Below are 55153 nucleotides of genomic sequence, written 5' to 3' on the forward strand. Positions count from 1 at the left end.
GCCCTGCGCGGATCCGCGCAGGGCGCCTTCTCGATGCGTACGTGGCTCACTCCTCGACGAGGAGCCTGTCCCGGAGCTGGGCCAGCGTGCGGGCCAGCAGGCGCGAGACGTGCATCTGGGAGATTCCGACCTCCTGTGCGATCTGCGACTGCGTCATGTTCCCGAAGAAGCGCAGCAGCAGGATCCGCTTCTCGCGCGGCGGCAGGTCCTCCAGGAGCGGCTTGAGGGACTCGCGGTACTCGACGCCCTCCAGCGCCTCGTCCTCGGCGCCCAGCGTGTCCGCGACCGCCGGGGACTCGTCGTCCGTGTCCGGGACGTCCAGGGACAGCGTGGAGTACGCGTTGGCCGACTCCAGGCCCTCCAGGACCTCCTCCTCGGAGATGGCCAGCTTCTCGGCCAGCTCATGGACCGTGGGGGAGCGGCCGTGCAGCTGGGACAGCTCCGCGGTCGCCGTCGTCAGGGCCAGGCGCAGCTCCTGGAGGCGGCGGGGCACGCGCACGGCCCAGCCCTTGTCGCGGAAGTGCCGCTTGATCTCACCGACCACCGTCGGTGTCGCGTACGTGGAGAACTCCACGCCGCGCTCGGGGTCGAAACGGTCGACCGACTTGATCAGGCCGATCGTCGCGACCTGGGTGAGGTCGTCCAGGGGCTCGCCGCGATTGCGGAAGCGGCGCGCCAGATGCTCGACGAGCGGCAGGTGCATGCGGACGAGCTGATTGCGCAGCTCCGCGTACTCCGGGCTGCCGTCCTTCAGCGTGCGCAGCTGGATGAACATCGCCCGCGCGCCGCTGCGGTCCGTCGGATCGTGCCGGCCGTGCTGCTCACCGTGTCGCTCGTGGTCGCTCATCAATCCCGCCCGTCGCGCGTCCGATCCCCCTGAGCCCCCGCGAAGTACGGCCCCCGGGGTCGGCGCTGCCTGCTGTGCGGCGTCGGTCGCCGGGTCCGCCGTGTCCACGGTGTCCGCTGTGGACTCCGGATGCTGCCGGGCCTGCTGCTCGGGGATGCCGGTGGTCGGCCGCCGCATCCCGCCCGTGCCGTCGGCCGGGAGATCCCGTGTGCCGCGCTTGTCGTCCCGCACCGGACCGTCCCCGTTCCTCACGTCGGGCCGGGGCCCGCGCCGCGCTTCTTGTAGAGGCTGATGGAGACGGTCTTGTCCTCGGCCACCGTGGAGTCGACCTGGCCCGCGAGGGCCGACAACACCGTCCACGCGAAGGTGTCGCGCTCAGGGGCCCGGCCGTCGGTCGTCGGCGCGGAGACCGTCACCTCCAAGGAGTCGTCGACCAGCCGGAACACGCAGCTGAGCACGGAGCCCGCGACGGCCTGCTGAAGCAGGATCGCGCAGGCCTCGTCGACAGCGATGCGCAGGTCCTCGATCTCGTCGAGGGTGAAGTCCAAACGCGCTGCGAGGCCGGCCGTCGCCGTACGCAGCACCGACAGGTAGGCACCCGCAGCCGGGAGTCGGACTTCCACGAAGTCCTGATTTCCGGGGTCGCCTGCGATCTGGGACACCCTCACCTCCAAGGTGGTACAAGCACTTTCGGGCTCCGGAGGCGTCGTCCCCCGGGTGATGCGCCACTTATATCTGCGGTGACGCTACCGCGCGCCCGACTTTCCTGTCCCGGGGACCCCCGGCCCATTGCTGTCACTCATAGTAAGCACATGGGTACGGACAGTGGCTAGAGGGTGTGCGGGCTGAATTGGAAAGAGCGGGCGCCGGTTTGAGTTACCCACGCGTCAGTGGATCGAACCCCGCTGGGGCCGGGGATCCGCCGGGTCAGACGAGAATCGAGTCGACAAAGCACCAACGCCAGCTCTCACCAGGCTCGAAGGTGCGCATCACCGGATGGCCGGTGTCCGTGTGATGGGCCGTCGCATGCTTGTACGGCGACGAGTCGCAGCACCCGACGTGACCGCAGACCAGGCACAGCCGTAGTTGCACAGGGTGACTGCCGACGGCCAGGCACTCCAAGCAGGTCTCGCTCAGAGGGGCGGGCTCGGGGTGCGGCAGCGCGGCGACGTGCGAGCACTCGTTCATGATGGCCAGGTTACGACGGCCGGCGCGGAGCAGGGCGGTGGAAGGCGGGTCATGGACGTATTGCCTCTGGTGGGTCTGGTCGCCGCGAGCGCGGCGGTGGCGGGAGCGGCGCGCAGGACGCCGATTCCCGCGCCGCTGCTCCTGGTCGCCATCGGCCTGATCGCGTCGTACGTGCCGTGGGTCCCGGAGTACGTGCTCGACCCGCACGTCGTGCTGCCGCTGATCCTGCCTCCGCTGCTGCACACCGCCGCCCTGGAGAGCTCCTACCTGGACCTCCGGGCGAACATCAGACCCGTCGCGCTGCTCTCCGTGGGCTACGTCCTGTTCGCCACGCTCGCGGTGGGCTGGCTGGCGTACGAGCTGATCCCGGACCTGCCGCTGACGGCCGCGCTCGTCCTGGGGGCGGTGATCGCGCCGCCGGACGCGGTGGCCGCCACGGCGATCGCCCGGCGGGTGGGGCTGCCCTCCAGGATCACCACGATCCTCCAGGGCGAGTCCCTCGTGAACGACGCGACCGCGATCACCGCCTACAAGGTGGCGCTCGCCGCGGCCGTGGGCGAGGGCGCGAGCTGGGCGGGCGGGATCCAGGAGTTCCTGGTGGCGGCCGTCGGCGGGGTCGGCGTGGGCCTGCTCCTGATGGTGCCGCTGCACTGGTTGCGCACGCACCTCAAGGAAGCGCTGCTGCAGAACACGCTCTCGCTGCTGATCCCCTTCGTCGCGTACGCGGTCGCGGAGCAGGTGGGCGCCTCCGGGGTGCTCGCCGTCGTCACCGTGGCGCTCTACCTGGGGCACCGCTCCTGGCAGGTCGATTTCGAGACACGGCTCCAGGAGACCGCGGTGTGGAAGGTCGTCGCGTTCATCCTGGAGTCGTCGGTCTTCGCGCTCATCGGCCTCCAGCTGCGTTTCGTCCTCGAAGGGCTCGGCGAGTACAGCGTGTGGCAGGCCGTCTGGTACGCGGTCGGGGTGTTCGTCTTCGTCGTCGTGATCCGCTTCGTGTGGTCGTATCCGGCCACCTATCTGCCGTGGTGCATGTCGCCCCGCATCCGCGCGCGGGAGAGCGACACGGACTGGAAGCGGCCGCTGGTCGTGAGCTGGGCCGGTATGCGGGGCGTGGTGTCGCTGGCCATCGCGTTCTCCATCCCGCTGGTCACGGAGGACGGGGAGCCGTTCCCCTCGCGCAACCTGGTGCTCTTCTTGACCTTCACCACGGTCATCGGGACGCTCGTCGTCCAGGGGCTCACGCTGCCGCCGCTCATCAAGTGGCTGAAGCTGCCGGGCCGGGACACGCAGGCCGAGACGCTCGCCGAGGCCCAGGCGCAGAACGCCGCCTCCGTGGCCGCGGAGGAGCGCGTGGACGAGCTGATGCGGGACGAGCGCAACTGTCTGCCCACCCCCCTCCAGGACCGGCTGCGCACCGTTCTGGAGCGGCGCCGCAACTCGGTGTGGGAGCGGCTCGGGCAGGCCAACCCGGTGACCGGCGAGTCCGCCGACGACACGTACCGGCGGCTCGCGCGGGAGGCCATCGCGGCCGAGCGCGAGGTCTTCGTACGGATGCGGGACGAGCGGCGGATCGACGACGAGATGCTGCGGACGCTGCTGCGCAAGCTGGACCTGGAGGAGGCCGCCGCCTACCGGGAGGTCGACGGCTGAGCGTCCTCGAAGGGGGCGCCCGTGATCACCGCCGCGAGGGTGGTGCCGCGCGGGAACGCGCCCTCCTGCGCGAGGGCGACGAGGGCGTACAGCGCCTTGGCGACGTACAGGCGCTCCACGGGCACGCCGTGGCGGGTCTCGAAGTCCTCGGCGAACGCGGCGAGTTCCTCGGGCACGCGCGCGTAGCCGCCGAAATGGAAGCGGTCCTCCACGCGCCAGGAGCCCCGCGGGCCGCCGAACGCCGCCTCTTGCAGGGCGCGCACGTCGTCCGTCAGGAACCCGCCCTTGAGGACGGCGACGCCCACCGCGCGCTGGCCGGGGGAGAGCCCGGCGGCGAGCCCCGCGAGGGTGCCGCCCGTGCCGCAGGCGAGAGCGACGACGTCCGCGTGGCCGCGCAGCTCCCGGCCGAGCTCCGTACAGCCCTGGACGGCGAGGGAGTTGCTGCCGCCCTCGGGCACCACGTACGCGTCCCCGGCGCCGGCGGCGTCGAGGAGCCCGGCCAGCACGTCCGGCTCGGTCTTGCGCCGGTACGTCGACCTGTCGACGAAGTGCAGGCGCATCCCGTCGGCCGCGCAGCGCGACAGCGACGGGTTCAGCGGGCGGTCGGCCAGCTCCTGGCCGCGGACGACGCCGATGGTGGGCAGGCCGAGGAGGCGGCCCGCCGCGGCCGTCGCCCGCAGATGGTTCGAGTACGCGCCCCCGAAGGTGACGATCGCCCGGCCCCGGGCCGCCGCCGCGTCGAGGTTCCGGGCGAGCTTGCGCCACTTGTTGCCGATCAGATCCGGGTGGATCAGGTCGTCCCGCTTGAGCAGCAGACGCACGCCGCGGCCCGCGAAGCGCTCGTCGTCGACCTCCGTGAGGGGGGACGGGAGGCGGGGGCGCGGGCCGGGGCCGGTGGGGCGGGACACCCGGCCATTGTCGGACATCCGGCCGAGTACCCGCCCGTCCGCCCGCGCGGCGGCGGGCGGCTACTTGAGCCGGTCCCCGATGCGCTTGCGCATCGACGCCATCGTGAAGCCCTTGGGGTCGATCTTCCCCGGCTGCCACTCCAGGTGGCCGATGACCGAGCGCTCGGTCCAGCCGTGGTGGCGGCAGATCGCCGCGGCCGCCTTCTCGATGGCCTCCAACTGGGCGGCGGGCCACGGGTCGTCGCCGTTGCCGAGGTTCTCGCACTCGAAGCCGTAGAAGCGGCTGTTGCCGTCCGTGTTCGCCTCGTTGTCGTGCGGCAGGCGCTTCTCCGCGATCACCGCGCGCAGCACGTCGTCGTCGCCCAGGCCCGCGTGGTTCGCCCGCCCGTAGCCGACCAGATGGACGCGGCCGTCCTTCGTGATGACCCCGTGGCACAGCGGCCCCGGCAGGTTCGCGTGACCGTCCCGGCAGATGCGCACCGTCGCGGCGCTGCCGGAGGTGGCGGTGTGGTGGATCATCACCCCGTTCAACGGGCCCCAGTCGCCGATGTGATTGCGGTTGTGATCCCGCCAGTCGCCGACTTCGACCACCGTCAGGCCCTCGTCCTTGAGGGCCTTGATGAAACTGCTTGCGGACATGGGTGGGGCCACGGCCGCCTCCTTCGAGGGAGCGGCGGCCGCCGACTGCGCACCGCCTCGTACGGTTCGCTTTTACCCGGAACCGCCGTTCAGCGACCTACTGTTCGCATAACGTGCACAAGGTTCGCGGCGTCGGCGGCCAGGTCGCTCAGCCGCGCAGCACCCCGTCCCCGTTCGCCGCGATGTGCGACTCGAGGGCCTGCAGCGCCTGCTGCGTCGCCTGCGGGCTGCCGGTGCCCTTGCGCTCCGCGTAGTACGCCGCGCCCAGTCGCTTGAGCAGGTCGCCGCCCGCGCGCTGCGCCTGCACATCGTCCAGCTTCTGCTTGCCCTGCGACAGGCCGCGCTGCGCCTGCTCCTTGGCCCGGTCCATGAAGCCCGCCATCGTGATCACCCTTCTTCGTCTTTACCGTTTCCTGACCAACGCGCGCCGGGATCTTCGAGTTCCGCCCGGTGCCGCCGGATGGGTCGCGAGGGCGCGAAAAGTGCCCGCCCAATGCCCCGCCCGTCCGCCATCCATTCCCGCTCATTTGTGTAATGGTGCGATCTCTCTCCGTGCTGAAAGGCTTGTCCTCGCAGGTCAGTTCATGATCGGGAGGGCATTGCACATGTCGGTAGGCGAAGAGGTCCGCGAGCAGACCCCCGTACCGCAGAAGAGTCTGGGTACGTCCGCGGCGCGGAACCTGGCCACGACCACCAAGTCCGCACCGCAGATGCAGGAGATCAGCTCCCGCTGGCTGCTGCGGACGCTGCCCTGGGTGGATGTGAAGGGCGGCACGTACCGGGTCAACCGACGGTTGAGCTACTCGGTGGGGGACGGACGCGTCACGTTCGTGAAGACGGGTGACGACGTCAGGGTCATCCCCGCCGAGCTGGGGGAGCTTCCCGCACTGCGGGGCTTCGAGGACGAGGGCGTCCTGGCCGAGCTCGCCCAGCGCTGCACCCAGCGGGAGTTCGAGGCGGGCGAGCTGCTGGCCTCGTTCGGCAGCCGGGCGGACGAGGTGTTCCTGCTCGCGCACGGCCGCGTCGAGAAGGTCGGCACCGGGCCCTACGGGGACGACGCGGTGCTCGGAGTGCTCGCCGACGGCGCGTACTTCGGCGACCAGGCGCTTCTCGACCCGGAGAGCATCTGGGAGTACTCGGCGCGCGCGGCCACCGCGTGCACCGTGCTCACGCTGCCGCGCAGCGACTTCGAGCAGGTCGCCGAGCGCGCCGGAGCGCTGCGCGACCATCTCCAGGGGCTGCGCTCGCTGCCCGAGCAGCGGTCCAACACCTATGGCGAGAAGGCGATCGACCTCGCGGCGGGACACGTCGGGGAGGCCGTCCTGCCCGGCACGTTCGTCGACTACGAAGCCGCGCCGCGCGAGTACGAACTGAGCGTCGCCCAGACCGTGCTGCGCATCCACTCGCGCGTGGCCGACCTCTACAACCAGCCCATGAACCAGACGGAGCACCAGCTCCGGCTCACGGTCGAGGCGCTGAAGGAGCGCCAGGAGCACGAACTCATCAACAACCGGGAGTTCGGCCTGCTCAACAACTGCGAGTACGAGCAGCGCCTGCAGCCGCACGAGGGCGCGCCGAGCCCCGACGACATGGACGAACTGCTCAGCAGGCGGCGCGGATCCAAGCTGTTCCTCGCGCACCCGAAGGCGATCGCCGCGTTCGGCCGCGAGCTCAACAAGCGGGGCCTGGTCCCCGAGAGCATCGACGTCGGCGGGACCCGCATCCCGACCTGGCGCGGCGTGCCGATCTATCCGTGCAACAAGATCCCGGTCACGGAGGCGCGGACCACGTCCATCATCTGCATGCGTACGGGAGAGGAGGACCAGGGCGTCATCGGACTGCGCCAGTCCGGTATCCCGGACGAGATCGAGCCGAGCCTGTCCGTGCGGTTCATGGGCATCAGCGAGCAGGCGATCATCTCGTACCTGGTGTCGACGTACTACTCGGCGGCGGTCCTGGTGCCCGATGCGCTCGGGGTGCTGGAGAACGTCGAGGTCGGCAGGTGGCGGTGACGAGCCGCGCCCCGTTCGCCGTGTCCCCGTCCGACCGGGCGGGTACACCGAGGAGGTACGCGCCCACTCGCAGCGGAACCGCCACCGTCCGCACCCTGTCAGGGGTGAGTCCATGACACAGCCGGCCGTGAGAGAGCAGAGGCGCGTGGCAGCAGAGGCGACCGGTGCGGCCGCGACGGAGGGCTTCGAGGCGCAGGGTTTCGAGGCGCAGGAGGCGTCGGCGATCCTGGCGCAGGCCAGGGCCGCGGTCGACCCCGAGCTGCGGCGGGCGGTCGCGGCGCTCCCGGTCTCGATGCGCCGCGTCGCCCGCTACCACTTCGGCTGGGAGCACGCCGACGGCACACCCGCCACGGAGAACGCGGGCAAGGCCGTGCGGCCCGCCCTGGTGCTCGCGGCGGTGCGGGCCCTGGGCGGGCGGCCCGAGCGGGCGGTGCGGGCGGCGGCCGCCGTGGAGCTGACGCACAACTTCACGCTGCTGCACGACGACGTGATGGACCGGGACGCCACCCGCAGGCACCGGCCCACCGCCTGGGCGGTCTTCGGGGACGCCGACGCGATCCTCACGGGCGACGCGATACAGGCCCAGGCGCAGCGCATGCTCGCCGAGGAGGGCCACCCGGCGGCCACGGCAGCGGCCGCCCGGCTCGCGGCCTGCGTGGTGGAGCTGTGCGAGGGCCAGGCGGTCGACGTCGCCCTGGAGGGGCGGGCCCCGGCGGACGTGTCGCTGCCCGAGACCCTCGCCATGGCGGAGGCCAAGACCGGCGCGCTGCTCGGCTGCGCCTGCGCGGTCGGCGGACTGTACGCGGGGGCCGGAGACGAGGAGGTCGAGGCGCTCGACGCGTTCGGGCGCTGCGCCGGGCTGGCGTTCCAGCTGATCGACGACGTGATCGGGATCTGGGGCGACCCGGCCCGCACCGGCAAGCCGGCCTGTGCGGACCTGGCCGTGCGCAAGAAGTCCCTGCCCGTGGTCGCCGCGCTCGCCTCCGGCGGCATCGCGGCGGACGAGCTGGCGGCGCTGTACGGGCCGCCCGGACCGAAGAAGGAAGGAGCGGCGGAGCTGGAGCGGATCGCGCTGGCCGTGGAGCGGGCCGGCGGCCGGGACTGGGCGCAGGCGCAGGCCGCGGACCACATGTCCCGCGCGGTGGACCGGCTGTCGCAGGCGGTCCCGGTGCCGGAGGCGGCGGACGGACTGCTGTCCCTGGCGGAGTTCGTCACACGCCGCGGGTACTGACGCCCGCCGGCCGGGGTGCCGTCGTCACGTACGGCACCCCGGCCGGGTCGGCGGGCCCGGGAGTGATCGCCTAGAGTGCCAACGGCCGTGCGGGACAAGCTGGTTGGGCGAAGGGCGGGATCGATGGGCGTGGGCATCAGGCGGGCGGGGGAGGCGGACCGCGATCTCGTGGTGCGGCTGCTCGACGAGGCGTTCCTGGACGACCCGGTCAGCGGCTGGGTGTTCCCCGGTGAGCAGCGGCGCAAGGAGCGGCACTCCGGGCTCATGGCGGCTTTCACGGACGCCACGTTCGCGGACGGGTTCGTGGATCTCACCGAGGACGGTACGGCCGTCGCGCTGTGGGTCGACATGCCGGCCGAGCCGGCGGACGAGGGCGAGGAGGACGTGCCCGCGCAGGTGCGGGCGACCGTCGACCCCGACAACGTACGGGTGGAGCAGATAGCCCGGTGGACGGCGCAGGCACACCCCGTGGGCCGGGCGCACGCCTACCTGTGGATGATCGGCGTCACGCCCGAGCGGCAGGGCCAGGGCCTCGGGACCGCGCTGATGGCTCCGGTCCTTGAGCGCTGCGACCGCGAGGGGCTGCCCGCCTACCTGGAGGCCAGCAACGCGCGCAGCCGCGAGCTGTACGAGCGCCTCGGGTTCGTCTTCACCGGCACGGCGATCGAGCTGCCGGACGGGCCGACGATCTGGCCCATGTGGCGGGAGGCCGCCGCAACCCTGTGAGTGGCCGCCGGTCAGGAGTCGGGGAAGCTCGCGAAGTACGTCGCGGCCATGTCCTCGTCCCCGTGCCCCTGCGCGGACGCGCGCCGGAAGCGGTCGTGGGCGGCCGCCACCGCGTCCACGCGGATGCCCGCGCGCTCGGCCGCGGCGAGCACCAGGCCCGCGTCCTTCGCCGCGTTGTCCACGGAGAAGCTGGGCGTGAGGTCGCCGCTGCGGATGGCCGCCGACTTGTTCTGGAAGTACGCGTTGTCCAGCGGCCCTCCGGTGATGGCGGCCACCAGGTCGTTCGCGTCCACGCCGAGCCCGCGGGCCAGCGCGAGGGCCTCGCCGACGCCCGTGGTCAGCGCGATCACCCAGGAGTTGAGGGCGAGCTTGAGGCGGCTGGCCGGGCCCGGCGTGCCGTCGCCGACCCACAGCGTGCGGGAGCCGATGGCGTCGAAGACCGGCCGCACCGTCTCGCGCGTGGTCTCCGCGCCCGCCGCGAGCACGGTCAGCGTGCCCTGCTCGGCGGGCTGCCGGGTGCCGAGCACGGGCGCGTCGACCAGGAGGAGCCCGGCGCGGGCCGCGTACTCGGCGAGCTCGTCGATGCCCTCGCCCACGGTTCCGGACTGCACCCACACGGTGCCGGGCTTCGGTGTGGCCTCCCGGACGACGTCCAGGGTGCGCGGCCCGTCCGGCAGGACGGTCACGACGACATCGGCGTCGCGGACCGCCTCGGACGCGCTGTCCGCGACACTCACGCCGTCGGCGGCCAGCGGCTCGGCCTTCGCGCGGGTCCGGTTCCAGGCCCGCACGGTGAACCCGGCGCGGGCCAGATTGCGGGCCATCGGCGCGCCGATCGTGCCGGTGCCGAGCACGGCGACGACGGGGCGGGCGGCGGACGGGTCGGTGCTGCTCATGAGCGAACTCCCTGGGTGCGGCGGTGTCCTCCGGGCAAGTGCTGCCGCCTCAGACGCTAGCCCGGACCGAGGCCTCCATCGCGGTCACGAACGCCTCCCGCGTCACCTCGTCCACCAGGTCGAGCGAGAGGTACGGGTTGAGGTCCTCCAGCTCCACGAGGAGCAGTTCGCCGTCCGGGGCGCGGCAGGCGTCGACGCGCTGGATGCCGTGCGGGAGCGTGTTCCACTCGACGAAGGAGCGGGCGAACTCCCGGTCCGCGGCGGTCGGTTCGTACGGGCGCAGCTCCCAGCGGCGCGCCGGATCGGGCGCGTACAGGGCGTACATCAGCTGGTCGTCGACGAAGTAGAACGAGACCTCGTACTGGAAGTCGATGCGCGGCTGCACCAGCAGGCCGTCCCCGTAAGGGAGCCCGTCGAGCTCGGCCGCGGGGACGACGCGCAGGCCGATCGAGTCCGCGCCCAGCTTCGGCTTCGCGATGTACGTGTCCGTCTTCGGCAGCCGGTCGAGATCCGCCGCCCGGTCGACCGTCGGGATGACCGGGTACCCGGCCGTGGTCAGGTCCAGGAGGTACTGCTTTCCGGCCATGTCGGCACGCCCGGTCAGCGGGTTGTAGACGTTCGTCCCGCGCTCCAGGGCCCGCGCGCGGAACGCGTCGTACGTCTCCTGGTAGCCGAGTACGGGGCCGCTGTTGCGGACCACGACGGCGTCGAAGCCGTCCATGAGCGCGGTCGCGTCCAGCGGGTGGCACAGGGCGAGGTCGAACGCGGAGCGCAGCCGGGACGTGAGCCGGATGTCCTCGTCGCAGTAGCGGCGGCCCCGGGCGGGATACGCGAGATCGGTGACGTAGAGGACGCGGGGACGCGAGGGGGACAAGAGAGGACTCCCGATGGTGCCAAAGAGTGATGCGAGCGAAGAGTGATGCGGGTGAAGGGCGATGCGGGCGGGGACGGCGAAGGGGCCCGGCCCAGCGGCAGTGCCGCTCGGCCGGGCCCCTTCAGGAGTTCACGGACCCGCGGGGGTGCACCGCCCGCCGGTCGCCGGTGTGAACAGGGCCTGGATCAGGCCTTCTTGGTCTCCCAGAAGATCTTGTCGATCTGGGCGATGTAGTCCAGCGCCTTCTGGCCCGTGGCCGGGTCCGACGAGCCCTTGGCGGCCGAGAGGGCCTTCAGGGTGTCGTTGACCAGCTGGTGCAGCTCCGGGTACTTCTCGAAGTGCGGGGGCTTGAAGTAGTCGCTCCACAGCACCGAGACGTGGTGCTTCGCGAGCTCGGCGCGCTGCTCCTTGATGCCGATGGCACGCGTCTGGAACTGCGGGTCGTCGTTGCCGGCCATCTTCTCCTGGACGGCCTTGACCGACTCGGCCTCGATGCGGGCCTGGGCCGGGTCGTACACGCCGCAGGGGAGGTCGCAGTGAGCGCTGGCCTTCACCTTGGGGGCGAACAGGCGGGAAAGCATGTAGCTGTTCCTTCCTCGTGATCGTCTTCTCGGGTGCGACATTACTCCGTGCGGAACGGCTTTTCTCGGGTGCCCCCGGCGGCTTAGGACAAAAGTCCGGGGCAAGACTGGGACTGGTGGAGGATGGGACCGTGACGGCACCGGGCCGACGGACCGGCGGGAACAGCGGTGGGAACCGGGGAGGTTTTCTGATGCCCGAGGCGATCGAGGAGATGCGCGAGGCGAAGGTGCCGTTTCAGATCATTGAGGTGGAGGGGCCCTCCATGGTCCCGACGCTGTACCCCGGTGACTGGATGCTGGTGCAGCACGGGGCGCGCGTGCGGGCGGGCGATGTGATCGTGTTGCGCCATCCCTTCCAGCAGGATCTGCTGGTGGTGAAGCGCATCGCCGAGCGCCGCGAGGGCGGTTGGTGGGTGCTCGGCGACAACCCGGGCGCCGGGGGCGACAGCACGGTGTACGGGGTGGTGCCCGACGAGCTGGTCCTCGCGAAGGTGCGCGGCAGGCTGCGGCGCCGCAAGCCGTGGGCCGAGGGCGAGGGTCAGCGCTCGGTGACGGCGGTGCTGTCCTGGGTCTTCTCGGCGGTACGTCCCGTGCTCTGCGACCGGTCGGCCTCCAAGCGCTTGCGGGCGCGGTAGGCGGCGACGTTCGCGCGGGTCGCGCAGCGGTCCGAGCAGTAGCGCCGGGAGCGGTTGGTCGAGGTGTCCAGGTAGGCGTTGCGGCAGGGGGCCGCCTCGCACAGGCCGAGGCGGTCGACGCCGTACTCGGTGAGGTGGAAGGCGAGGCCCATCGCGGCGATGGCGGCGTAACCGGCCGTCGCGTTCGACGGGTGGTCGGACAGGTGCAGGTGCCACAGCGGGCGGCCGTCGTCGTCGCGGTGGTTGTGCCCGGAGATCTGCGGGCTCACCGGGAACTCCAGGAGCAGCGAGTTCAGCAGGTTCACCGCGAGTTCCTCGTCGCCCCCGTCGGCGGCCTCGAACACCGCGCGCAGCCGTCCGCGTACGCCCCTGAAGCGGGTCAGATCGGCGTCCGTGGCGCGGCGGGCCGCCTCCTTGTTCGCGCCGAACAGGTCGCGCACCGCGTCCACCGACGTGAGTGAGTCCTTGCCGCGGGCCGGCTCCTCGGTGTTGACGAGGCGCACGGCGTAGTCCGAGTAATAGGCCAGTTCCACTTGTAGTCCTTACCGGTGCGCTCTATCGTCGTGGGGGGCGAGGGTAATACTCGCTCCAAGGTTCAGGGTATTACGGGAGGGTGCATGTCCGAGACCGTCGCCAACACTCGTACCACCGACTGGCGGGCCTGGCAGGAGAGCTGGGACCGGCAGCAGGAGTACTTCATGCCGGACCGCGAGGAGCGGTTCCGGGTCATGCTCGACATGGTCGAGGCGTTTGTCGGGTCCGCGCCCCGGGTGCTCGATCTCGCGTGCGGGACCGGGACCATCACGGACCGGCTGCTGAGCAGGTTCCCCGGTGCCACGAGCGTCGGGGTCGACCTCGATCCGGCGCTGTTGGCGATCGCGCGGGGCACGTTCGAGGGGGACGGGCGGGCGGCGTTCGTGACCGCGGACCTCAAGGACCCGCAGTGGACCGAGGCGCTGCCGCACGACTCGTACGATGCCGTGCTCACCGCCACCGCCCTGCACTGGCTGCACTCCGAACCCCTCGGGACGCTCTACGGTCAGGTCGCCGGGCTCGTCCGCGACGGCGGCGTCTTCATGAACGCGGACCACATGATCGACCAGACGACGCCGCGGATCAACGCCGCGGACCGGGCGCTGCGGCATGCGCGGATGGACTCCGCCAAGGCCGCTGGGGCGGTGGACTGGGCCGCCTGGTGGGAGCTCGCCGCGGCGGATCCGGTGCTGGCCGGGCCGACGGCCGAGCGGTTCGAGATCTATGGGGAGCATGCGGACGGGGACACGCCGTCGGCGGCCTGGCATGCGGAGGCGCTCCGCGCGGGTGGGTTCGGGGAGGCGAGGGTCGTGTGGGCGTCGCCGTCCGATGCGATGGTGCTGGGCGTGAAGTAAGCCCCCGCGGCGACGGCGGCGAGGTCGCGGGGCGCTGCCCCGGACCCCGCTGCTCAATCGCCGCAGGGGCTCCAAATACCTACAGGACCTTCGACAGGAACGACTGGGTGCGTTCCTGTTGCGGGTTGGTCAGGACCTCGCGCGGGTCGCCGGACTCGACCACCACGCCGTCGTCCATGAAGACCAGGCTGTCGCCGACCTCGCGGGCGAAGCCCATCTCGTGCGTGACGACGACCATCGTCATGCCGGACTCCGCGAGGTCGCGCATGACGTCGAGGACCTCGCCGACCAGCTCGGGGTCGAGCGCGGACGTCGGCTCGTCGAACAGCATCAGCTTCGGTTCCATCGCCAGCGCACGGGCGATCGCGACGCGCTGCTGCTGGCCGCCGGAGAGCTGCGAGGGGTAATTGTCGGCCTTGTCGGCGAGGCCGACGCGGTCGAGCAGTTCCTTGGCCCGCGCACGGGCCTCGGACCTCGACTGCTTCTTGACCTGGACCGGCGCCTCCATGACGTTCTCGACGGCCGTCATGTGCGGGAAGAGGTTGAAGCGCTGGAACACCATGCCGATGTCCCGGCGCTGCTGGGCGACCTCCCGGTCCCGCAGCTCGTACAGCTTGTCGCCCTGCTGCCGGTAGCCGACCAGGCTCCCGTCGACGTACAGCCGCCCGGCGTTGACCTTCTCCAGGTGGTTGATGCAGCGCAGGAACGTCGACTTGCCGGAGCCGGAGGGGCCGATGAGGCAGAAGACCTCGCCCTGCTTGACCTCCAGGTCGATGCCCTTGAGGACCTCGACGTGACCGAAGGACTTGTGGACCTGTTCGGCCTTGACCATGGCGTGCTGCTCGGTCATGCCATGCCTCCGTTCGGGCGGCCCAGGGAGAACAGGGTGCCGCGCACCTTCTGCCAGGGGGTGGCCGACAGTTGGCGGCTGGTGCCGCGGGCGTAGTACCGCTCGATGTAGTACTGGCCGACGCTGAGGATCGAGGTCATGATCAGGTACCAGGAGGCGGCGAGGAAGTACATCTCCACCGGCGAACCGGACTGCTGGCCGATGTCCTGGGCCGCTCGGAACAGCTCCACGAACTGCACCATCGACACCAGGGACGTCGTCTTCAGCATGTTGATGACTTCGTTGCCCGTGGGCGGCACGATCACGCGCATCGCCTGCGGGATGATCACGCGGCGCAGTGTCTTCGCGTGGCTCATGCCGAGCGCGTGCGAGGCCTCGGTCTGGCCCTCGTCGACCGACTGCAGGCCGGCGCGGCAGATCTCCGCCATGTACGCGGCCTCGTTGAGACCGAAGCCGAGCAGCGCCGTCAGGAACGGCGTCATGAAGGACGACCAGTAGTCCTTGTAGATCGGCCCGAGGTTGATGTACTCGAAGACCAGGCCCAGGTTGAACCAGATGAACAGCTGTACCAGGACCGGGGTGCCGCGGAAGAACCAGATGTAGAACCAGGCGATGGAGCTGGTCACCGGGTTCTTCGACAGCCGCATGACGGCGAGCACGATGCCGCCGACGATGCCGATCACCATCGCGAGGACGGTGAGGAGCAGCGTCTTCAGGGCGCCGGTGACGATCCGGTCGTCGAAGAAGTAGTCCGGGATGGCGCCCCAGTTGATCTTGCCCTGGGCGAAGGCGTACACGATCAGGGCCATCAGGGCGACGGCGATGAACGCCGAGAGATACCGCCCGTAGTGCCGCACCGGGATCGCCTTGATGGCTGCCGGCCCGGCCGCGGGCGGCGGCGTGTCCTGGGGGCCGCCGCCCGTCTTGTCTATGTCAACAGACACGGATGTTGCCTTTCACGACGTCGCGGCCGTCCATGACGGGGGCCGCGCGGTCAATGACGTGGGACGTGCGGTCACTTGCCGCCGTTGAGGGTCGCCGACTTCACGGCACCCGCCTCGACGCCCCACTCGGCGATGACCTTGTCGTACTCGCCGTTCTTGATGATCGCGTCAAGGGCGGCCTTGATCGCGTCGCGCAGCTGCTTCTGGTCCTTGGAGACCGCGATGCCGTACGGGGCGGCCTCGACCTGCTCGCCGACGAGCTCGAAGTCCTTGCCGCCGCCCGCGGTCTTCACCGCGTACGCGGCGACCGGGAAGTCGGAGGAGCCGGCGTCCGCGCCGCCGGAGCGCAGGCGGGTCTGCGCCTGCTGGTCGTCGTCGAAGGACTGGATGCCGAGCTTCTTGCCGTCCTTGCACTTCTTGGCCTGCGCCTTGGCGAGGTCGTGGGAGACCGTGCCGCGCTGCACGACGATCTTCTTGCCGCAGAGGTCGTCCCAGGTCTTGATCCCCTGGGTCTTGCCCTTCGGCGTGTAGATCGAGACGCCCGCGTTGAAGTAGTCGACGAAGTCGACGCCCTCGCCGACCTTCTTGCCGGTGTCGGAGTCGACGCCGTTCTGGCGGTCCTTGGTGTCGGTCATGGCCGACATGGCGATGTCGTAGCGGTTCGACTTCAGGCCCGTGACCAGCGTGTCGAACGTGCCGTTCTGGAACTCGAACTTCACACCGAGCTGCTTGCCCATCGCCTTGGCGAGGTCGGGGTCGATGCCGATCGCCTTGCCGGACTTGTCCTTGAACTCGACGGGCGCGTAGGCGATGTCCGAGCCGACCCGGATGACGCCCTTGTCGCGGATCTCCGCGGGGAGCTTGTCCGCGAGCGGCGCGGACTTCGCGCTGCCCTTGGTGCTGTCGGACTTGGTCTGGTCACCGCAGCCGGTCAGCAGCAGAGTGCCGGCGACCGCGATCGCGCCGACCGCGGCTATCCGGGACTTCGCGGACTTCGCGGTCGTGCGCTGGGTGGTGCTTGCGGTCATGGTTGGTTCCTCCGGCCGGGGGTGGGAGTTGCCGTGCTGGTCGCCTTGGCACGCACCTTCGGGTGTCGCGACCTCGTGTGATGAGGCATCTTGCCATTCGGACTGACTGATTCAGGAGGTCAGCCATGTCAAAATCGGATAACGGGTGAGCGAAGAGCGTCAACGACCCCCGCGTTCACGGTGCATGGGGGGTACAGCTTCTGCGGCGCTTCCGCCCCGCGGCCGAAGATCCTCCGGCGGCCCGCCCGCTGTCTCACCATTCGGGCGGACTTCCCTCGTTTTGGGCGATGGACCTGCGGACTTGTCCAGATATTCGGCTATGAGTCATGTCACCGGGGCGTGATCGATCACGGGCGGGCTCGTCGCCGACACCGCCCGTCAGGTAAGAAGGTTCTTTACACCCCTCATCCGGGGCTCAGGGCGCGCGTGCGGCGCGCCCGTCGCGCAGGTGCCCACAGGGCGGCCCACAACAGGACCGTCCGGCGCGTGCGCGGTGCCCGCCCGTCCCTCAATCAGGGACGGAACCACCCTCAACCTGTGCAAAATGACTTAAGGGGTCAGAAAAGTGGCAGCGGAGATCGTCAACCCTCGCAGCGACGCGAGTACCGGCAACGAGGGCTCCGACGAGCCCTTCGATCCGGCTTTCGCGCTGCACCGTGGCGGCAAGATGGCCGTGCAGGCCACCGTGCCGGTCCGCGACAAGGACGACCTGTCCCTGGCGTACACGCCCGGCGTCGCGAAGGTGTGCAGCGCGATCGCCGAGCAGCCCGAGCTCGTCCACGACTACACGTGGAAGTCGAGCGTCGTGGCCGTCGTGACGGACGGTTCGGCCGTTCTCGGACTCGGTGACATCGGTCCCGAGGCCTCCCTCCCGGTGATGGAGGGCAAGGCCATTCTCTTCAAGCAGTTCGGCGGCGTGGACGCGGTGCCGCTCGCGCTCTCGACGAACGACGTCGACGAGATCGTCGACACCGTCGTGCGCCTCGCCCCGTCCTTCGGCGGCGTGAACCTCGAGGACATCTCGGCGCCCCGCTGCTTCGAGATCGAGAAGAAGCTCCAGGAGCGCCTCGACATCCCGGTCTTCCACGACGACCAGCACGGCACCGCCGTCGTGACGCTGGCCGCCCTGAAGAACGCGGCCCGGCTCAGCGGGCGCACGCTCGGCGAACTGCGCGGCGTGATCTCCGGCGCCGGTGCGGCGGGCGTCGCGATCGCGAAGTTCCTCCTCGAGGCGGGCCTCGGCGACGTCGCGGTCACCGACCGCAAGGGCATCGTCAGCCGGGACCGCGAGGACCTCACGCCGGTCAAGCGCGAGCTCGCCGAGATCACCAACAAGGCGGGTCTGTCCGGCTCCCTTGAGGACGCCCTCGCGGGCGCCGACGTCTACATCGGCGTCTCCGGCGGTACGGTCCCCGAGCCCGCGGTCGCCTCCATGGCGCCGGGCGCCTTCGTGTTCGCGATGGCCAACCCGAACCCCGAGGTGCACCCCGACATCGCGCACAAGTACGCGGCCGTCGTGGCGACCGGGCGTTCGGACTTCCCGAACCAGATCAACAACGTGCTCGCGTTCCCCGGCATCTTCGCCGGCGCGCTCCAGGTCCGGGCCTCCCGGATCACCGAGACGATGAAGATCGCGGCCGCCGAGGCGCTGGCCGCGGTGGTCGGCGACGAGCTGTCCGCCGAGTACGTGATCCCGTCGCCGTTCGACGAGCGGGTGGCTCCGGCCGTCACGGCCGCGGTCGCCGCCGCCGCTCGGGCGGAGGGTGTCGCGCGCCGGTAGTTTCGGACTGCCTGTTGCTCGGTGAAGGCCCCGCCTTTCGGCGGGGCCTTTTCCGTGGGCGCTTCCGTGGCCTTCTCCATGCCCGTGGCTAGGGGACGTGTGTCACAGGTGGCGGTGGTTCCCCGGCCGGGGGAGCGGCGCCTATCGTCAAGGTCATGTTCGCCGCCTACGCAGCCCGCATCGACCGTGATCAGCCGCTGAACGGCCTGGAGTTGGGGGAGCGGCCCGCCCCCGAGAACCGGCCCGGCTGGACCACCGTGAACGTCAAGGCCGCCTCCCTCAACCACCACGACCTGTGGTCGCTGCGCGGTGTCGGCCTCGGGGAGGAGTCCCTGCCGATGATCCTCGGCTGCGACGCCGCCGGGATCGACGGCGAGGGCAACGAGGTCGTCCTGCACTCCGTCATCGGCCAGACCGGATACGGGGTCGGACCGCGTGAGAAGCGCTCCATCCTCACCGAGAAGTACCAGGGCACCTTCGCCGAGCAGGTCACCGTGCCCGAGTGGAACGTGCTGCGCAAGCCGAAGGAGCTCTCCTTCGAGGAGGCCGCGTGCCTGCCGACGGCGTGGCTCACCGCGTACCGGATGCTCTTCACCAACGCGGGCGTACGGCCCGGTGACTCGGTCCTCGTGCAGGGTGCGGGCGGCGGGGTCGCGACGGCCGCGATCGTCCTCGGCAAGGCGGCCGGTCTTCGGGTCTTCGCGACCAGCCGCGACGAGGCGAAGCGCAAGCGGGCCCTGGAGCTCGGCGCCGTCGAGGCCGTGGAGACGGGCGCGCGGCTTTCGCAGCGGGTGGACGCGGTGATCGAGACGGTGGGCGCGGCCACCTGGTCGCACTCCGTGAAGTCCCTGAAGCCGGGCGGGACCCTGGTCATCTCGGGCGCGACGAGCGGGCCGAACCCGCCCGCCGCCGAGCTGAACCGGATCTTCTTCCTCGAACTCAAGGTCGTCGGCTCGACCATGGGGTCCAAGGACGAGCTGGAGGACCTGCTCTCCTTCTGCGCCGCCACGGGTGTCCGGCCGGTCGTCGACGAGGTGCTGCCGCTGGACCGGGCCCGCGAGGGGTTCCAGAAGATGGCCGGGGGAGACCTGTTCGGGAAGGTCGTGCTGACCGTCTGAGGACGCACTCCGAGGACGCACGGGGAAGGGGCGTGCCGGCGACCTGCCGGGCGCCCCTTCGTTGTTTTCTTTTCTGCCGCCGCATTGTCAACTGGGGTTGACACCCCCTGGATGTCAACCTACATTGACACCATGACCGAGGCAACGGATCTCGCCGAGCAGGCGGGGGCCCGCGATCCGCGGGTCGGGCTGCAGGCGGTCGCCGCGCTGCGGCGGCTGCTCGAACAGCTGGAAGCGGTACAGGTGCGCAGTGCGCGCAATCAGGGCTGGTCGTGGCAGGAGATCGCGGCCGAACTGGGAGTCAGCCGACAGGCCGTGCACAAGAAGTACGGGAGGCGATGATGTTCGAGCGATTCACCAAGGGCGCCCGTGACGTGGTGAAGGGTGCCGTCGTGCGGGCCGAGGAAGAGCGCGCCGAGCGGGTCGACGAGGGGCACATGCTGCTCGCGCTTCTCGACGGACGCGGCACGCGCGGCGCGTTCGTCCTCGGCGCTCTCGGCGCGGACACCGAGGAGCGGCGTACGTCGATGGGGCGGGCCCTCGCGCTCGCGCGCCGCCGGGCGGGGCTCTCGCAGGCCGACGCCGAGGCCCTCGCGGGGCTCGGCATCGACGTCGAGGAGATCGTGTCGCGGGTCGAACAGGCCCACGGCGAAGGCGCGTTGACCGGAAAGCGCCGGCTCGGCGGGCGACGGCCGTTCTCCCGGGAGGCCAAGGCGGTACTCGAATCGTCGCTCCGGGCCGCGCTGGCGCACGGGGACCGCTCGATCGGCGACGAGCACGTCCTCCTGGCGCTGGCCTCCCGGCCGGGCATCGTGTCCGAGGTGCTGGCGGAGCACGGGGTGAGCACGAGTGCGGTGGAGCGGGTGCTGTACGGGGGCGGGGAGGCGGCGGCGAGTTGAGGCGGGGGTCGGGAGGTGTCGGGAGGGCTCGGCGGGGCTCCGGGGGGGGGCGTCGTCGGTGGGGTGAGGTGAGCCTCGGTGTGCTGAGGGGTGGGCCTCGGTGGGCCGAGAGGTGAGCCCCGGTGGGCCGAGGGGGCCCGGCGGGCTGAGGGGCGAGTTTCGGTGTGGTGAGGGGTGAGCCTCGGTGAGTCGGGAGGTGAGCCCCGGTGGGCTGACGGGGCCCGGCGGGCTGAGAGGGAACCCGGCCGGTCCGCTCTCCCGCCGGGGCCCCTCGCCCCCGGTCTTACGCCTTCCCCGCGCGGAGGGTCGCCGCGATGTGTGTGGCCGCCGTCGCCAAGTGGCTTCGGGTCTCCGTCAGTTGGGACTCGGTCACGCCGTGGTCGCGGGCCGCGTCGCGGATCTCGTCGCGGAAGCGGTCCAGGAGGCGGTCCAGGTCGCGGGCCGGATCGCCGCTGGAGTGCTCCTCCGAGGCCCACGACGGGATGTACTCGGCGGGGACCTCGTCGTTCGGCGGGCGGTACTGGGGGTCGGCCGGGGCGGTCGGCCCGGCGTCCTTGCCCACGTCCTTGCCCCAGGACTTGCCGAACTCCCCGAACTCCTTGGCCAGTTCGGTCAGGCCCTCGCGCACCCCCGTCGGCCAGTCGCCGCGCGTGAAGTGGTCCTGGACCTGCTCCTGGACCCGCTTGGCCATGCGCTGGAAGTCCTCCGCGGCCTGCGCGCGCACCTGCTCCTGCGACTCCTTGGCCTGGCGGCGCGCCCGCTGGGCCTCCTCGCGGGCCCGGCGGCTCTCGTCCTTCGCCCGCCGCGCCTGCTCCTTCCACTCGTGCTTGGCGCGCCGCACCTCCTCCTTGGTGGCGCGCCACGCCTCCTTGTCCGTGAAGTCGCCGGGTCCGGGCTCCGCGCGGGTCCGGGACGCGGCGGCACGCACCTCGCGGCGCAGATCGCCCGCCGCACCCCGCACGTCGTCCCTGATCTCCGCCGCCAGCTCGGCCACGGACTCGCGGATCTCCAGCTCGAGGTCGGCCAGCTCGCCGCTGCGGTCCGCCAGTTCGGCCCGGCCCGCCTCGGTGATCGCGTAGACCTTCCGGCCGCCCTCCGTGGTGTGGGTGACCAGGCCCTCCGACTCCAGCTTGGCCAGTCGCGGGTAGACCGTGCCGGCCGAGGGCGCGTACAGGCCCTGGAAGCGCTCTTCGAGGAGGCGGATCACCTCGTACCCGTGCCGCGGAGCCTCGTCGAGCAGCTTCAGCAGGTAGAGGCGCAGGCGCCCGTGGGCGAAGACGGGGGGCATGTCAGAGCACCTTCTTGTCGTCGGGGCCGGCGGTGTCGGCGGAGCCGTCGGTGCCTGCGGGGGCGGTGTCCTGCGGCTCGGGGGTGTCCGAGGGGGCCGGGGCGTCCGAGGGGCCCGGGGCGGGCGGGGCCTCGTCGGCAGGGGGGCCTTCCGATGGCGGCCTGCGCAGCAGGGCGATCGATCCGGAGACCGTCGTCGCCTTCAGCCTGCCGGTGCCCGCGCCGAGCCTGCCGGTGATCTTGTGGGCGCCCCAGGCGCCCGCGACCCGCAGGTCCTCGAAGGCGTTCGACACCGATCCGCTCGCCGTGTTCGCCTCGACCTCCGTGTCCGCCGGGTGCGGGATGCGGATGGCGATCTCGCCGGAGACGCTCGTCAGGCTCACGTCGGTGGGGCCCGCGGGGTCCAGGTCCACGATCATCGATCCGCTCACCGTGTCCGCCTTCACGAAGGAGCCCGAGCCGTCGACCACGGTCAGGTCCCCGGAGACCGAGTTGAACCGGAGGTCGCCCGTGACCGCCTGCGCCTCGACGCCACCGGACACCGTGCTGGTGCGCACCGGGCCCGTGACACCGACGAGGGTCGTGTCGCCGGTGACGCCCTTCACCTCCGTGTGCCCCTCGGTGCCCGAGACCACCGCGCCCGCGCCGACCACGCCGACCTCGACCCGCGTGTCCGCCGGCACTGCGAGGGAGACGACCGCGCTGCGGTGCCAGCCCTTGCGGTCGAGCCACTTGAGGAAGCCCTTCCAGGGCAGGTCGTCGTACGCGACCGTGAGGACGCCGTCCGACTGCGTGACGCGCAGGGGCGGTCCCTCGATCTCCGACACCTCCAGGCGGGCCGGGCCCTCGGCCGTCCCCACCACGTTCACCGCACCGCTCACGATGCGTACGTGCAGGGCCGACACCGGCTCGTCGAAGACGAGTTTCCGCGGCTCCGTGACGGACCACTCGGGCATGGTGCGACCTCCTCGACGACTGGAGCGAACGCGCCATATCGCGTCCTCTGTCAAACACGATATATCGCGGACCGTGAAAGTCAAGACTGTCGCGAAACTCCGGGCTCCAGCACCCGACGGGACGTCCAATTACTGCGGAATTGCACCGACTTGCCCTAGCGTGGGGCCATGTCGTCCCTCGAACCCGCCGGTGCGCTGCTGCTCTGCCGCGCCGAACCGTCCGTCGTCGGGCCCGCCGCCCAGCTGCTGCGCGAGCGGATGCTGCTCACCCGCGCCGGACGCGAGTGGAGCGTCCTCGTGCCCGAGGCGAAGCCGTGGCTGTCCATGGAGGACAGTGGCGGCGAACCCGTCGACCGGGTGCTCGGCGGCTGGGCGGGCGCCCTCGCCGTCGGCGCGAGCTGGCCGGTGCTCGCGCTGTGGTGGGACGCCGACCGCAGCGGATTCACGCTGGCCTCCGGGTTCCGCCGCCCGGTCGGCTACGAATGGCTCGCGAACGGCACCCCGGTCGGTGAGGCCGAGGCGCTGCGCACCTTCGCGGCCCGCCTCGGCCTCGACCCCGTGCTCGACCTGCAAGCGCTCGAAGCCCTCGCGAAACCCGACACCGGCGACGGCGCGTCCGACGCGCGCGCCCGCATGCTCGGCCTTCTCGCGGTGCTCACCCGCGCCGGGCTCGCACTCCCCGCAGGACTGACGCCCGGCGAACCCGCCGACCGTCTGCGCGAGGTCGCCCGGGTCCAGCCGGACGCGCAACAGGTCACCTGGTCGGGCTGGCGCGACGCCGTGCGCGCCGAGCTCGACGTCGTGGAGGCCACGAGCGTCGGCCCCTGGCTGCGCGGCCCCAGGGCGCGGCTGCTCGCCGCGGCCCAGCTCGCGGCCGGGCTGCCGCTGACCGTGCACGGCCTGCGGCGGCGCAGCGGCGGCTGGACCACGGCCGGGGCGCTCCTGCTGCTGCACGGGGCGCTCGGATTCGCGTACGACAGGATGCGCGCGACCCGCGACTGACCGCAGCCGCCCCGTAAGCGCCTACTCGTCCTCGTCGTCCTCGTCGTCGAGCCGCGCCAACCAGGTGGCCAGCCGCTCCACCGGCACCTCGAAGTCCGGGTTGAGGTCGACGAACGTCCGCAGCTGCTCGGCGAGCCACTCGAACGTGACCTCCTCCTCGCCGCGCCGCTTCTCCAGCTCTTCGATGCCGCGGTCCGTGAAGTACATGGGGCTGTTTCTCCTGCGTGCGGGGCCCGCGCGGGCGCGCGGGCGTGGTGTGACTGCCCACCAAGCCTATGGGCAGGACCGGGCCCGGCGTCCGGCCGAGGGGTAGCCCCCGCCCATCCGGGGAAGGACCCTTGTCCCGCAAGGGAGGTCACGGGGGAACGGGAAACGGGGGAGCGGTATGGAGCGGCAAGGGGCGCAAGGAGAGGCACGGGAAGTGACGAGGGTCGCGCGGATCGCGCTGCCCGACGGGACCCCGGTGTGGGCCCGGATATCCGGCGAGGCCGACGAACTGGGCCTGCGCGACGGCGAGTTGTCGTACTCCGACACCGGATTCACGGACCGCGTGGAGGCGAGTGTCGAGAGTCTGCACGCGCTCGTGACGGGGGTCGCACGCTCCCTCGCGCGGCCACTGCGCGCCGTGCGCCCCGACGAGGTCAGCGTCGAGTTCGGCGTCGAGCTGACCGCCAAGGCGGGCAAGGTCGTCGGGCTGCTCGCGGACGGCGAGGCGAAGGCGGGCATCAAGGTCACGCTCACCTGGAACGAAGGGCCGCCCGACCTGGAGAACCCGCAGGACCCCGCCGCCCGCACGGCCGCGGTCCCGCCGCCCGCGCCCCACGCGGAACCCGGCGCGCCACCCGGCGCCCCGGCGCACGGGGGAGCCGATCCGACCGTCGCCGGGGCGGGGGCATGACACCAGGGCGCGACGGGGGCGCACCGGGCAAGCGGGATGCCGCCCTCCTTGCACTGCGTGAACTCGTCATGGCGGCCACGGTGCGCATTCATCGCACGGGCGCCGGGTATGCAGCCGACGAACCCGGAAGCTTCGTCGGGAGCGGCTTCTTCATCGCCCCGAACTGGGTGTTGACCTGCGCACATGTGGCACGCGGCGGGGAAGGGGGCGAGCTGACGGTGGTCTACGAGAGCGGACCGGGACGCGGCACGTCCCAGGTGCCCGGGGACGTCGTCGCCACGCTCCCCGAGGGCGTCGAGCAGGCGGTGCCCGGCAGGTGGCCCGCCCCCGACCTCGCCCTCGTGCGGCTGCGCGAACCCGTCGACCATGAATGCGTCTACGTAGCCGAGCGGCCCGCCGCGTACTACAGCGAGGGGGAGGTCTTCTACGCGGGCTGGACCGTGGTGGACGGACAGGTCTGCCGGCTCGACGGGCCGATCGCCGTCAAGGGCACCATCGGCGACTGGTCGTCCGGCGTACAGCTGCGCCTCGGGGAGAACGACCTGCCGTACGGGATCTCGGGCGGCCCCGTCGTCGACCCGGTGCGCGGCGAGGTCATCGGCGTACTGAAGTCTCGGGCGGACCACGGGCGGGGCGGCACGTCCATCGGGATCGAGCAGCTGCGCACGCTGCCCGCGCCGGTGCCGGGGCAGGCGGTGCGGGCCGAGCACGACGACCTGTACCAGGCGGTCTGCCACGCCCACGACCGCTACCACCGGGACCGCCAGCGGCAGTCGCAGCCCGCCCGCGGCACCTGGGCCGATGTGCAGAGCCGGCTCGGCGCGCGGCCGGGGCGCACCCTCACCGCGGGCGAGCGCGTCCAGCTGCTCGGCCGCCTCGCCGACCTGCCGCCCCCGGTCAGCACCCGCGGTCTGCTCGACATCCTGGAGTCCGTCCCGGAGTTCGAAGGGGGCACCCCGCTGCCCTCGCCGCGCGGCTGGCGGGACGGGCTCGGCGCCCTGTACGAAGGCGCGTACGACGAGGGAGTGCGGGCCCTCGTGCTCGACTACGCGATCCGGGTCCTGACGGCCGAGCGCCCCTACGTCACCCCGGGCACCGCGGACGCCGAGCAGGCCCTGTGGGAGTGGGTGCGGCAGGCCGGTGAGGAACGGCTCGACCTGGGACGCAGACGCCGTATCGAGAAGCAGCGGATCGAGCGCCTGCGGCAGCGCAGGCCCCCGGGCGCGGCGCCGGAGCCCGCCCCCGACCGGGCGGCCCGCCCCGCCGCGCTGCTCGAACTCGTCGAGCGCGGCTGGGAGCGGGACCACTGGGACTGGCAGGTGTACGTGACCCGGCCGGGCGGCGCGCGCGACTGCGTGCGCCAGGAGGAGCGCACGCCGACCGACGCCCTCCCGGAGCGGCTCGCCGCGCCCCTCGCGGAGGCCTTCCGGCAGTGCGACGAGCCGGGCTGGCCCGCGACCCTCCAGGTGGTGCTGCCGCACAACCGCCTCGACCTGCCGGTGGACGGCTGGCGGTTGCGCCCCGACGAACCGCCGCTCGGCGTGCGCGGCCCCGTCGTGCTGCGCTGCGGCGACCGGGACCGGCTGCCCGGCGAGCCGGGCTTCGAGGACTGCGGCCCGGCGTGGCCCGTGTCGGACGACGACCGCGCGGACCGCTGGCGCTGGCTGCACGCGCACGGCGCCCGGGCGGAGATCCTCGACTGCGACGACGGGGTGCCGAGGCCGGTTCCCGAGGGCCTGGAGCTGCGCGATCTGTCACCCGGATCCGTACCGGTGATGTGCCGCTACGGAGAGCACCGCTACGAGGACGACACCGAGGCGCTGGCCCGCATTCTGCTGGGCGGCTTCGGTGTCGCCCTGTGGCGCCGCGGTCCGGCCCGCTCGGCCGCGGTGTGCGGCGAGTTCCACCGGGGCGCGGCCGTCACGGTCGCCGACCCGCGCGGGGCACGGCAACTGCCGGAGCGCGTCCACGAGTTGCGCAGAAAGCTCCTGGCGAGCCACACGGAGGCGTACTGGGCCGACGGCATCGCCCTCTTCTACGACGACCCGAACCAGCCCCTGCCCGGCACGGGCGAACTCCTGGAGGCGCCGTGACGCCACCACGCCCCTTCAGGCCAGCTCCCCACGGGGCCCTTACCAGCGCCACGAACCATCGATACCGTGAGGCACGTCCCTTCGGCTGCCCTGCTGGACGAGTGACGACGAGGACCGGACCATGACCGAATCCAGTGAGTGGCTCATCTACCGTGGCGCCGGCGAACCCCACGAGGGACTCGACCGCCTGCCACCGCCGCCGCCCTGGCGGGACTTCTCGGGACGGGGCTCCAACGGCGGGGACGGCTCCGAGGACCGCAGGCTCGGCGCGCACCGGCACCTGGCGGAGCTGCACAGGCCCGGCGCCGAAGAGCTCGAAATGATCAACGCGGCGCTGTATCTGCGCCGCCCGCTGCTCGTGACGGGCAGCCCCGGCGCGGGCAAGAGCACGCTCGCGCACTCGGTGGCGTACGAGCTGGGGCTCGGCAACGTCCTGCGCTGGTCCATCGTCAGCCGGTCCACGCTCCAGGACGGGCTCTACCACTACGACGCGATCGCCCGCCTCCAGGACGTGCAGATCGCGGCGCAGGGCGGGTTCGGCTCGGCGGCCGGATCGCCGGGGGCCGTCGAGGGGATCGGGAGCTACATCAGGCTCGGGCCGCTCGGGACCGCGCTGCTGCCCTCCACGACGCCGCGCGTGCTGCTCATCGACGAGCTCGACAAGAGCGACATCGACCTGCCCAACGACCTGCTGAACGTCCTGGAGGAGGGCGAGTTCGCGATACCCGAACTCGAACGGGTCGCCGACCGGTTACCTGATGGTGAAGCCGAGGTGCTCACCGCCGACGGCGTCAAGGTCCGGGTCCGCGACGGCCGGGTGCGCTGCAACGCCTTCCCGTTCGTCGTCCTCACCAGCAACGGGGAGCGCGACTTCCCCGCCCCGCTGATGCGCCGCTGCATCCACCTCGAACTCGGCAGGCCCGACCACAACCGGCTCGCCACGTTCGTCCGCGCCCACCTCGGCGACGAGGCGGCACGCGCGGGCGACGATCTGATCAACCGGTTCCTGGAGCGCTCGCGCAGCGAACTCCTCGCCACCGACCAGCTGTTGAACGCGATCTACCTGACCGACGCGGCCGCCCCCACCAGCCGCGAGTCCTTCGCCGACCTCCTGATCCAGCGACTCGACCGCCCGAGGTGAAGCGGTGACTCCCGACGCGACGGCGCGCCAGGGGCCCGGTTCGCCCTCGGAGCCCGGACGCCAGGGCGGCGACCCCGTCGCCGAACTCATCGCCAGGCTGCGGCGGATCGGGCTCGACCCCGATGCCGAGGGGCTGTGCGACGCACTGTGGCTGGCCCGGTACGCGCGCCCCGCGCAGGCCGCGCCGCAGTTGGAGCCCGTCCCCGGGCCGCGGCCCCCCTTCGAAGGGCCGCGACCGGCACCGGTGCCGCCCGACCCGCGCCCCGCGACACCGGAGACCGAGCCCGAGCCGCCCGCGCCCCAGGTGTACGACGGGGGCGGCGACCGGCGCGTCGCGCTGTACCCGGTCCCGCGTTCCGGCAGCGGTCGCGGGCGCGGCGGCGGCCGTACCGCCCCACTCCCGGTCGGCGTCCCGGCGGCGCCCGCGTTCCCCGCCCCGCTCGAACTCCAGCGCGCCCTGCGGCCGTTGCAGGGCTACCGCAGCGCCGCACCGCCGCTGCGCTCGGTGCTCGACGAGACGGCGACCGCGGAGCGCACCGCGCGCGCGGGCGGCCTCGTGCTGCCGGTGTTCCGCGCGGTGACCCGCGCCGACGCCCGCCTGAGCCTCGTGATGGACGCCTCCTCCTCGATGCGCGTGTGGGACCGGATGTTCGCCGAACTGGAGCAGGTCTTCGGCCAGTTGGGAGCCTTCTGGGACATCCAGGTCAGCTATCTGCACGAGGGCCCGGACGCGCAGGCCGCCGTCAGCCGCAGCCCCGAGCTGTACGGGGCGCCCCTGCACTCCACCGACCGGCTCAGCGACCCGTCGGGCCGCCAGATCACCCTCCTCGTCAGCGACTGCGCGGGCCCGCTGTGGCGCAGCGGCCGCGCCCACCGCCTCCTGCACCAGCTGGCGCGGCAGGCCCCCGCCGCCGTGCTGCAACCCCTGCCGCAGCGCATGTGGAACAGGACCCGGCTCCCGGTCTCGTACGGGGAGCTGAGCCGCGGCGAGGCGCTGGGCGGCGCCGCGGCGCTGCGCGTGCGGACGGCGGCGGGGCCCTCGGCGCAGGCCCGCGCGGGTGCGCTCCCGGTGCCCGTGCTGCCGCCCGAGCCGGTGGCGCTCGGCGCCTGGGCGCGGCTCCTGTCGGGGGCCGGCGCGGGACCGGTCTCCGGGGCCGTCGGCTGGGTCAGGGCGGATCAGCGGCGGGCGTCGGCGGGGCGGCAGGCGCAGCGGCCCTCCGTGCTCGAACTGGTCTCCCGGTTCCGCTCCACCGCCTCACCGGACGCGAGCAAGCTCGCCGGATTCCTCGCGGCGGCCCCGCTGTGCCTGCCGGTGATGCAGCTGGTGCAGCGGACCATGCTGCCCGGTTCGGGCCCCTCCGAACTGGCGGAGGTACTGCTCAGCGGCCTGCTCACGCGCACCAAGGAGGAGCACGGGAGCGGCGGCGACGGCGTCCAGTGGTACGAGTTCGCGCCGGGCGTGCAGGAGTCGCTGCTCGGACCGCTCGGCAGGGACGAGGCCGTCCTGGTCCTCAAGCACTGCTCGGAGTACATCGAGGCCCGCTTCGGCAAGGGCGGCCCCAACTTCCCGGCCCTCGCGCTGGCCCAGCTCGGCGACAGCGACGGCGGCGGCGAAGCGGACGCGGTCACCGACCGCCCCACAGGCTCCGGATACCGGCCCCCGCACGCCGTGGACGGCGACAACGGGGACGGCGGGGCGAACGGCGCGGGCCTGGTCCCGCAGCCCTTCGCCGAGGTCGCCGCCCGGGTCCTGGAGCGCTTCATGCCGCTGCCCGAACAGTTCGCGCTGTACGGGCGGCCGGGCCAGGACGGGCCGCAGGAGGCGCCGCCCACCCACCCCGCCGTCACCCGCGCCCGCGCGCTCGCCGCACGCTTCGACAGCGAGCGCATGGTGCAGGACCTCATCGACGCGGTGCAGCTGCTGCGCGGCGCCGCCGAGCACGAGTCGCCCACGGAGCGGGACTTCGAGCTGTGGGCCGAGTACGCCCACTGCGTGCTGCGGCTGTGGGAGGTGCAGGGCGGCGCCGAGCTGCTGCGCGAGGCCGAGCAGGCCGCCGAGCGCGCCGCCGCCCACCCGCACGCGCTGCGCGAACGTGCCGTCCTCGCGCGCGTGCTCTCCACCGCCGCCACGGACCGCAGGCGCCGCGGCGACCACCCCGGCGCCCTCGAACTCCTGCGCAGGGCCGACCGGGAGTACGCCGTGGCCTGCTCGGCGCCCGACCTCGCCGAGTCGGAGGCGCTGCGGCTCACCCTGGAGCGCGTCGCGGCCCTGGAGGCGCAGTGGCGGCTCGGCGGCGACAGCGCGCTGCTGCAGGGCGCGGTCGGCATGCTGGAAGCGTTCGTCGACACCTGGCAGGGCCGCAGCCATCCGCCCGAACTCCCGCTCGCCCACGGCCGGATCCTGCTCCGGCTGTCCGGCGCCGCGGCCGACGGCGAGCAGGCCGTCAAGTACGCCGAGCAGGCGGCGGCTTCGCTGCGCACCGCCCTGAACGGAGACGCACAGGACCCGGGCGGCGTGCCGCGGGTGCGGGTGCTGCTCGACCTGGTCGACGCCCTGCTCGTCACCGGCGACGGCCTCGACGAGGCGGCGGCGCGGGTCGACGAGGCCCTCGCGGCGGCCCGCGACCAGCGGCTGCGCGCCGCGGTCCTGCTGCGGGCCGCCCGCGTCGCCCGCGCCCGGCACGCCGAGTCCGGCGACCCGCGCGAACTCCAGGCCGCCGCACGCCACTTCGAGCAGGCCGCGCACTGGATGCCGAGGGACTCCGCGGCCCACGCCGCGGCGCTCGCCGAGTGGGGCGAGGTGCTGCTGCTCCGGGCGGGCGCCGAGCCGTCGACGCCCGCCGAGCAGGACGCGCTGTCGCGGGCGATCCGGGTGCTGCGGGACTGCCGCGCCCAGACCCCCGCGGGCAGCGCCCGGCTCGCCCACCGGCTGCTGCTGCTCGGCCGCGCCCTGATGCTGCGCTACCGCGCGCGGGGCGACCGCGTCGACCTGCGCGAGGCCGAGTACCTCCTGGGGCTCGCCGCCGCCGAGGCGGACGACTTCCTGCCCGCCGCGCGCAGCTGGCTGGAGCTCGGACAGGTGCAGTTCGAGGTGTTCCGCAGCCTCGGCCGCCCCGCCCGCCTCGACGAGGCCGTCGACGCGTTCCGGTACGCCGCCGAGTCCGCCCGCGGCGCCGAGCGGGAGGCCGATACCGAGCGGTCCCGCCAGGAAGCCGTGCTTCTGGGCGCGCAGGCACACCACTTGCGGGGTATGTCCTACGAAGCGGCGGCACGCCCGCGTGCCGCCCGTGAGGCCTATCGGGCCGCCCGCCGCGAGTGGTCGAGGCTGCCCGAGGACATCGTGACCAGGAGCGGACCGACGGCACGGCAGACAGCGGAGCGCCTCGCCGAGCTGGCCTGACACCGGGCCGTCGGCCGGGGAGAGGGGAACGTCATGGACGCATGGGGAGAACCGCCGGCGGCCCGGCCGCTGCCGCCGCGGCAGGACGAGCACGCCGAGCCCTGCCCGGACCCGACCGAGCTGAGCCTCGCCGAACTGCGCAAGGCCGAACACCCGGTACTGGACGAGGTGCTGGAGGACCTGCGGGAGCGCGAGGAGCGGCCCGGCGAGATGCTCTGGGGGTTCAGCAGCGCGCTGTGACGCCCCGACCGGTTTCGGTCGCCGCGCGCGAGCGAACCGGACAACGTTGAACCGACCACGTTTGTGCCGCGCGCCCCACCGGGAAGGCGCCCCGTACGCGCGAGCCCGTACTGCGGGCGCACGGCATGGGGGGTACCGGAGTGGCTGGAGTCTCCGAAGGTGCCGTCGGGCGGACACCGCGGCAACGGCCCGTCCCCTTCCGGCAGTTCGTCGTCAAGGTGCACGGCCGCTGCAACCTCGCCTGCCGTTACTGCTACCTCTACGAGGGCCCCGACCACACCTGGAGCACCCGCCCCGCCGCCGCGTCCCCCGAGGTCCTCGACCGCACCGCGGCCCGGATCGCCGAGCACGCGCGCGTACACGCGCTCCCGCACCTCTCGCTCGTCCTGCACGGCGGTGAACCGCTGCTCGCGGGCGCCGCCGCGCTCGGCCGCTTCACCGCCCTCGTCCGCGAACGGGCTCCCACCGGATGCCAGGTGCACACCGTCGTGCAGACCAACGCCACCCTGCTCACCGAGCGGCGCCTCGCGACCCTCGCCCGGCACGGCGTCCGCGTCGGCATCAGCCTCGACGGCGGCCTCGAGGCCCACAACGCCCGCCGCGTCGACCGCGCCGGACGCCCCTCCTGGACCGCCGCCACCCGCGGGGCCCGCCTGACCGCCGAGCGTTTCCCGGACTCGTACGCCGGGATCCTCGCCGTGATCGACCCCGCGCAGGACCCGGTCGAGACGTACGAATCGCTGCTCACGCTCCGCCCGCCGGCGCTCGACCTGCTCCTGCCGCACGGCAACTGGACGGCGCCGCCGCCCGGCTGGGAACCGGGCGGGGAGGTGTACGGAGGCTGGCTGTGCGCCGCGTTCGACCGGTGGTGGGGGGCCGGGCACCGGGAGACACGGGTGCGCCTCTTCGAGGAGTGCCTCGCCCTGCTCCTCGGCCTGCCCTCGTCCGTCGAACCGCTCGGCCTCGCCCCCTTCGACGCCGTCGTCGTCGAGACCGACGGGACGATCGAACAGGTCGACTCGCTCAAGTCCGCCTACGACGGCGCCGCCTGGACCGGACTCGACGTCTTCCGGCACGACTTCGACGCGGCGCTCGCCCACCCCGCCGTCGCCGCCCGGCAGGCGGGCGCCGCCGCGCTCGCAGCCGACTGCCGGGCCTGCCCGCTGCTCGACGTCTGCGGCGGCGGCCAGTACGCCCACCGCTACCGCGCGGGACACGGGTTCGCCAACCCGTCCGTGTACTGCGCGGACCTGCAGCGCTTCATCCGTCATGTGGCGGCGGTGCTCACCGCGGACACGGTGCCCGCAGCCCACCCCGAAGGGGACCACCCGTGATGCTCCCGGCACTCCCGGACCACGCCCTGACCGAACTCGGCCGCACCGAAGGCGGCCCGCAGGCCCTCGCGCTGCTCGTCCGCGCCCAGGACACCCGCAGACTGCTCACGCTGCGCGCTGTGCTCGACGCCGTGACACAGGCGGACCCCCGCCTGTGCCCGCCGCCCGCCCGCAGGCGCCTCAGGGAGGACTGGGCGCTGATGGAGGCGGCAGACGCCACGACCTCGCGGCCCGCCGACTCGCCCGCCCGCGCACGCCTCCTGCACCCGCTGGTCGGCCCCTGGGTCCAGCGCTGCCTGACGCTCCTGCGCACCGACCCGTACCGGCCAGGAGCGCAGGAGCGCAGTCGGCAACTGGCGTACGAACTCGCCCACTTCAGCGCCCTCGCCGCGGCGGCCGCCGCCCGCGCGGGCCTTCCCTTCACCATCCGCCTGACAGCCCGCGGCGGCGTCATCGGCCTGCCCTCGCTCGGCACGCTGCGCACCTCGGAGCCCGACGGCACGACATACGAAGTCGCCTGCAAATACGGCCAGTTGAAGATCCGCGGCCGAGGCTCCGCACCCGTCGTCGTCCGCCTGGAACGCGGCACCGGAGCCTGGTCCGACGACCCCGCCTGGACGCCCGCCCACGCGCTGCCCGGCCTCACCGAGGGCGCGGCCCCCACCCCGCTCGACGACCTCGACCCGTACCGCGCGGCGGAGGGCGGCGCGCACTACCGGGGCGCGAGCGAACCCGCGACCCTCGACGACGCCGAACGCAAACGCTGGCTCCAGGCCTGGTCGGGCACCGCCGTCGAGCTGCGACTCGGCGGCGAGCAGCGCCTCGCGGAGGCCGTCGCCCTGCTGCGCTGCCTCGTCCCGCTCACCGCGCCGCCCGGCTCCGACCCGTACGACGCCACGGCAGGCACCTGCAGCGGCACCCGGCGCGAGGCCTTCGGCGCGGTCCTCAGCAGCACCCCGCCCACGGCGCCCGTGTTCGCGGCGACCCTCGTCCACGAGCTCCAGCACACCAAGCTCCTCACGGTCGCCCAGCTGGTGCCGCTGCACCGGGCGGGCGGCGCGGCCCGCTACTTCGCGCCGTGGCGCCCCGACCCGCGCCCCTTCGACGGGCTGCTCCAGGGCGCGTACTCGCATCTGGCGCTCGCCGACTTCTTCCAGCGGCGCGCGCTGAGCGTCGGCAGGGCCGCCGAGCGGGAGTCGGCGTGGGCCGTGCACGCGCGCTGCAAGGAGCAGGTCGGCGCCGCGCTCCCCGCCGTCGTCGGGTCGACGGACCTCACCCCGCAGGGGCGCCGCCTCGTGGACCAGATGGTCGCCACCTACGAACGGCTCGGCGAGCACCCGGCGCCCCGCGGGCACGCCGCACGCGCGCGTGCCTACGTGGACGCGGCCCGAACCCTGTTCGCAGCACGCCGGATGCGGTCAACTGGGTGATATTCGAGCCCGGTTGGAGCGAAGATCGGGGCATGAGCGGGAAGGGATGCGAGCGCGGCGCGCGCAGCCGGGGCGGGGCAGCCCCGGCCCTGACGCGGTGTCGTGCCGAGGTTCAGCCATTACGTGCCGGGAGGCCGCTGCATGTCTGCAATCCGTAGGCCGGTCGGAGCCACCGGCAAGGGGGCCGGGAAATCCACGGTCACCATCAGTTTCGCCGGGTTCAACCGGGCCTGGGCGGCCTGGATCGGGGACCGGCTGGAGCGGCGCGGCCTGCGGGTCGTGTACGCGCGCTGGGACTCCCGCGCCGACGTGCCGCTCGCCGAGCTCCTCGGTGACCTGCTGCTCGCCGAGGGCCGCGTCCTCGTCATCGTCAGCGAGTGGTACTTCCAGCTCGGCCCCCGCACCCACGAGGAGTGGAACGCGGCGCTGCGCCAGGTCGTCGCCCCCGACTCCGACCGGTTCGCGGCCGTCTCCGTGACCACCGCCCCGCTGCCCACCGCCACGACGGTGCTGGCCGCGACGCAGCTCACCAACATGGGCGCCGACGAGGCGGAGCGCCGCCTGCTCGACCGGCTCGACCTGCCGACGGAGCCGCTGCCCGAGCTGCCCACCGGCGAGCGGCGCGGGCCGCGCTTCCCCGCCTCCATGCCCGAGGTGTGGGGCGGAGTGCCGCGCCGCAACACGCGCTTCACCGGCCGCGAGCCGCTGCTCAACGACGCGTACCACCTGCTCCAGGGCGCCGAACCCGGCGCGGGCGTGCTCACCATGCACGGCATGTCGGGGGTCGGCAAGACGCAGCTGGCCGCCGAGTACGTCTACCGCTTCGGCTCCGAGTACGACGTCGTGTGGTGGGTGAACGCCGAGGGCCGGGTCACGTACCGCCGCCTGATGGCGGAACTGGCGCCGAAGCTCGGCCTGTCCACCGGACCCGAGTACGGCGAGCGGCTGCGCGCCGTGCGCGACTCGCTGCGCCGCGGTGACCCGTACGGGCGCTGGCTGCTCGTCCTGGACGGCGCCGACGAACCCGACCAGATCTGGGACCTGGTGCCCACCGGCCCGGGGCACGTCCTGATCACCTCCCGCAACCCCGAGTGGAGCGAGCACAACAGCAAGCTCCTCGAAGTGCCGGTCTACTCCCGCGACGAGTCCGTGGCCTTCATCCGCCGCCGCGCCGCCCGGCTCTCCGAACCGGACGCCGACCAGCTCGCCGAGGCCCTGGAGGACCTGCCGCTGCTGCTCGACCAGACGGCCGGCTGGCTCAACGACTCGGACATGTCCGTCGAGGAGTACATCGGGCTCCTGGAGGGCGGCATCGACCAGGACGTCGTCAAGGTCTCCGCCGACTTCCCCGTCGCCTTCCAGACCGCCTGGTCGATCCTGCTCAACAAGCTGCGCGAGACCGTCCCCGAGTCCATCGACCTGCTGCGCCTGTGCACGTTCTTCGCGCCCGGCTTCATCCCCGTACGCCTGCTGCGGGAGATGCCGCACGACGAACTGCCCGAGCAGGTCGCCGGGCTGCTCAACGACCCGCTGCTGTGGAACAAGGCGATCAACCAGCTGCGCCAGTACTCCGTCGTGCGCCTGGAGTCCCACGAGACGGTGGGCGACGAGTCGGCCGCGGCGGGCGAGTCCCTGTACCTGCACCGCATGGTCCACCAGATCGTGCACAAGGACATGCCCGAGGAGGACCGCCGCGAGTTCATCGACGTCGTCCGCGGGGCGCTCGCCGCCGCCGACCCCGGCCGGGCCACCGACACCCGCCTGTGGGACGAGTACGCGGCGATCGTGCCGCACCTGAAGTACGCCGACGTGCTGCACAGCAAGGACCGCAAGGTCCAGAACATGGTCCTCAACTGCCTGCGCTACATGTACTTCACGGGCGAGTACGTCTCCGGCATCAAGCTCGGCGAGCGCGCCCTCGCCACCTGGAAGCGCCGCCTCGGCGACACCCACCAGCGGGTCTGGGACCTCTCGTACCACCTGTCCAACCTGCTGCGCGCGGCCGGCGAGTACGAGCGCGCCGAGGAGATCGGGCGGACCGCCGCCGACCACCTGCTCGCCGAGCGCGGCGCCGCGGACCTCGACTACCTGCGCGCCAACATCGGCCTCGGCGCCGACCTGTGGGGCCTCGGCCGCTACGAGGACGCGCGCGAGCTGTACGAGTGGCTGTACCCGGCCTACCGCGAACTCCTCGGCGAGCAGGACTCCCGGACCCTCAACGCCCTGAACAACCTGGGCTTCGCGCTGCGCCTGCTCGGCCGCTACAAGGACAGCCTCGACATCGACCGGCGCACCCTGGAGGCCCGCAGGCTGCTCCTCAAGAGCCGGCACCCCTGGGCGCTGTTCTCCGAGATCCACTACGCGACGAACCTGCGCCTCCTCGGCCGCTACACCGAGGCCGAGTCCATGCAGGCGAAGAACGTGCGGGAGTACCGCCTCGTCATGGGTGGCGAGAACCCGCAGACGCTGCTCGCCGAGCACAACCTCGCGCAGTGCCTGTACCGGCTCGGCGACCACGGGCGGGCGGGACCGCTGTTCACCCGCGTCCGGGAGCGCTACGAGCGCCAGCTCGGGGAGAACGACCCGCAGACGCTGGCCGCCGCCGTCAGCCACAGCTGCTTCGCCCGCGAGCACGGCGACATCGACCAGGCGCGGGAGACCAGCGAGTACATCCTCGCGCGCTACGAGGAGCGGCTCGCCGAAGGACACCCGTTCATCGCCGGGGGCCGCGCCAACCACGCGCTGATCCTGCGCAGCGTCGGCGAGCGGGACCTGGCGCACGACCTGATCGAGCGGGCCATGACCGACATGGCGGCCGCGGTCGGCGAGAACCATCCGTGGACCGTGGGCTGCGCCGTCAACGCGTCGGCGCTGCGCAACCTCGTCGGGGACACCGCGTCCGCGGCCGAGCTCAGCGCCTCGGCGGCGGCCCGCGCCGCCGAGACCCTCGGCCGTACGCATCCGCTCACCCTGACGGCACGCGTCGCGCACGCGGCAGACCTGCGGGGCCTCGGCAACCGGCAGGAGGCCGAGAAGACCGAGCAGGAGGCGCTGTCCGACCTGACCGCGACGCTGGGCAAGCAGCACATCCACACCCTGTCGGCGCGGGCCCGCAACCGGCCCTACTGGGACTTCGAGCCGCAGGTGACGTGAGCCGCCGGGAACGGAACGGCCGAAGGCCCGGCCCCCTTTCGGGGACCGGGCCTTCGGTCTGTCGCTGTGCTCCGGGGCCTTACGCCTCGAAGACCTCGCGCACCAGCTGCTCCTGCTCGGCCTGGTGGCGCTTGGCCGAGCCGACCGCCGGGGACGAGCCGTGCGGCCGCGAGATGCGGCGCAGCCGCTCGGCACCCGGGATGTCGGCGCCGACGGCCAGGTCCAGGTGGTCGATCAGGTTGAGCGCGATGAACGGCCACGCACCCTGGTTCGCCGGCTCCTCCTGCGCCCAGAGGTACTTCTCGGCGTTCGGGAACTTGGCGATCTCGGCCTGGAGCTCGGCACCCGGCAGCGGGTACAGACGCTCGACGCGGATGATCGCGGTGTCGGTGACGCCGCTCTTCTTCCGCTCGGCCTCGAGGTCGTAGTACAGCTTGCCCGCCACGAAGACGACCTTCTTGATCGCCTTCGGGTCCGTGGCACCCGACTCGACCTCGGTGTCGCCGATGACCGGGCGGAAGCCGCCCGTCGTGAACTCGTCCACCTTCGACGCGGCGGCCTTGAGGCGCAGCATCGACTTCGGCGTGAAGACCACCAGCGGCTTGTGGTGCGGGTTGTGCACCTGCCACCGCAGGAGGTGGAAGTAGTTCGACGGCAGCGTCGGCATGGCGACCGTCATGTTGTTCTGCGCGCACAGCTGCAGGAAGCGCTCGACACGGGCCGAGGAGTGGTCCGGGCCCTGGCCCTCGTAGCCGTGCGGCAGCAGCAGCGTGACGCCGGAGGTCTGGCCCCACTTCTGCTCGGCGGCCGAGATGTACTCGTCGACGACGGTCTGCGCGCCGTTGACGAAGTCACCGAACTGCGCCTCCCACATCACGAGGGACTCGGGACGCGCCAGCGAGTAGCCGTACTCGAAGCCCATGACCGCGTACTCGGAGAGCAGCGAGTCGTAGACGTTGTAGCGGGCCTGGTCCGGCGACAGGTAGAGGAGCGGGGTGAAGTCCTCGCCCGTCTTGTTGTCGATGAGGACCGCGTGGCGCTGACCGAAGGTGCCGCGGCGCGAGTCCTGACCGGACAGCCGGACCGGGGTGCCCTCCAGGAGCAGCGAGCCGAGGGCGAGGGTCTCGCCCATGCCCCAGTCGATCGTCCCGTCCTCGATCATGGTGGCGCGGCGCTGCAGCTGCGGCAGCAGACGCGGGTGCACCGTGACGTGGTCCGGGATGTTGACCTGGGACTCGGCGATGCGCTTGACGACCTCCTGGGAGATCGCCGTCTGCACGGCCACCGGGAACTCGGCCTGCGGGTCGGGGACCTCGGCGGCGGCCGGGTGCGAGACGGCCTCGCGGACCTCCGTGAAGACCTTCTCCAGCTGGCCCTGGAAGTCCTGGAGCGCCTGCTCGGCCTCTTCCAGGGTGATGTCGCCGCGACCGATGAGGGACTCGGTGTAGAGCTTGCGCACCGAGCGCTTCTTGTCGATCAGGTCGTACATCAGCGGCTGCGTGAACGCCGGGTTGTCCGACTCGTTGTGACCGCGGCGGCGGTAGCAGATGAGGTCGATGACGACGTCCTTGTTGAACGCCTGGCGGAACTCGAAGGCCAGACGGGCAACGCGGACGACGGCCTCGGGGTCGTCGCCGTTCACGTGGAAGATCGGCGCCTCGATCATGCGGGCCACGTCCGTGGCGTACATGGAGGAGCGCGAGGACTCCGGGGCGGCGGTGAAGCCGACCTGGTTGTTGATGACGATGTGGACCGTGCCGCCCGTGCGGTAGCCGCGCAGCTGCGACATGTTGAGCGTCTCGGCGACCACACCCTGGCCCGCGAAGGCCGCGTCACCGTGCAGGGCGACGGGCAGGACCGTGAAGTCCGTGCCGCCCTTGTTGATGATGTCCTGCTTGGCGCGGACGATGCCCTCGATGACCGGGTCGACCGTCTCCAGGTGGGACGGGTTGGCGGCCAGCGAGACGTTGATCTGCTCGCCGTCCAGGCCGGTGAAGGTGCCCTGGGCGCCCAGGTGGTACTTCACGTCGCCGGAGCCGTGCATCGACTTCGGGTCGAGGTTGCCCTCGAACTCCCGGAAGATCTGCGCGTACGACTTGCCGACGATGTTCGCCAGGACGTTCAGCCGGCCGCGGTGGGCCATGCCGATGACGACCTCGTCGAGACGGTTCTCGGCGGCGGAGTCGATGACCGCGTCGAGCAGCGGGATGACGGACTCGCCGCCCTCCAGGGAGAACCGCTTCTGACCGACGTACTTGGTCTGCAGGAAGGTCTCGAAGGCCTCCGCCGAGTTCAGCCGGCGCAGGATGCGCAGCTGCTCCTCGCGCTCCGGCTTGGCGTGCGGCCGCTCGATGCGGTCCTGCAGCCAGCGGCGCTGCTTCGGGTCCTGGATGTGCATGAACTCGACGCCGGTGGTGCGGCAGTACGAGTCGCGCAGCACGCCGAGGACGTCGCGCAGCTTCATCATCGACTTGCCGGCGAAGCCGCCGACGGCGAACTCGCGCTCCAGGTCCCACAGCGTGAGCCCGTGCTCGGTGATGTCCAGGTCGGGGTGCTTGCGCTGCTGGTACTCCAGCGGGTCGGTGTCGGCCATGACGTGGCCGCGGACCCGGTAGGAGTGGATCAGCTCGAAGACGCGGGCGGCCTTGGTGACGTCGTCGTCGTGCGAGGCGTCGATGTCCTTGAGCCAGCGGACCGGCTCGTAGGGGATCCGCAGGGCCTTGAAGATCTCGTCGTAGAACTCGTTCTCACCGAGGAGGAGGTTCGCGACGATGCGCAGGAACTCGCCGGAGGCGGCGCCCTGGATGACCCGGTGGTCGTAGGTCGACGTGAGCGTCATGACCTTCGAGATGCCGAGCTTGTTCAGGGTGTCCTGGGACGTGCCCTGGAACTCCGCCGGGTAGTCCATGGAGCCGACGCCCATGATGACCGACTGTCCGGGCATCAGGCGCGGGACCGAGTGGACGGTGCCGAGGCCGCCGGGGTTGGTCAGGGAGACCGTGACACCGGTGAAGTCGTCCATGCCGAGCTTGCCGTCACGGGCGCGCCGGACGATGTCCTCGTAGGCCTGCCAGAACTCGAAGAAGTTCAGCGTCTCGGCCTTCTTGATGCCCGCGACGACCAGCTGGCGGTCGCCGTTCGGCTTCACGAGGTCGATGGCCAGACCGAAGTTGACGTGGTCCGGCTTCACCAGGGTCGGCTTGCCGTCCTTCTCCTGGAAGGAGTAGTTCATCGACGGCATGGCCTTGATGGCCTGCACCATCGCGTACCCGATGAGGTGCGTGAAGGAGATCTTCCCGCCCCGGGCCCGCTTCAGGTGGTTGTTGATGACGATGCGGTTGTCGAACAGCAGCTTCACCGGGACCGCGCGCACGGACGTCGCCGTGGGGACCTCGATGGACTTGTTCATGTTCTTCGCGACGGCGGCGGCGGGACCGCGCAGCGTCACGAGCTCGGGGCCGGCAGGGGCCTCGGTCGTCACTTCTTCAGCCTTCTTCGGGGTTGCGGGCTTCGCAGGCGCGGCAGCGGCCGGCTTCGGCGCGGTGGGCGCGGCCTGAGCGGCGGGCTTCGCGGGGGCCGGAGCGGCAGCCTGTGCGGGAGCTGCGGCTGCGGGCTTCGCGGGCGCGGCGGGGGCCTGCGCTGCGGGTGCGGCCGGGGCCGCGGGCTTCTCGGCCGGCTTCGGGGTCGTCGCGGCCCCCGCGGCCGCGGCACCTGGCTTGTAGTCGGCGAAGAAGTCCCACCAGGCTCGGTCAACCGAATTCGGGTCCTGGAGGTACTGCTGATAGATCTCGTCGACGAGCCACTCGTTGGGTCCGAACGCGGCCGCAGGGTTCTTACCCTGCCCGGCTTGGTCGGTCTCGGTGGAGATGCTCGAGTTACTGGGGGACTGTGGCGACACGGCGGTAACCGCCCTCTTCCGCTTCTCACAAGGTGATGGACAGCGGGAATAAAGGCTACGCCTCCATTGACGAGACGTGCAGACCGGGCCGGTCATCCGTCACGTAAGTCACACCGGAAGTTGCGTTTCGGGCCGGGAAATGGCGGGAAACAACCGGGGTTTCGGTACGTTCGGATGCGCGCCCGGCGTGTTCGTGTCTGCCCGGCGCGCTCTTGACCCCTGCCTGACCGAAACCCTACGTCAACTTTGCGTTCCGGGCTCTCCCGGAAGAGTGACCTTGATCCGGCAGCCCCGAGCGGATTCGGCCACCCGGATCTGTCCGCCGTGCAGTTCCACGGCCCAGCGGGCGATGGCGAGGCCGAGGCCCGTGCCGCCGTCGCCCTTGTCGCCGGTGGCGGCGCCCTGGTTGAAGCGCTCGAAGACCTTGTGCCACTCGGACTGCGGGATGCCGGGGCCCTCGTCGATCACTTCGAGGTCGAGCGAATCGGGGTAGGGGCCGCGCCGGGCGAGCACGGTGACGCGGCCGTGCTGAGGGGAGTGCTTCACCGCGTTGTCGATGAGGTTCGCGACGACCTGGTGGATGCGCTCCGGGTCGGCGAGCGCCGTCAGCTCGGGCGGCGTGACGTCGAGGTGCAGATGGACGTCCGTACGCGTGTGGGTGCCGGATCCCGAGGCGAGTCCGGCGCGCTGGGAGACCGCCATGTTGGCCTCCTTCAGGACGCCCGACAGGTACGGCCAGACCTCGAAGCGGCGCGTCTTCAGCGGCACGACGCCGTTGTCCAGGCGGGACAGGTCGAGCAGCGTGTCGACGAGGCGGCCGAGCCGCTCCGTCTGTTTCAGCGCGGTGCGCATCGTCTCGGGGTCGGCGGCCATCACGCCGTCGACGACGTTCTCCAGGACGGCGCGCAGGCCCGCGATGGGCGTGCGCAGCTCGTGCGACACGTTGGCCACGAGCTCTTTGCGCTGCTGGTCCTGGGCCGCCAGCTCGTCGGCCATGCGGTTGATGGTGACCGCGAGGTCACCGATCTCGTCGCGCCGGCCCGCGCCGCGCACCCGGCGCGAGTAGTCGCCGTTGGAGATGAACCGGGCGACGGTGTTCATCTCGTCGAGCGGAGCCGTCAGCGAGTGCGCCACGAACTGCGTGATCAGCAGCGTGGCGATGATCGAGAACACCGTGATGAAGCGCAGCTCCGTCGCCGTGTACATCGCCACCATGAGCAGGCCCGTGGTGATGAAGACCGAGACGACGACGAGCGTGCCGAGTTTCGCCTTCACGGAGAAGGGGCGCAGACCGCCGGACGCCCACTGAGGGTTGAACGGCGGCCGGTGCGGCCGCCCTGCCGGTGCCCGGTTCCGGTCCGCGCCGCTCACGGGTTCGGCGTCTCCAGCGCGTAGCCCACGCCGTGCACGGTGCGGATGCGCTCCGCGCCGATCTTCCGGCGCAGCGCCTTGATGTGGCTGTCGACGGTGCGGGTGCCCGAGGCGTCCGCCCAGTCCCACACCTCGGCGAGCAGCTGCTCACGGGAGAGGACCGCGCGCGGCGTGTTCGCCAGGCACACGAGGAGGTCGAACTCGGTGGGCGTGAGGTGCACGTCCTCGCTGCGCACGCGCACGCGGCGCTGCGCGTGGTCGATCTCCAGCTCGCCGAGTCGCAGTATCCCGCTGCGCGGCGTCGTGGCGGCGAGCGCCGCCCGCTCGACGCGGCGGAGCAGCACGTGCACGCGCGCCGCCAGCTCCCGCATGGAGAACGGCTTGGTCATGTAGTCGTCGGCGCCCACACCGAGGCCGACGAGCATGTCCGTCTCGTCGTCGCGCGCGGTGAGCATCATGACCGGCACCGGACGCTGGGCCTGCACGCGACGGCAGACCTCCAGGCCGTCGAAGCCGGGCAGCATGATGTCGAGGATCAGCAGGTCGGGCTGCCAGGCCTCGGCCGTGTCCACCGCCGCCGGGCCGTCCTGCGCGGTTTGCACGAGGAATCCCTCGGCACGCAGCCGGGCGGCGATGGCATCGACGATGGTCGGATCGTCCTCGACGACAAGGACCCGTCGCTGGGCTCCCTGTGTCGTCGTGGTGGTGTTGTGGGAGGTGTGTGTCTGCTCCATCGCCCCGCCCCTGAGTGCGCGCCGTCGTGACGCGCTTGACGCTTGAATGATCGGGTTTCGGACGTCAGCGTACGGGGAGTTACCGCCGGTCGGCTACGTGGGCCTCAGTGCGAGGTGCACCACGTCAGGGACGCCCCGGACAACCGGGATCTCTTCGGTGCGCACCGCCTGGAATCCGGCATTCCGCAAGGTTTCTTCGAAATTTGCTGACGGCTGTGCGGACCATACGGCGAGAACACCGCCCGGGTCGAGTCGGTCCTTGCAGGCGGCGAGGCCGGACGGTCCGTAAAGGGTGTCGTTGTCCTCGGTGACGGTCCAGTCGGGGCCGTTGTCGATGTCGAGGCAGAGCGCGTCGTAGGTGTCTGTCGCCGTGTGCAGATGCCGTACGAGGTCGGCCTCGACGATGTCGGTACGGGGGTCGGCGAGAGCCTGCGCGGACAGCTCGCGCAGTGGGCCGTTCCGATGCCAGTCGATGATGGCGGGCTCCCGCTCGACGACCGTGATGCCGCCCCAGTGCGGGTCGGCGGCCGCGTGTTCGAGGGAGAAGCCGACGCCGAGGCCGCCGATGAGGACGCGCGGTTCCTCCCGGTCGTCCAGGGCGGCGCGGGCCGAGTCGACGAGCCGCCGCTCGGAGCGGCCGTCGGAGGTGTCCATCAGGAACGTGCCGTTGGCGATGATCTGGAGCAGGTCGCCGTGACGGCGCAGGACCACCTCGCCGAAGGGGCCTTCGCGGCGATCGAGGACGACGGGTGGATCGGGGTCGTGCAGAGTCGTCATGGCCGCCATTCTGGCCGACGGGCGGGGGCGCCGTGGGTGTTTTCTGTGTCCCACGTCTCACATGGCGCTCGTCACAGAGGGTGAACCGAACCGGTCCGCGTCGCGTCGGGGGTGCCCACGTACTTCGCGTTCGCCAGGGGTGCCTCGATCCGCCAGCCCACGGACTCGTAGAGGAAACGTCCCTCCGGTGTGCACGCGAGAACCGCGCGGGTCGCGCCCTGGGCGTGGGCCGCCGACTGGAGCGTGCCCATGACCACGCGGCCCAGGCCCTTGCGGCGGTGGTGCTCGGAGGTCTCGATCTGGTCGACGACGGCGCTCGCGCCGGTCGGGGCGATCTGCCCGCGCGCGGCGAACGCGCCCGAGGAGTCGGTGAGCAGGACCCGGGTGACGCCCGCGCGGTTCCAGATGTGCCGGATGTAGCCACTGGGCGCCGGGGGTGCGGCGGCCCGGGTCAGGTCCGTCGCCATCAGGAAGTCGTCCGCCCCGTAGGCCTTCCACCCGGGGCCGAGCCACGGCAGGACCCGCGCCGGGTCGGCGAAGACCTTCAGGTGGGTGCCGCGGCCGCGCGTCGACTCCGCCGCCTTGCGCACGGCCTCCTCCGTCACGGCCTCGTTGGTGGCGCCGATGACGTGCCGGCTCACGTGCTCCGGCTGGCCCACGTGAATCGTGTAAACCCCAGGGTTCGACGAGTGGGGGAGCGGTGCCGCGCGAGGCGATCCAGCCGTCGACCCAGTCCCGCACGAGTTCCTCGCCCGTCATGCCCGCACTCCCTCGCGTCAGGATTTTTGTAAGGACCTCGTTCGCTTGAGGGTCATTACATATGGCGCGCCACCGGGTCCGGTAGCCGTGATCGCTGACAGCGAACGCCCGTCACGGAACATCTGGAGGTCACCGAGCATTGAGTGCATGTAACTCAACTTGACTGCCAAAGGGGAGATCATGGCTTCGACGTCCACACCGCTCACCCTGCCCGTGCTGCCCCTCGACGACGAGGTCGTGCTGCCCGGAATGGTGGTGCCCCTGGACCTCAGCGACACCGACGTACGAGCCGCGGTGGAGGCCGCGCAGGCCGCCGCGCGTACTGGACCCAGCAAGCCGAAGGTGCTGCTTGTTCCACGGATCGACGGCACGTACGCGAACACCGGCGTGCTCGGCACCGTCGAGCAGGTCGGACGCCTCGCCGACGGCGACCCCGGCGCGCTGATCCGCGGCGTCGGCCGCGTGCGCATCGGCGCCGGTACGACCGGGCCCGGCGCCGCCCTGTGGGTGGAGGGCCTGACCGTCGAGGAGGAGGTGCCGGACCCGCTGCCGGGAGCCGTCACCGAACTCGTCAAGGAGTACAAGGCGCTCGCCACGAACTGGCTGAAGAAGCGCGGCGCCTGGCAGGTCGTGGACCGCGTGCAGCAGATCGACGGCGTGTCCGCGCTCGCCGACAACTCCGGCTACTCGCCGTTCCTCACCACCGCCCAGAAGGTCGAGCTGCTGGAGGCCGCCGACCCGGTGGAGCGCCTGAAGCTCGCCACCCAGCACCTGCGCGACCACCTCGCGGAGCAGGACGTCGCCGAGTCCATCGCCAAGGACGTCCAGGAGGGCGTCGACAAGCAGCAGCGCGAGTTCCTGCTGCGGCGCCAGCTCGACGCCGTGCGCAAGGAGCTGCGCGAGCTGAACGGCGACGCCAAGGACGCGGCCGAGGAGTCCGACGACTACCGGGTGCGCGTGGAGGCCGCCGACCTTCCGGAGCAGGTCCGCGAGGCCGCGCTCAAGGAGGTCGAGAAGCTGGAGCGCTCCAGCGACCAGTCGCCCGAGGGCTCCTGGATCCGCACCTGGCTCGACACCGTCCTCGAACTCCCGTGGAACGAGCGGACCGAGGACGAGTACGACATCCAGGGCGCCCGCGGCGTCCTCGACGCCGAGCACGCGGGCCTCGACGACGTGAAGGAGCGGATCACCGAGTACCTGGCCGTGCGCAAGCGCCGCGCGGACCGCGGCCTCGGCGTGGTCGGCGGGCGGCGCGGCGGCGCCGTGCTGGCGCTCGTCGGCCCGCCCGGCGTCGGCAAGACCTCGCTCGGCGAGTCCGTGGCGCACGCGATGGGCCGTAAGTTCGTCCGCGTCGCCCTCGGCGGTGTGCGGGACGAGGCGGAGATCCGCGGTCACCGGCGTACGTACGTGGGTGCGCTGCCCGGCCGCATCGTGCGCGCCATCAAGGAGGCCGGGTCGATGAACCCGGTGGTCCTCCTCGACGAGGTCGACAAGGTGGGCTCGGACTTCCGCGGCGACCCGGCCGCGGCGCTCCTGGAAGTCCTCGACCCCGCGCAGAACCACACCTTCCGCGACCACTACCTGGAGGTCGAGCTCGACCTGAGCGACGTCGTCTTCCTGGCGACGGCGAACGTACTGGAGGCCATCCCGGAGGCCCTGCTCGACCGCATGGAGCTGGTCCGCCTCGACGGCTACACCGAGGACGAGAAGGTCGTCATCGCCCGCGACCACCTGGTGCCGCGCCAGCTGGACCGCGCCGGGCTCGCCGCCGAAGAGGTCGTCATCGGCGACGACGCGCTGCGCAAGCTCGCCGGCGAGTACACGCGCGAGGCGGGCGTACGAAACCTGGAGCGGTCCGTGACGCGCGTCCTGCGCAAGGTCGCCGCGCAGCACGAACTCGGCGACCGGGAGCTGCCGTTCACCGTCGGCGAGGGCGATCTGCGCGCGCTCATCGGGCGGCCGCACCACGTGCCCGAGTCGGCGCAGGACCCGGCCGAGCGGCGTACGTCCGTGCCGGGCGTGGCGACCGGGCTCGCGGTCACGGGAGCCGGTGGCGACGTGCTGTACGTGGAGGCGTCGCTCGCCGACCCGGAGACGGGCGCGGCGGGGCTTACCCTCACCGGCCAGCTGGGCGACGTCATGAAGGAGTCGGCGCAGATCGCGCTCTCCTTCCTGCGCTCGCACGGCGCCGAACTGGAACTGCCCGTCGCCGACCTGAAGGAGCGCGGCGCGCACATCCACTTCCCGGCGGGCGCGGTCCCGAAGGACGGGCCGAGCGCGGGCGTCACGATGACGACGGCGCTGGCGTCCCTGCTGAGCGGACGCCTGGTCCGTACGGATGTGGCGATGACCGGTGAGGTGTCGTTGACCGGCCGCGTGCTGCCCATCGGCGGCGTCAAGCAGAAGCTCCTGGCGGCGCACCGGGCGGGCATCACGACCGTCATCATTCCGAAGCGGAACGAGGCGGATCTGGACGACGTCCCGGCGGAGGTCCTGGAGAAGCTGGAGGTGCACCCGGTGAACGATGTGCGGCAGGTGCTGGAGCTGGCGTTGACACCGGCCTCGGCTTCGGCGGATGCGGCGGTGCCGGTCGCCGCGTGAGGCCTGCGGCGCGGCCGGGGTCCGGGGCATGGCCCCGGGCCCCGCTGCTCATGGGTTACGCGGCGTCGCCGCCGTCGATGACCAGGTCGGTGCCGACGGCGGAAGCGGCGTCCGGGGAAGCGAGGTAGAGGACGGCCGCCGCGATCTCCGCGGTGGAGGAGACGCGGCCCAGGGGAGACTCGGACTTCATCCGGGCGGCGCGCTCGTCGTCCGTCTCGCCCGGCCTCAGCGACATGGTGGTGGCGGACGCGCCGGGGCTGACGACGTTGATGCGGACCCCGTCGGCGATGTGGTCGAGGGCGGCGGCCCGGGTGAGGGCGGCGACGGCCGCCTTGGTGGCGATGTAGCCGGCCACGCCCGGAGTGCGGGTGTGCGCGCCGAGGTTGGAGGCGATGTTGACGATCGCACCGCCCGTGGGCTGCTCGCGCATCCGGGCGACCTCGGCCTGGAGGCTGAGGAACACACCGGTCACGTTGATGTCGAGCAGGGTGCGCCAGTCCTCCTCGGGAAGGTCGGCCAGGGGCGTGCCGCCCCGGAAGACGCCCGCGTTGTTGACGGCGACGTCGAGGCTGCCGAACAGTTCGACGGTCCGGCGGACCAGCTCCCTGACGTCTTCGGAGCGGGTGATGTCCGCGGTGACCGCGGCCGCCGTACCGCCCGCCTTCCGGATCAGTTCGACCGTCTCGTCGAGCGTCGCGGCGGTCCGTCCGGCGGCGATCACCGAGGCCCCTTCGGCGGCGAAGGCGAGAGCGATGGCCCGGCCGATGCCGGAGCCGGCGCCGGTGACGAGGACGGACTTGCCGGTGAAGCGTGCGGTCATGTTGACGGCATCCTTTAATTGATCGATCGGTCTGCTATTTGGTCATGCGAGACACCTCCTCAGGAGGAGGTGTCGTTCAGTCCAGAAGGTGCAGCGCCTGCTCGGCGGCATCCCGCGTCCGGCCGGGGTCGTCGGACGCCTTGCCCGCCACGCGCAGGCCCTGCATCAGCACGAGCAGCATCCGCGCGAGGGCGCGCGGGTCGCGGTCCGCGGGCAGTTCGCCCTCGGCGCGGGCCCGGACCAGTGCCGAGTGCAGCAGGGTCTCGATGTGCTCCCAGCTCGCCTCCACCCGGCGTGCCGCCGCCGCGTCGTGCGCGCCGAGTTCGGCGGCCGTGTTGGTGACGAGGCACCCCTTCGCGCGCTGGTCGGGGGAGCCCGCCTCGGCGGCGAAGCGTCGCACCAGCGCGCGTACGGCGGGCAGTGCGGGGCCCGGCTGGGACAGTTCGTGCAGCAGGCTCGCGTTGTGGGTCTCGCTGTACCGGTCCAGCGCCTTCAGATACAGCTCGTGCTTGTTGCCGAAGGTGGCGTAGATGCTGGCGCGCCCGATGCCGAGGTGGGTGACGAGGTCCGACATCGAGGTCGCCTCGTAGCCGCGCAGCCAGAACAGCTCCAGGGCTGACTGAAGAGCGGCGTCCGGATCGAATTCCTTGGTTCTGGCCACGGTGGGACTGTAGGGCTTACTGGAACGGTCGGTCAATTTGCGGCGCTGAAGTGAGCGGTCGAACAGGACCGGGGCCCGGGGCGGTGCCCCGGGCCCCGGCGACTCTCGTCGGAAAGGCGGGCTCGAATGTGCTCAGCCGTTGGCGAGCGCCACGACGCGGTCGAGGGCGCCGTTGAACTTGTTGTGGTCGCCGACCGTCGGGCCCGACGACGTGTACTGCCACATCGTGTAGTAGCTCCAGCCGGCCGGGAGCGTGCCGACGGTGGAGGCGTACCGCGCGATCCACAGCGGGTTGTTGGCGGCGAATCCGCCGTAGTTACCCGTGCACTGGGTCCACCAGCTGGTCGCCGTGTAGATGACGGCGTCGCGGCCCGTGCGGGCCTTGTACTGGTTCAGGAAGTCTCGGATCCAGGTCACCATGCCGCTCTGCGTCTTGCCGTAGCAGGCGGCGCCGTACGGGTTCCACTCGATGTCGAGCGCGCCCGGCAGCGTCTTGCCGTCCCTGGACCAGCCGCCGCCGTTGTCCACGAAGTAGTTGGCCTGCGTGGCGCCGCTCGTGGTGTCGGGGGTCGCGAAGTGGTAGGCACCGCGGACCATGCCCACGTTGTACGAGCCGTTGTACTGCTGCGCGAAGTACGGGTTCTTGTAGTACGTGCCTTCGGTGGCCTTGACGTAGGCCCAGCGCACGCCGCTGTTCCAGAGGGTCGACCAGGCGACGTTGCCCTGGTGGCTGGAGACGTCGACGCCTTCGGTCTGGGTGGCGGAGGTGCCCCCGCCGGGCGGCAGGGAGCCGACGCCGTCGTGCTCGGCGACCCCCATGCCCATGTGGGCCTCGCCGCGGGCCGGCGTATCGGCGGCCTGCGCCGGGCCGGGGAGGGCGAGGAGGAGGGAGAGCGCGGCGAGCAGGGTGCCGGTGATTCCCAGCCGGGTGCTGCGTCTGCGACGGGCGGGGACAGGTCTGTGCACGGGCATGAGCGGCCTCCGAGAACGACGTGGGGTGACGTGCGGTGGCGCCGGTGCGCTTGATGGTGTGTACATGCCGCGAATGGGCAGTGAAAAAACTCTACGCATGTAGATGCGGGGGTGGGAAGAGGGGCCGGTGTGTGCCGTTGGTCTACTCCTGCGAAATACTGACGGAACTGCGGTGATGACCGTGATGGGCGAAAACTTTCAGAGGTGCTGACGTGCGCGAAGACGGAAAAGGCGGGCGGCGGAGCGCGGAATCCGAACCGCGAACCGCCTCCGCGCCGACGGCTGTGGACGGCGAGTTCCTCGCCCTGGAACGCGAGCTGACCGTCTTCCTGCGCCGGGCCCGGGCCAATTCCGGCGAGATGGCCCGCGAGGTCCACCCCGACCTGGAGCCGGCCGCGTACGGGCTGCTCGTCCGCCTGGCGGAGTGCGGGGCGCAGCGGGCCACCGAGCTCGCCGGGTACATCGGTGTCGGCAAGGCGACGATGAGCCGCCAGCTGCGGGCCCTGGAGGAGCTGGGCTTCGTCGACCGTGAGCCGGATCCCGCGGACGGCCGGGCGTGGCTGATCTCGCTCACCGAGTACGGGCGCGAGAACTTCCGGCGGGTCAGGGACGCGCGGCGGATGCGGTACGTGCGGCAGCTGGACGGGTGGGACCGGCGTGAGGTGGCGGAACTGGCGAGGCTGTTGCACCAGTTGAACGCCGGGGCCGAATAGGTCCGCCGGAAAGCGGTCACAGCTCCACGTACGCCACCGTCGCGTCGTCGTGGGTCTTGGCGCGGCGCAGATACGTACGGGTGCCGGCGTCCGCGTCCTCCAGGGCGCGGACCCGGGACACCGCGGCCTCCGGGCCCTCCTTGCGCACGAGGGTGAACAGATCCGTCCAGTCGCCCTCGTGGAACTTCTCCACCCAGCGCGTCACGCCGTCCGTCATCGCGGCGAGCGCCCGCACCTCACCGCGGGGGAGCGTGCCGGTCACCGCACGTGCCGCCACCGACGGGTCCGCGGCGGCCGTGAAGAAGCCGCCCTCCTTGTTGCGCACCGTGGCGTCGGCCACCTCGTTCGAGACGAGGTTGGCGCGGGGGACCCGGTCGAGGCGGTCGTCGAGCAGCGGCGTGACCGTCCCGTCGGGCGCCTCGACGAGCAACGCCGAGTCGGAGAGCACCAGATGCTCCACCCGCTCCGCGTCCCAGCGGGCGAGCACGACGGTCGCCTGCGGGGTGCGCGGGTGAGAAAGGTCACAGGTGTCCCGGTGGGCGTCCGCGGTCCGCGTGATCGCGGCGGCGAGCGTCTCGGCCAGGCTCATGTCCCGGCGCGAAACGGACAGTTCGGCCAGCGCGCCGCCGAGGCGGGCGGCGAACCAGGGGACGGAGTGCCGGCAGCCGTCGCCGGTGGCCGGGGGAGTGACCCCGTCGAGTACGACCAGTGATCCACCGTGCCCCGCGGCCGGTGCGGCCACCGATACGTAGTCCTCGTTCGGCCGCTCGACGGCGCCCGGCTCGGTGGTCAGTTCGATGCGCATGCGGTCAGTCTGCATGAGCCGTCCTCACGGAGCGGTGGGGCGCCGGGAGTTGGGGCGAGCCGTTCCGTATGGATTCTGTGGAGATCGGGCGGCGGCCCCAAAAGCCGCGCTGAGCGCCGGGTTTGCACGGAATGATCACTTCCGTCGGGGGTGTGGCGGGGCATCCTGCCAAAGGCCGCCGAAGACGTCCAACCCGCGCGCCGTTGACGGAGGGTGACCGCCGCACGGGAACTTGCTCCCCAACTCCCGCTCGATGTTCACTCCTTCGGGTGGCGGGCGAGGTGATGGGCGCCCCCTGCTCACCGGCACTGGAAGGGTCAGGGGCCAGGCCAGAGGGTCACGGGGTGTTGACGCAGCGTCATCCGGGCCCATGGGGTAGGACGAATCAGGAATGCGAGCATCAGTGGGGAACACCTCCGGCGGTAATGGAGCCAGTGGTCTTGGTGTGTCGGGTGATGTCGCACCGGGCCAGGCGCCCGAGGTGAGCCGCACGGGTTCCGGCCGGGGCAAGCGCACCCGGGTCCGCAGCCGCTTGATCGTGGCGGTGGCCGTGGTCGCCGCCGCCGTCGTCGGCGCCGGGGCGCCGGTGATCGTCGGCGCCTCCGACCGCGTGGGCGAATCGCAGACCCTCGTCGACGACGCCCAGCAGACACAGCGCTCGCTCGCCCTCTCGCACGCGCTCGCCGACGAGCGGGACGAGGTCACCCGTTTCATCGCGGCCGGCCGCCCCAAGGGCGCGGGCCTGAGCGAGGAGCGCGGGGCCCGCGTCGACCGCCAGGTCGACGAGCTGCGCGTGGAGGCGCCCGCCGCGCTGCGCGGCACCCTCGACGACGTCGCCGCCGTGCGCCGCTCCGCCCTCACCGGCAAGGGATCGGCCCTGGAGGCGCACACCGCGTACTCCCGCTCCATCGGTGAACTGCACGCGCGCGCCGAGGACCTGGCCGAGCGCATACCCGTGCGCGCGGGATCGGGGGCGTACGCCCTCGCCGACCTGGACCGCGCCGTCGAGCAGGCGTCCGCCGCGCGCGGCCTGCTGCTCGCCGCGCTCGCCGTACCCAGCTCCACGGCGACGCAGGTCAACCCGGCGACCGGCCTGCGCGAACCGGTCGTGGGCCGGTCCGCCGCCGACGGCCAGCGCGACGCGCTCAGTGCGGCGGGCCAGCGGGCCCGGGTCCGCGAGCAGGCCGCGCTCGACGACTTCCACGACTCGGGGACGACCAAGGCCGTCAATGGGTACGACTCCACGGTCACGGGCCCGGACGTCACGCGCGCCGAGGCGTATCTGAAGCATCTCGCCGACGCCCCCACGCTGAGCGCGAGCGAGCTGCGCTACAACCCGAAGAGCGTCGAGGACGCCCTCACCGCCCGGATCGACCTGATGCGGGGCGCCGAGGCCGCGCTCGGGGACCAGCGGGTCAAGCGCCTCGAGCAGCTTCGCGACGACGACGTGACGGCGCTGGAGATCCGGATCGCGCTCGTCGGCCTCTGCCTGCTCGCCGCCGTCGGTGTGGCCATGGCGACGGCCCGCTCGCTGACCCACCCGCTCGCCGCGCTGCGCATCGGTTCCGCGCGCGTCGCGGGCGATCCGGCCGCCGAGGAACCGGTCAAGTACAAGGGCCGCAACGACGAGTTCGCCCAGGTCGTCGACTCGATCAACGCCCTGCACGCGCACGCCGTGTCCCTGCACGGCCGCATCGGCACCCTGGAGTCCGACCGCAAGCACCTCGTCGGCGAGCGCCAGCGGATGGCCGACGAGCGGGACCAGCTGCGCGGCGAACTCGCCGAGACGGCCCGCAAGCTGGACCGGGTCAAGCACTCGATCCACGGGACGTTCGTCAACCTCGCGCTGCGCACGCTCGGCCTCGTCGAGCGCCAACTGGGCATCATCGAGGGCCTGGAGGAGCGTGAGCAGGACCCGGACCGGCTCGCCACGCTCTACAAGCTCGACCACTCCGCCACCGTCATGCGGCGGCACAGCGAGAACCTCCTGGTCCTCGCGGGCACCGAGCGCGGGCCGCAGCACGGCGGCTCCGTGGCCCTCGTCGACATGGTGCGCGCCGCCGTCTCCGAGATCGAGCGCTACGAGCGGGTGCGGATCGCCGCGCTGCCGCCGCACGCGCACATCGCCGGATTCGCCGCCGACGACCTCAGCCACCTCATCGCCGAACTCCTGGAGAACGCCACGTCGTTCTCGCCGCCGGACGCCTCCGTCGAGGTCTCCGGCTGGCTCCTGGAGAGCGGCTCGGTCATGCTCTCCGTCCAGGACGAGGGCATAGGGATGACCGACGACCGGATGAGCGAGCTGAACACGCGGCTCTCGTCGTTCACCGCCGAGGAGGCGCACGACCCGGAGGACGTCGACGGGTTCGGGCTCGGCCTCTACGTCGTCGCGCGGCTCGCCGTGCGGCACGGGGTGCGCGTCCGGCTGCGCGAGCAGAAGCAGGGCGGTGTCGCGGCGGTCGCCGTGCTGCCCGCCTCGCTCTTCGCCGCCGCGCCCGCGGCCTCGGTGCCGCCCGCCGTCCTGGTGCCGGGCGCCGCGCCCGCGGTACGCCTCGCGGGCTCCGAGGCGGAGGCCAACTCCAATGAGCTGTACGGGCGTACGGAGCCGGAGCACGAGCTTCCGGTGTCCGGTGACCCGCTGATCGAGGCGGCCGAGCAGGCGGTCCGCGAGTCCGCCGAGGCGCCTGCGGAGTTCGCCGCGGAGGCCCCGTTCGAGGCTCCCGCCGAGACGACCATGGCGCTGGGCGCGCCGGTGCCGCCGGAGCCCGAGCCCCAGCCGGCCCCGGCCCCGGAGCCCGAGCCGTTCCCCGAGCCCGTCGCCGAGGTCCCGCACCCGCGCGCGCCGCGCGACGAGCACGACGGGCCCGCCGGACACCCCGAGCAGCTCGACCAGCCGCTCGACCCGCAGCCGGCAACGGAGCCCACACCGGAGCCCGCGCCCGAGCCCGAACCGGCCGAGCGCGTCACCGCCAAGGGGCTGCCCAAGCGCACCCCGAAGGTGGCCGCTCCCGCCGCCGCCCCGAAGCCGCGCACCGGCTCCGTGGACGCGGAAGCGCTGCGCCGCAAGCTCGGCGGATTCCACCGCGGCGCCACCGCGGGCCGCCGTGACGTGACGGCGGAGCTCGCAGAAAACCCTGGACGTAGAAGTGAAGCCGAGGGGGACACAGCCGAGGAGGCAAGCAGTTGACTGCGCCCACCCCTGCACTCAACGGACAAAAGGGAATGAACGGTCTCAGTAGCGAGGCACGAAACCTGCACTGGCTGCTCACCGATCTGGTCGAGGAGGTGCCAGCACTCCAGTCCGTCGCCGTCGTCTCGTCCGACGGGCTGCTCCTGCTCTCCTCCGACCCGGGTCGGCACGACGCGGCCCCGGCGACCGACGCGAGCAAAGGCCCCAAAGGGTCCAGCGCCGATCTGGCCGCCATCGTGGCCGGACTCGGTTCGCTGACCATCGGCGCCGCCAAGCTGATGGACGGCGGAGGCATCAAGCAGACGATGGTCGCGATGGACGAGGGAAGCCTCTTCGTCATGTCGATCAGCGACGGCTCCCTGCTCGGCGTGCACGCCTCCGCGGACTGCGACATGGGCGTCATCGCGTACCACATGGCGCTCTTCGTCGGCCGTGCCGGGCACGTCCTGACGCCCGAACTCCGCAGCGAACTGCGCCAGTCGATGGAGGCCACCCGATGACCCCCGGCACCTCAGGCAGTGCCCACAGTACGAACGGCCACAGTACGAACGGCACGAGCAGGGCCTACGGCGCGAGCAGGCTCCCCGTGCGCGGCGGCGACCGCAGGCCCGCCCGCGTACGCCCCTACTCGCTGACCGGTGGCCGCACCCGCTTCGGCCATGTGCTGCTCGTGGAGACGTTCATCTCCAGCACGGAGGCGATCGAGGGGCCCGAAGAGCGCCCC

General features: G+C 72.1%; 49 protein-coding genes (1 of these 49 cut by a window edge). 24 read left to right on the plus strand and 25 right to left on the minus strand.

Annotation, left to right across the window (positions count from 1 at the left end):
* Positions 1–46: 46 nt before the first annotated feature.
* From ACFV9W_RS19300 to ACFV9W_RS19310, 3 genes are all read right to left on the minus strand, one after another.
* A complete protein-coding gene (locus ACFV9W_RS19300) occupies positions 47–1099 on the minus strand; it encodes an RNA polymerase sigma factor SigF (RefSeq protein WP_385762342.1) in 1053 nt (350 codons plus the stop codon).
* Positions 1096–1509, minus strand: coding sequence for an anti-sigma regulatory factor (locus ACFV9W_RS19305; protein WP_266713954.1), 414 nt, complete (start codon positions 1507–1509; stop codon positions 1096–1098). Before ACFV9W_RS19305 ends, ACFV9W_RS19300 begins: the two co-directional genes overlap by 4 nt.
* A gap of 265 nt (positions 1510–1774) precedes the next feature.
* Positions 1775–2035, minus strand: a complete 261-nt coding sequence (locus ACFV9W_RS19310) for a UBP-type zinc finger domain-containing protein (protein WP_385762344.1) — start codon at positions 2033–2035, stop codon at positions 1775–1777.
* Between the two features lie 51 nt (positions 2036–2086).
* Between ACFV9W_RS19310 and ACFV9W_RS19315 the strand changes: the two genes are divergently transcribed.
* A complete protein-coding gene (locus ACFV9W_RS19315; protein ID WP_385762347.1) occupies positions 2087–3685 on the plus strand; it encodes a Na+/H+ antiporter in 1599 nt (532 codons plus the stop codon).
* On the opposite strand, the gene ACFV9W_RS19320 is transcribed toward ACFV9W_RS19315, so the two are convergent.
* The 3 genes from ACFV9W_RS19320 to ACFV9W_RS19330 form a co-directional block, all read right to left on the minus strand.
* Positions 3664–4611 carry a 1-aminocyclopropane-1-carboxylate deaminase/D-cysteine desulfhydrase gene (locus ACFV9W_RS19320; protein ID WP_385762350.1) on the minus strand — a complete coding sequence of 316 codons (948 nt, stop codon included), beginning with the start codon at positions 4609–4611 and terminating at the stop codon, positions 3664–3666. The genes ACFV9W_RS19315 and ACFV9W_RS19320 overlap by 22 nt on opposite strands.
* Positions 4612–4653: 42 nt before the next feature.
* Positions 4654–5244 (minus strand): N-acetylmuramoyl-L-alanine amidase, encoded by a 591-nt coding sequence (locus ACFV9W_RS19325; protein ID WP_385762352.1) that lies wholly within the window; start codon positions 5242–5244, stop codon positions 4654–4656.
* 136 nt (positions 5245–5380) lie between these two features.
* Positions 5381–5614, minus strand: coding sequence for a hypothetical protein (locus ACFV9W_RS19330; RefSeq protein WP_385762355.1), 234 nt, complete (start codon positions 5612–5614; stop codon positions 5381–5383).
* Positions 5615–5837: 223 nt separating this feature from the next.
* Here ACFV9W_RS19330 and ACFV9W_RS19335 point away from each other — a divergent pair, with 223 nt between their 5' ends.
* From ACFV9W_RS19335 to ACFV9W_RS19345, 3 genes are all read left to right on the plus strand, one after another.
* Positions 5838–7244 carry a family 2B encapsulin nanocompartment shell protein gene (locus tag ACFV9W_RS19335; RefSeq protein WP_385762361.1) on the plus strand — a complete coding sequence of 469 codons (1407 nt, stop codon included), beginning with the start codon at positions 5838–5840 and terminating at the stop codon, positions 7242–7244.
* A gap of 112 nt (positions 7245–7356) precedes the next feature.
* A complete protein-coding gene (locus ACFV9W_RS19340) occupies positions 7357–8475 on the plus strand; it encodes a family 2 encapsulin nanocompartment cargo protein polyprenyl transferase (RefSeq protein ID WP_385762364.1) in 1119 nt (372 codons plus the stop codon).
* A gap of 123 nt (positions 8476–8598) precedes the next feature.
* A complete protein-coding gene (locus ACFV9W_RS19345) occupies positions 8599–9201 on the plus strand; it encodes a GNAT family N-acetyltransferase (RefSeq protein ID WP_385762366.1) in 603 nt (200 codons plus the stop codon).
* An 11-nt stretch (positions 9202–9212) separates the two neighbouring features.
* On the opposite strand, the gene ACFV9W_RS19350 is transcribed toward ACFV9W_RS19345, so the two are convergent.
* From ACFV9W_RS19350 to sodN, 3 genes are all read right to left on the minus strand, one after another.
* Positions 9213–10097, minus strand: coding sequence for an NAD(P)-dependent oxidoreductase (locus tag ACFV9W_RS19350; protein ID WP_385762369.1), 885 nt, complete (start codon positions 10095–10097; stop codon positions 9213–9215).
* 49 nt (positions 10098–10146) lie between these two features.
* Entirely contained in the window at positions 10147–10971 is an 825-nt protein-coding gene (locus ACFV9W_RS19355; RefSeq protein ID WP_385762372.1) for a hypothetical protein, read from the minus strand.
* A gap of 185 nt (positions 10972–11156) precedes the next feature.
* Positions 11157–11552, minus strand: coding sequence for a superoxide dismutase, Ni (gene sodN / locus ACFV9W_RS19360; RefSeq protein WP_306323441.1), 396 nt, complete (start codon positions 11550–11552; stop codon positions 11157–11159).
* A gap of 191 nt (positions 11553–11743) precedes the next feature.
* Between sodN and sodX the strand changes: the two genes are divergently transcribed.
* Entirely contained in the window at positions 11744–12187 is a 444-nt protein-coding gene (gene sodX / locus ACFV9W_RS19365; RefSeq protein ID WP_385762376.1) for a nickel-type superoxide dismutase maturation protease, read from the plus strand.
* On the opposite strand, the gene ACFV9W_RS19370 is transcribed toward sodX, so the two are convergent.
* Positions 12091–12720: a CGNR zinc finger domain-containing protein gene (locus tag ACFV9W_RS19370; RefSeq protein WP_385762379.1), complete on the minus strand. Its 630-nt coding sequence runs from the start codon at positions 12718–12720 to the stop codon at positions 12091–12093. The two genes, sodX and ACFV9W_RS19370, sit on opposite strands and share 97 nt — an antisense overlap.
* An 84-nt stretch (positions 12721–12804) precedes the next feature.
* Here ACFV9W_RS19370 and ACFV9W_RS19375 point away from each other — a divergent pair, with 84 nt between their 5' ends.
* Positions 12805–13575, plus strand: a complete 771-nt coding sequence (locus tag ACFV9W_RS19375; RefSeq protein ID WP_385762381.1) for a class I SAM-dependent methyltransferase — start codon at positions 12805–12807, stop codon at positions 13573–13575.
* Between the two features lie 79 nt (positions 13576–13654).
* On the opposite strand, the gene ACFV9W_RS19380 is transcribed toward ACFV9W_RS19375, so the two are convergent.
* The 3 genes from ACFV9W_RS19380 to ACFV9W_RS19390 all read right to left on the minus strand — a co-directional run bounded on the left by ACFV9W_RS19380 (position 13655) and on the right by ACFV9W_RS19390 (position 16397).
* Positions 13655–14407 carry an amino acid ABC transporter ATP-binding protein gene (locus tag ACFV9W_RS19380; protein ID WP_385762657.1) on the minus strand — a complete coding sequence of 251 codons (753 nt, stop codon included), beginning with the start codon at positions 14405–14407 and terminating at the stop codon, positions 13655–13657.
* A gap of 14 nt (positions 14408–14421) precedes the next feature.
* On the minus strand, positions 14422–15369 hold the full coding sequence (locus ACFV9W_RS19385) for an amino acid ABC transporter permease (RefSeq protein ID WP_385762384.1): 948 nt from the start codon (positions 15367–15369) through the stop codon (positions 14422–14424).
* Positions 15370–15440: 71 nt separating this feature from the next.
* Complete coding sequence (locus tag ACFV9W_RS19390; RefSeq protein WP_385762387.1) at positions 15441–16397, minus strand: ABC transporter substrate-binding protein; 957 nt, start codon at positions 16395–16397, stop codon at positions 15441–15443.
* Positions 16398–16962: 565 nt separating this feature from the next.
* On the opposite strand from ACFV9W_RS19390, the gene ACFV9W_RS19395 reads away from it, so the two are divergent.
* The 4 genes from ACFV9W_RS19395 (at position 16963) to ACFV9W_RS19410 (ending at position 20194) form a co-directional block, all read left to right on the plus strand.
* Positions 16963–18177, plus strand: a complete 1215-nt coding sequence (locus ACFV9W_RS19395) for an NADP-dependent malic enzyme (protein ID WP_385762390.1) — start codon at positions 16963–16965, stop codon at positions 18175–18177.
* Between the two features lie 155 nt (positions 18178–18332).
* A complete protein-coding gene (locus ACFV9W_RS19400) occupies positions 18333–19295 on the plus strand; it encodes a zinc-binding dehydrogenase (RefSeq protein WP_385762393.1) in 963 nt (320 codons plus the stop codon).
* A gap of 132 nt (positions 19296–19427) precedes the next feature.
* A complete protein-coding gene (locus ACFV9W_RS19405; RefSeq protein WP_385762396.1) occupies positions 19428–19637 on the plus strand; it encodes a helix-turn-helix domain-containing protein in 210 nt (69 codons plus the stop codon).
* Positions 19637–20194 carry a Clp protease N-terminal domain-containing protein gene (locus ACFV9W_RS19410; protein ID WP_385762659.1) on the plus strand — a complete coding sequence of 186 codons (558 nt, stop codon included), beginning with the start codon at positions 19637–19639 and terminating at the stop codon, positions 20192–20194. Before ACFV9W_RS19405 ends, ACFV9W_RS19410 begins: the two co-directional genes overlap by 1 nt.
* A gap of 283 nt (positions 20195–20477) precedes the next feature.
* Here the strand turns inward: ACFV9W_RS19410 and ACFV9W_RS19415 are convergent, their stop codons facing one another.
* Positions 20478–21482 carry a helix-turn-helix transcriptional regulator gene (locus ACFV9W_RS19415; RefSeq protein ID WP_385762399.1) on the minus strand — a complete coding sequence of 335 codons (1005 nt, stop codon included), beginning with the start codon at positions 21480–21482 and terminating at the stop codon, positions 20478–20480.
* Position 21483: 1 nt separating this feature from the next.
* Entirely contained in the window at positions 21484–22437 is a 954-nt protein-coding gene (locus ACFV9W_RS19420; protein ID WP_385762401.1) for a DUF4097 domain-containing protein, read from the minus strand.
* Between the two features lie 168 nt (positions 22438–22605).
* Here ACFV9W_RS19420 and ACFV9W_RS19425 point away from each other — a divergent pair, with 168 nt between their 5' ends.
* Positions 22606–23439: a hypothetical protein gene (locus ACFV9W_RS19425; protein WP_385762403.1), complete on the plus strand. Its 834-nt coding sequence runs from the start codon at positions 22606–22608 to the stop codon at positions 23437–23439.
* Between the two features lie 21 nt (positions 23440–23460).
* On the opposite strand, the gene ACFV9W_RS19430 is transcribed toward ACFV9W_RS19425, so the two are convergent.
* Positions 23461–23646, minus strand: coding sequence for a DUF6104 family protein (locus ACFV9W_RS19430; RefSeq protein WP_010061466.1), 186 nt, complete (start codon positions 23644–23646; stop codon positions 23461–23463).
* 178 nt (positions 23647–23824) lie between these two features.
* Here ACFV9W_RS19430 and ACFV9W_RS19435 point away from each other — a divergent pair, with 178 nt between their 5' ends.
* The 8 genes from ACFV9W_RS19435 (at position 23825) to fxsT (ending at position 37128) form a co-directional block, all read left to right on the plus strand.
* Complete coding sequence (locus ACFV9W_RS19435) at positions 23825–24337, plus strand: CU044_2847 family protein (protein WP_385762405.1); 513 nt, start codon at positions 23825–23827, stop codon at positions 24335–24337.
* Complete coding sequence (locus ACFV9W_RS19440; protein ID WP_385762407.1) at positions 24334–26430, plus strand: trypsin-like peptidase domain-containing protein; 2097 nt, start codon at positions 24334–24336, stop codon at positions 26428–26430. The genes ACFV9W_RS19435 and ACFV9W_RS19440 overlap by 4 nt, the downstream gene beginning before the upstream one ends.
* Positions 26431–26551: 121 nt before the next feature.
* Positions 26552–27571 (plus strand): AAA family ATPase, encoded by a 1020-nt coding sequence (locus ACFV9W_RS19445; protein ID WP_385762409.1) that lies wholly within the window; start codon positions 26552–26554, stop codon positions 27569–27571.
* Positions 27572–27575: 4 nt separating this feature from the next.
* Entirely contained in the window at positions 27576–30971 is a 3396-nt protein-coding gene (locus tag ACFV9W_RS19450; RefSeq protein ID WP_385762411.1) for an SAV_2336 N-terminal domain-related protein, read from the plus strand.
* A gap of 33 nt (positions 30972–31004) precedes the next feature.
* On the plus strand, positions 31005–31211 hold the full coding sequence (fxsA, locus tag ACFV9W_RS19455; protein WP_385762413.1) for an FxSxx-COOH cyclophane-containing RiPP peptide: 207 nt from the start codon (positions 31005–31007) through the stop codon (positions 31209–31211).
* Between the two features lie 125 nt (positions 31212–31336).
* Positions 31337–32545, plus strand: a complete 1209-nt coding sequence (locus tag ACFV9W_RS19460) for an FxsB family cyclophane-forming radical SAM/SPASM peptide maturase (protein WP_385762415.1) — start codon at positions 31337–31339, stop codon at positions 32543–32545.
* Complete coding sequence (locus tag ACFV9W_RS19465; RefSeq protein WP_385762417.1) at positions 32545–33975, plus strand: aKG-HExxH-type peptide beta-hydroxylase; 1431 nt, start codon at positions 32545–32547, stop codon at positions 33973–33975. The genes ACFV9W_RS19460 and ACFV9W_RS19465 overlap by 1 nt, the downstream gene beginning before the upstream one ends.
* 141 nt (positions 33976–34116) lie before the next feature.
* On the plus strand, positions 34117–37128 hold the full coding sequence (gene fxsT / locus ACFV9W_RS19470) for an FxSxx-COOH system tetratricopeptide repeat protein (protein ID WP_385762419.1): 3012 nt from the start codon (positions 34117–34119) through the stop codon (positions 37126–37128).
* Positions 37129–37207: 79 nt separating this feature from the next.
* On the opposite strand, the gene ACFV9W_RS19475 is transcribed toward fxsT, so the two are convergent.
* From ACFV9W_RS19475 to ACFV9W_RS19495, 5 genes are all read right to left on the minus strand, one after another.
* A complete protein-coding gene (locus ACFV9W_RS19475) occupies positions 37208–41026 on the minus strand; it encodes a multifunctional oxoglutarate decarboxylase/oxoglutarate dehydrogenase thiamine pyrophosphate-binding subunit/dihydrolipoyllysine-residue succinyltransferase subunit (RefSeq protein ID WP_385762421.1) in 3819 nt (1272 codons plus the stop codon).
* Positions 41027–41266: 240 nt separating this feature from the next.
* Positions 41267–42397 carry an ATP-binding protein gene (locus tag ACFV9W_RS19480; RefSeq protein WP_385762423.1) on the minus strand — a complete coding sequence of 377 codons (1131 nt, stop codon included), beginning with the start codon at positions 42395–42397 and terminating at the stop codon, positions 41267–41269.
* On the minus strand, positions 42394–43131 hold the full coding sequence (locus ACFV9W_RS19485; protein ID WP_266714016.1) for a response regulator transcription factor: 738 nt from the start codon (positions 43129–43131) through the stop codon (positions 42394–42396). Before ACFV9W_RS19485 ends, ACFV9W_RS19480 begins: the two co-directional genes overlap by 4 nt.
* A 93-nt stretch (positions 43132–43224) precedes the next feature.
* Entirely contained in the window at positions 43225–43908 is a 684-nt protein-coding gene (locus ACFV9W_RS19490) for a spermidine synthase (RefSeq protein WP_385762426.1), read from the minus strand.
* A gap of 71 nt (positions 43909–43979) precedes the next feature.
* Positions 43980–44549 (minus strand): GNAT family N-acetyltransferase, encoded by a 570-nt coding sequence (locus ACFV9W_RS19495; protein ID WP_385762428.1) that lies wholly within the window; start codon positions 44547–44549, stop codon positions 43980–43982.
* A 298-nt stretch (positions 44550–44847) separates the two neighbouring features.
* On the opposite strand from ACFV9W_RS19495, the gene lon reads away from it, so the two are divergent.
* Positions 44848–47268, plus strand: a complete 2421-nt coding sequence (gene lon, locus ACFV9W_RS19500; RefSeq protein WP_385762430.1) for an endopeptidase La — start codon at positions 44848–44850, stop codon at positions 47266–47268.
* 55 nt (positions 47269–47323) lie between these two features.
* Here lon and ACFV9W_RS19505 read toward each other — a convergent pair whose 3' ends face one another.
* The 3 genes from ACFV9W_RS19505 to ACFV9W_RS19515 all read right to left on the minus strand — a co-directional run bounded on the left by ACFV9W_RS19505 (position 47324) and on the right by ACFV9W_RS19515 (position 49721).
* Entirely contained in the window at positions 47324–48088 is a 765-nt protein-coding gene (locus ACFV9W_RS19505) for an SDR family NAD(P)-dependent oxidoreductase (RefSeq protein WP_385762432.1), read from the minus strand.
* A gap of 76 nt (positions 48089–48164) precedes the next feature.
* On the minus strand, positions 48165–48749 hold the full coding sequence (locus ACFV9W_RS19510; RefSeq protein WP_385762434.1) for a TetR/AcrR family transcriptional regulator: 585 nt from the start codon (positions 48747–48749) through the stop codon (positions 48165–48167).
* 132 nt (positions 48750–48881) lie between these two features.
* Positions 48882–49721 carry a lysozyme gene (locus ACFV9W_RS19515; RefSeq protein WP_385762436.1) on the minus strand — a complete coding sequence of 280 codons (840 nt, stop codon included), beginning with the start codon at positions 49719–49721 and terminating at the stop codon, positions 48882–48884.
* 212 nt (positions 49722–49933) lie between these two features.
* Here ACFV9W_RS19515 and ACFV9W_RS19520 point away from each other — a divergent pair, with 212 nt between their 5' ends.
* Positions 49934–50434 (plus strand): MarR family winged helix-turn-helix transcriptional regulator, encoded by a 501-nt coding sequence (locus ACFV9W_RS19520; protein WP_385762438.1) that lies wholly within the window; start codon positions 49934–49936, stop codon positions 50432–50434.
* 16 nt (positions 50435–50450) lie between these two features.
* On the opposite strand, the gene ACFV9W_RS19525 is transcribed toward ACFV9W_RS19520, so the two are convergent.
* On the minus strand, positions 50451–51239 hold the full coding sequence (locus tag ACFV9W_RS19525) for a protein phosphatase 2C domain-containing protein (RefSeq protein WP_385762661.1): 789 nt from the start codon (positions 51237–51239) through the stop codon (positions 50451–50453).
* 391 nt (positions 51240–51630) lie between these two features.
* Between ACFV9W_RS19525 and ACFV9W_RS19530 the strand changes: the two genes are divergently transcribed.
* The 3 genes in view from ACFV9W_RS19530 to ACFV9W_RS19540 are tightly spaced (at most 35 nt apart) and all read left to right on the plus strand, a layout consistent with a single transcriptional unit that may run on beyond the window.
* A complete protein-coding gene (locus tag ACFV9W_RS19530; RefSeq protein WP_385762440.1) occupies positions 51631–54426 on the plus strand; it encodes a nitrate- and nitrite sensing domain-containing protein in 2796 nt (931 codons plus the stop codon).
* Between the two features lie 35 nt (positions 54427–54461).
* Complete coding sequence (locus ACFV9W_RS19535; protein WP_385762442.1) at positions 54462–54929, plus strand: roadblock/LC7 domain-containing protein; 468 nt, start codon at positions 54462–54464, stop codon at positions 54927–54929.
* A protein-coding gene (locus ACFV9W_RS19540) for a DUF742 domain-containing protein (RefSeq protein WP_385762444.1) crosses the window boundary here: on the plus strand, positions 54926–55153 show its 5' end (the start). It continues 246 nt past the right edge of the window; the window shows 228 of its 474 coding nt (coding positions 1–228); its start codon is at positions 54926–54928; the stop codon falls past the right edge of the window. The genes ACFV9W_RS19535 and ACFV9W_RS19540 overlap by 4 nt, the downstream gene beginning before the upstream one ends.

The organism is Streptomyces sp. NPDC059897 (assembly GCF_042730865.1).
GTDB lineage: Bacteria > Actinomycetota > Actinomycetes > Streptomycetales > Streptomycetaceae > Streptomyces.

What these genes read in the sequence shown, in the direction of transcription:
- ACFV9W_RS19485 (WP_266714016.1), bottom strand. Translation starts at nt 43,131, where the DNA reads ATGGAGCAGACACACACCTCCCACAACACCACCACGACGACACAGGGA.
- ACFV9W_RS19350 (WP_385762369.1), bottom strand. Translation starts at nt 10,097, where the DNA reads ATGAGCAGCACCGACCCGTCCGCCGCCCGCCCCGTCGTCGCCGTGCTC.
- ACFV9W_RS19445 (WP_385762409.1), top strand. Translation starts at nt 26,552, where the DNA reads ATGACCGAATCCAGTGAGTGGCTCATCTACCGTGGCGCCGGCGAACCC.
- fxsA (WP_385762413.1), top strand. Translation starts at nt 31,005, where the DNA reads ATGGACGCATGGGGAGAACCGCCGGCGGCCCGGCCGCTGCCGCCGCGG.
- ACFV9W_RS19375 (WP_385762381.1), top strand. Translation starts at nt 12,805, where the DNA reads ATGTCCGAGACCGTCGCCAACACTCGTACCACCGACTGGCGGGCCTGG.
- ACFV9W_RS19515 (WP_385762436.1), bottom strand. Translation starts at nt 49,721, where the DNA reads ATGCCCGTGCACAGACCTGTCCCCGCCCGTCGCAGACGCAGCACCCGG.
- ACFV9W_RS19435 (WP_385762405.1), top strand. Translation starts at nt 23,825, where the DNA reads ATGGAGCGGCAAGGGGCGCAAGGAGAGGCACGGGAAGTGACGAGGGTC.
- ACFV9W_RS19330 (WP_385762355.1), bottom strand. Translation starts at nt 5,614, where the DNA reads ATGGCGGGCTTCATGGACCGGGCCAAGGAGCAGGCGCAGCGCGGCCTG.
- ACFV9W_RS19530 (WP_385762440.1), top strand. Translation starts at nt 51,631, where the DNA reads ATGCGAGCATCAGTGGGGAACACCTCCGGCGGTAATGGAGCCAGTGGT.
- ACFV9W_RS19400 (WP_385762393.1), top strand. Translation starts at nt 18,333, where the DNA reads ATGTTCGCCGCCTACGCAGCCCGCATCGACCGTGATCAGCCGCTGAAC.
- ACFV9W_RS19345 (WP_385762366.1), top strand. Translation starts at nt 8,599, where the DNA reads ATGGGCGTGGGCATCAGGCGGGCGGGGGAGGCGGACCGCGATCTCGTG.
- ACFV9W_RS19415 (WP_385762399.1), bottom strand. Translation starts at nt 21,482, where the DNA reads ATGCCCCCCGTCTTCGCCCACGGGCGCCTGCGCCTCTACCTGCTGAAG.
- ACFV9W_RS19335 (WP_385762361.1), top strand. Translation starts at nt 5,838, where the DNA reads ATGTCGGTAGGCGAAGAGGTCCGCGAGCAGACCCCCGTACCGCAGAAG.
- ACFV9W_RS19410 (WP_385762659.1), top strand. Translation starts at nt 19,637, where the DNA reads ATGTTCGAGCGATTCACCAAGGGCGCCCGTGACGTGGTGAAGGGTGCC.
- ACFV9W_RS19465 (WP_385762417.1), top strand. Translation starts at nt 32,545, where the DNA reads ATGCTCCCGGCACTCCCGGACCACGCCCTGACCGAACTCGGCCGCACC.
- ACFV9W_RS19390 (WP_385762387.1), bottom strand. Translation starts at nt 16,397, where the DNA reads ATGACCGCAAGCACCACCCAGCGCACGACCGCGAAGTCCGCGAAGTCC.
- ACFV9W_RS19490 (WP_385762426.1), bottom strand. Translation starts at nt 43,908, where the DNA reads ATGACGACTCTGCACGACCCCGATCCACCCGTCGTCCTCGATCGCCGC.
- ACFV9W_RS19425 (WP_385762403.1), top strand. Translation starts at nt 22,606, where the DNA reads ATGTCGTCCCTCGAACCCGCCGGTGCGCTGCTGCTCTGCCGCGCCGAA.
- ACFV9W_RS19310 (WP_385762344.1), bottom strand. Translation starts at nt 2,035, where the DNA reads ATGAACGAGTGCTCGCACGTCGCCGCGCTGCCGCACCCCGAGCCCGCC.
- sodN (WP_306323441.1), bottom strand. Translation starts at nt 11,552, where the DNA reads ATGCTTTCCCGCCTGTTCGCCCCCAAGGTGAAGGCCAGCGCTCACTGC.
- ACFV9W_RS19430 (WP_010061466.1), bottom strand. Translation starts at nt 23,646, where the DNA reads ATGTACTTCACGGACCGCGGCATCGAAGAGCTGGAGAAGCGGCGCGGC.
- lon (WP_385762430.1), top strand. Translation starts at nt 44,848, where the DNA reads ATGGCTTCGACGTCCACACCGCTCACCCTGCCCGTGCTGCCCCTCGAC.
- sodX (WP_385762376.1), top strand. Translation starts at nt 11,744, where the DNA reads ATGCCCGAGGCGATCGAGGAGATGCGCGAGGCGAAGGTGCCGTTTCAG.
- ACFV9W_RS19380 (WP_385762657.1), bottom strand. Translation starts at nt 14,407, where the DNA reads ATGGTCAAGGCCGAACAGGTCCACAAGTCCTTCGGTCACGTCGAGGTC.
- ACFV9W_RS19420 (WP_385762401.1), bottom strand. Translation starts at nt 22,437, where the DNA reads ATGCCCGAGTGGTCCGTCACGGAGCCGCGGAAACTCGTCTTCGACGAG.
- ACFV9W_RS19405 (WP_385762396.1), top strand. Translation starts at nt 19,428, where the DNA reads ATGACCGAGGCAACGGATCTCGCCGAGCAGGCGGGGGCCCGCGATCCG.
- ACFV9W_RS19320 (WP_385762350.1), bottom strand. Translation starts at nt 4,611, where the DNA reads ATGTCCGACAATGGCCGGGTGTCCCGCCCCACCGGCCCCGGCCCGCGC.
- ACFV9W_RS19505 (WP_385762432.1), bottom strand. Translation starts at nt 48,088, where the DNA reads ATGACCGCACGCTTCACCGGCAAGTCCGTCCTCGTCACCGGCGCCGGC.
- ACFV9W_RS19525 (WP_385762661.1), bottom strand. Translation starts at nt 51,239, where the DNA reads ATGCGCATCGAACTGACCACCGAGCCGGGCGCCGTCGAGCGGCCGAAC.
- ACFV9W_RS19440 (WP_385762407.1), top strand. Translation starts at nt 24,334, where the DNA reads ATGACACCAGGGCGCGACGGGGGCGCACCGGGCAAGCGGGATGCCGCC.
- ACFV9W_RS19535 (WP_385762442.1), top strand. Translation starts at nt 54,462, where the DNA reads ATGAACGGTCTCAGTAGCGAGGCACGAAACCTGCACTGGCTGCTCACC.
- ACFV9W_RS19460 (WP_385762415.1), top strand. Translation starts at nt 31,337, where the DNA reads ATGGGGGGTACCGGAGTGGCTGGAGTCTCCGAAGGTGCCGTCGGGCGG.
- ACFV9W_RS19315 (WP_385762347.1), top strand. Translation starts at nt 2,087, where the DNA reads ATGGACGTATTGCCTCTGGTGGGTCTGGTCGCCGCGAGCGCGGCGGTG.
- fxsT (WP_385762419.1), top strand. Translation starts at nt 34,117, where the DNA reads ATGTCTGCAATCCGTAGGCCGGTCGGAGCCACCGGCAAGGGGGCCGGG.
- ACFV9W_RS19340 (WP_385762364.1), top strand. Translation starts at nt 7,357, where the DNA reads ATGACACAGCCGGCCGTGAGAGAGCAGAGGCGCGTGGCAGCAGAGGCG.